Genomic DNA, 57,224 nt, shown 5'->3' on the forward strand with positions numbered 1-57,224 from the left:
GCTTCGCACAGGTCCGTTACCAGTCCTGCACGCCTCGCCGGGGGCCCGCCACCTTGGTCACTTGGCGGGGAAGATCTCCTTCCTCTGGAATGTCTTCACTGGACCTGAGCGGCTTTCAGGCCGCACCCATCTCCCCGTAGTAGAAGTCGGCCGCCCCCGGCTCGTGTTTGCCATCCTCGAACGCCTTGCGCAGCGCCCGGTACACCGGCGCCAGTTGCAACGGCCCGACGCGTCCAGTTCCGAGCACCGCCACGTTCCAGCCCCGGACTGCCGCCGGTCGGCTCGCGCGCCAGTGGTGTTCTTCGGCGAGGGTGCGGCGCTGGGTGAACCGTACGAGGCGCCAGCGTCCCCAGTGCGTACGCGACGGGACTGCATCGAAGGAGCAGTTGCCCTCCAGCCGTAGCTGGTCCAGATGCACGGTCCCGGTGAACAGGCACCCCGACAGGTCGACGTCGGCGAGGACCAGATGGGCCGCGTCCACGCCACGCAGCGAACCTATGCGCACCGTGGCGTCGGGCGAGTCGGTCAGAGCCTGTTCAGCCACCGGCCGTCCGTTGGGGAGCACGAAGGGGGCGGCCTCCGCGACGATGGTGAGGGGGTATTCGAAGACCGCGTGGGCGAAGTCCACCGTGGCGTAACGCAGCCGCAACTCGGCGGTAGACGACCATCGGGTCCGCCGGCACTCCAGGCGGCGCGCGGCGAAGGAGAGGGTCGCCGGGCCGCCGAAGACCGCGCCGGACAACTTCACCCGCCCGGCGCACACCAACGGCCCGAGGCTGACCGACTGCTCGAAAACCGCCTGCTCGAACCGGGCATCGCGCTGGAAGGTAGCCGACTTGAAGTCGGCGTAGCCCTGGAAGGTCGCCGACCAGAACCCGGCGCCGCCCTCGAAGGTAGCCCACCCGAAGTCGGCGTAGTCCTGGAAAGTCGCCGACCAGAACCCGGCGCCGCCCTGGAAAGTCGCCGACCTGAACCCGGCGCTGCTCTGGAAGGTCGCCGACCTGAACCCGGCGTCGCCGTCGAAGGTAGCCGACTCGAAGTCGGCGCTGCCCTGGAAGGTGGCCGATCCGAAAAGGGCGCTGCCCTGGAAGGTCGCCGACCCGAACTCGGCGTCGCCCTGGAAGGTGGCCGATCCGAAGAGGGCGCGGCCCTGGAAGGTCGCCGACCAGAACCCGGCGTCGCGCTGGAAGGTCGCCGACCCGAACCCGGCGCCGCCGAAGTGGGGGTGTCCGGTGGCGGGGTCGCGGAGGGCATCGAGGAGGGCGTCCAGAAGAGGTTGGGTGAAGGTGGTGCCGCGGAGGTCGATGTCGGCGCCAGGGGTCAGGCCGGCCAGGTAGGCGTCGCGGTCCGTGTCGTCCAGGTGGGCGAGGCACGAGGTGTGGCCGGGGACGTGGACGCCGCTGCAGCCAACCGGGTCAACCGGCGTGGCGCCGTGGCCACAGTGCGACCAGGCAGGCGGAGTTGGTGAGGGTTCGGGGCTCAGGTTTGGCATACCCGAAGGACGATCGAGCACGGGCGATGGTTACCGAGCTCGCCTCCGAGACCGCACTGCAATCCTCGCTTCGGTACTGAAAAGCGTACTGAAATGAATCGTGCGCTACTGAAATCTTCGGTGCTGTCCGACAGGTGGCACCCTGACACCATTCGCCCGCTATGTACATACGGACGGCCGGGTAGCCGTGGTCGGTGGTCATGGCTGGATGCCCTCTCAGGCTTGGGGGTATCAGGAGGCGGAGGCGTCCTGCTGGTCGCGGTTGGTGCGCAGCGCCCAGATGTGGTGGGGCGGGGTGGTCTCGTGCACACGGGTTCCGTACGAGACGTCGACGCGGTCCATGTCGGCGGCGTACTCGACGCGACCGCCGCAGGGGGCGTGCAGGAAGCGGAAGACGTTGGAGCCGACGGTGTGCCGGCCCAGCCGGCGTGCTTCACGCCAGCCTTTGTCGATCATGTGGTTGGCGCCCTCGATGACGTCGTCGAAGCCCGGCACCTCGTAGGCGATGTGGTTGACGCCTGCCTTGTCGGGACGGTGACACAGGAGCATGGTGTGCTGGTCGTCGTCACCCGGCGCCTGCATGAACACGCCCATGGGCTCGACCACGTCGGTGGGCCGGAAGCCGAGGCGCCCGGTGTAGAACGCGACGGCGTCCTCCCTGCCTTCCTTGGGGATGTTCAGCGCCACGTGGCACATGCGCAAGGGACGTACCCGGGTGATCGCCTCCAACGGCGCGTTCCAGCGGTCGACGCCGCCCAGCGTGTTGGCGGGCCGAGGTGTGACGGGTGCCGGCTTCGGCCGGGCCAGGCTCAGTCCGACCCCGAAACCGGTCTCGTCCACGGTGTGGTGGACGCCGTCGGCGCTCTCGCGGACCTCGCGGTCGTGCCCCGCCGCGGCCACCAGCCGCTCCAGTTCGACGCGGGTGTCGACGCCCCACACCACCTCGCGCAGGGTGGGGCCGACCTCCACCGGCGGCGGCACCAGCGAGCCGGGGCAGCTGTCCAGGTGGAGGGTCTGCCCGGTGAGCGTCCGGAACACCGCGTGCTCGTCGGTTCTCTCCACCGGGAACAGCCCGAAGTCCTCGAAGAAGCGGACACATGTGCCGAGGTCGTCCACACCGTAAGTGACCGATTCGATTCTCTGGATTCCCATGGATTCCTCGCTTCGTCGCAGATCACATCTGCGGGTTCATTCGGTCACCAGCGCCCGATGATCGTAAAATTGCGGCTCGGACGACTTCAACAGGTTCACCGCGCAGGCATCGCAATCGTTTCTTGCACAACCCGTCGGCCGGAAGGAGCCGTCACCGGGTCCGGTCTGCTCACCTGCCGAGGGCAGGTATGGGATTTCCGGAGAACCACTGGGTGAGGAAGTCGAGGAAGACGGTGACTTTCCGGGGACTTTCCTGACCGGGGCCGAAGATCGCGTACAGCGGGCGGTCGGGCACGGGAAGCCCCGGCAGCAGGACCTCCAGCGCTCCGGACATGAGGTCGTCGTAGACCGGTCGCTGTGGCAGCAGGGCGATGCCACGACCGTGCACCGCCGCTTTCTGCAGGGCAAGGTAGGAATTCGACGAGAACGCCACATTGCGAATTTTGTGCAGGGTGGAGGCATGCCCGTGTCCGATGCGCCACACCGGGTCGTTGACGTGAACGAGGCAGTCGTGGTGGGCCAGGCCGTTGGGTTCGGTGAGCGATCCCTCACGGTTCACGTATTCCTTTGACGCGCACAGCACGAAGGGCAATGAGGCGATCTTCTTGAGCCGGACGCTGGAGTCCCGCAGATCCCGGGTGTGGAAAGCTATGTCGAATCCGCTGTCCAGGAAGTCGTAGGTCCGGTCGGACATCCCGCCGAGTTCGAAGCGAATCTGGATTTTGGGATGGGCCACGGAAAAGGCGGCGATGGCGTCCCCGAGATCCAGACTTCCGATCCATTTGGGACAGATGATGCTCAGTGTCCCTTCCGCGCGATCATGGAGTTGGGCGATCCCGGCGTCCTCGGCGTCGATCTCGTCCAGGATGCGCGCGGCGAATTCCGCGTACCGATGACCCGGTTCGGTCAGGCTGACCGATCGGGCCGTGCGATTGACCAGGCGGACACCCACATGTCTCTCCAGTTCGGCGACATGGCGGGACACCAACGAGCCCGAGGAGCCCAGCTTCTTGGCGGCTCCGCTGAAACTGCCGACCTGGGCGACCGTGACGAAGCTGTGCATGAGAAGCAGGCGATCCATTTTCCCTCCCGGGTGCTCCATCCCCACTCCGACGGTCTGTCTCGTCGCCGTCCCACGGCACCGGGGCACGCGGGCCGTGCCGAACCCGCCTGTGCGTACGCGGGCCCGGGCCGGCGCGGAGTGTCACTGCCCCGTCCGGCTCCCGTCGGGAACCACGCGCTCGAAGCCGCGGACATCGGGGAAGGGAGGCTCGCGGTCGGGCTGAAGATCCACCTGGAAGGTGTTCAGGCACATGCCGAGCATGGTGAAGTTGCCGAGCGCCCCGATGGTGTCGACCAGCCCCTTGGGGCCGAAGTGCTCCAGAGCACCGGCGAAGGTGGCGTCCGAGACGAAGTGATCGTCGAGGACTTCGCGGCAGAACTGGTAGAAGGCCTGGTCGGCCTCGTTGCCGAAGGCCGCTTCGCGCCGCTCGGCGATGGCCTTGACGGCCGCCTCCGGAATACCGGCCTCGATCGCCTGGTGCGCGTGGGCGTTCCAGGAGTACTGCGCGTCCCAGTTCCGGGCGGCCATCAGGAGCGCGAGTTCACGCAGATGTCCGGGCAGACTGCAGTCGAAGCGGGCGAAAGCCCCGAGGGACTCGGCGCGTTCGCACATCTCCGGGCTGTGCAGCCAGACCCGGAACGGGCCGCGGACGGCACCGCGCCGGCCTGCGATCCTGGCGGCCAACTTCTGCTGACGCTCGGTCATTTCCTCATCGCCGAGAACGGGGAGCCTCATGAGCCGATACCTGCCTCTTCTTCCCGGCGCGTTGCCGGCGCTTACGGGCACGGAACACGAAACCGTGCGGTCCCGAGTGACGCTACAACCGGGTCCGGTGTTCCCCACCCCTCCAGGAGCGCAAGGTAAAGCTGCACGCCAGAAGGCATCCGTTCGCCGGGACGCGACCTAGTGTCGATCGACGCACGACCGTGGACTGGAGAGGAACCAGGGATGACCACCATCATCAAGACCGCGTCCGTACCCGCGCTGGACCGCGGCGGCGCCGTCCTGACGACACCGCTCATCACCACGTGCTCAGCGGGCGGGGAGAACCTCATCACCAGCGGGATGAGCGTCTATCCAGTCGGCTCCGGAGCGCCGCTGCACTCGCACAACTGCGACGAGCACGTCACGATCCTGGAGGGCGAGGCGGAGGTGGTCGTCGATGGTGAGGTGACCAGGCTGGAGCGGTTCGACACCACATACGTCCCCTCCCCCCTCCCCCACCTGTTCCGGAACATCGGCGAGTCCCCGCTGCGCATCCTGTGGGTGTACTCGTCGGGACACGTGACGCGGACGTTCACCGAGACCGGCAAGACGGTGGAACACCTGTCGGCCGAGGATCAGATGGGCTGAAAGCGTCCGGCGACGCGGACTGGGCGCCGACGCCGTTCACTCGATTCAGGCGGTATTCCGGCGAGCAGATTTTCCGCCCACTGTCAATTCAGGCCTTTCCCGACCAGGTTTCCCGAAGCAAGTCAAGGCCGAAAAGAAGGGCAATCGTCACTTGCTTCACAGGCCCTTGCGGGACTTCATGGCGGGCTAGAATTAATTCCAGGGCCTAAGAAAGGAAGAGGTGCTTATGAGTGGTTTGCATGGAACAACCGTGGATATTACGACGCGGGACGGCGTGGCCGACGCCTACCTGGTGCACCCTGACGGGGCAGACCCGTTTCCCGCCGTTCTGCTCTACATGGACGCCTTCGGGCTGCGCCCGCAGCTGAAGAGGATGGCCGGCCGTCTGGCCTCGGCCGGGTACACGGTCCTGGTGCCCAACGTCTTCTACCGCCACGGACGGGCGCCGGTGATCGATCTGCCGGACTTCGTCGGCGCAGCCGAGCGCCCGGAACTCTTCCAGCGGATCGGGCCACTCGTCCGGTCCCTGACTCCGGAGTCGACGATGACGGACGCCGACGCCTACCTGCGCCGGCTCGCCGAATACCCGATGGCCAGGAGCGGACCGGTCGGCGTCACCGGCTACTGCATGGGCGCCGGTCTCGCACTGCGTACGGCCGGCACCTATCCGGACCGAGTGGCCGCCGCGGCCGGCTTCCACGGCGCCAACCTCGCCTCCACCGCGCCCGACAGTCCGCACCTGCTCGCCGACCGCATCAAGGGTGAGCTGTACTTCGGCCACGCGGACCAGGACCAGGCGCTGCCCCCCGAGCAGATCGAGCGTCTGGAGCAGGCTCTCACCGCCGCAGGTGTACTTCACCGCTGCGTGGTGTACACCGGCGCACACCACGGGTTCACCCAGGCAGACACCGCCGCCTACGACGCCGACGCCTCGGAACGCCATTGGACGGCACTGCTGGACCTTTTCTCGCGTACACTCTGACGCGCTGAAGAAGTACCCCCGGCCGGAAATCCGGTCCGGCACCCACCGGTGAAATTCCGGTGAACAATTTCATAGCACACAAAATTGCATCCCGGTCGGTAGTCCGGGGCGCAGCCGGTCGAATTCGCGTCTGGTTGTGTCAATCGTCCTCTCTTTCGGAGAGGCCCAGTGTGCTCCCTCGTACGAGAACAATCACACTGGGAGTACCTTTGTCTGGGACGCGCATTGTCATCGCCGGCGGCGGTCTTGCCGGGTTGACGCTGGCCCACTACCTCAACCGGCACGGCCTGGACGTGGCCGTCTACGAGCGTGACACCTCCATCGGCGCCCGTGAGGCGGGCTACCGGATTCACATCAACTCCACCGGTACCTCCGCCCTGCACGCAGCCCTGGAGCCGCGGCTGTGGGAGCTGTTCCTCGCGACCTCCGGCATGCCCAACGACGACATGCTGCTGTTCGACGAGCAGCTCAACCTCCGACCCGGTCGTGACAGGTCCGCCACCGAAGGCACGGGGGTGCCCACCGACATCCCGGAGCACCTGGTGGTGTGCCGCTCGACGCTGCGCCGGATCCTCTATCTCGGCCTGGAGAAGGCCGTGCGTTTCGGTGCCAAGGTCACCGGATACCGCTCCAACCCCGACGGCACCGTCGCCGTACTCCTGGACAACGGTGAGAGTGTCGAGGCAGACGTACTGATCGCCGCGGACGGCGTCAACTCCAGCGTGCGGGCCCAAAGGCTGCCGCAGGTGAAGGTCGCCGACCTGGCGGCTCGACACATCGCCGCGAAGGTCCCGATCACCGAAGAGACCAAGGCCAAGCTGCCGACGGAACTCTTCAACACCTTCTCGCTGGCCTACGCCGCCGACTGGACCGGGCTCACGCTCGGCCCGCTGGAGCGCAGCAACCCCGGCTCTCCGCTGGTCAAGGAGCAGGACCCGGACTTCCAGAACGAGGCCACCAAGAACTACGCGCTGAGCATCTTCAACTCCGTAGAGGGCCTCATGATGCCCGACGCCGAGCTGTTCACCGCCACCCCCGAGCAGCTGAAGGCGTACGCGCTGGAGCGCGTGGCCTCCTGGCACCCGGCCCTGGTGGAGACCGTACGGCTGTGGGACACCGCCACCGTGCAGGCGCTGACCTTGCGCAGCTGTGTGCCCGTCAGTGCCTGGGAGCCCTCGAACGTCACCGTGGTGGGCGACGCGATCCATGCCATGAGCCCGGCCTGCGGCATCGGCGCCAACACCGCGCTGCGCGACGCACACGTTCTCGGAGGCGAACTGCTCGCCGCCGCGCAGGGTGAGAAGGACGTCGTGGACGGCATCGGCGCCTACGAAGAGGCCATGCGGGACTACGGGTACAAGGCTCTTCGGGTGTCTGCGGCGGTGGGCGAGAAGGTGATCGGCCATCTGCCGCTGCCCGAGTAGGCACCTCGCGGGCAACCACGCTCAGCGGGCGGGCACGCGCGCGGCCGACGGCGATCGGGGCCAGAGCACTCAGTGAGCGCTGAGTCTCGGCACCGATGAGAGCCGGCAGCCGGGCTGAGGCCACGACCTCGGCCCGGCTGCCGACGGCACAGGCACTGCTACCTGCCGAGAGGTGCCTCCTGTCCCGGCAGTATGCGGATGTCGGCCTGGCGGACCGCCGAGTCGTGACGCGGGCTTCCGCGAGCAGGTACTCGAATCCGTCCGCGTCGTCAGCCGTGGCCGTGGCCGACGCCTCGGCATCGGCGCCGCGCGCGGACGCCGCGACACCCGTACGGGGCCGGGGCTCGACCGCGGAGGCGAGCAGGACGGCCCAGGTCACGCAGGTGATGTCCAGCCCCCTCTGGAATCTCCCGGAACTCGGACTGATGTTCCGCTTCCCGTTTCCCGCTCATGGAATTACCGCACCTCCTGACCGTCCTTGAGGAGTTCTCCCTTGTCTGCCGACAGTACGATCACCCCTCCCGCTCAGGCGGGTGCCGATGCGGCTGGGGCTGCCCCGGGCAGCCGACACCTGGGCGTCGCGCTCTTCGTGATCGCCGCGGCCCAGCTGATGATGGTCCTCGACAACACCATCACCAACATCGCCCTGCCGTCCATACAGACGGACCTCGGCGTCTCCGACGCGAAGCTCGCCTGGATCGTCAACTCCTACGCTCTCGCCTTCGGCGGCCTGCTGCTGCTCGGCGGCAAGGCCGGCGACCTGCTCGGACGACTGCGGATGTTTCAGGTAGGCATCCTCGTATTCACCGTGGCCTCTTTGTTGGGCGGACTCGCCCCGAACGAAGGGCTGTTGCTCGGCGGCCGTGTGTTGCAAGGCATCGGCGCCGCGATTGCCGCTCCCAGCGCGCTGGCTCTGATCACCACCACCTTCCCGGTGGGCAGGTCACGCAACACGGCCATGGGTGTGTACGCGGCCATGGGTGGCGTCGGCGCGACGGTCGGAATGCTGCTGGGTGGCATGTTGACCGACACCCTCAGCTGGCGCTGGGTGTTCTTCATCAACATCCCCATCGGCCTGGCCGTCCTCGCCGGAACGAAGAGCCTGGTCGAAGCCGAACGCCACCTCGGCCGCCTGGACGTCCCCGGCGCGATCACGGGCACGGGCGGTCTGCTTGCCCTCGTCTACGCCATCACCCGGGGCGGGGAACACGGTTGGGCGAACGGCCTGACACTGACCTCCTTCATGGTGTCCGCCGTGCTGCTGTGTGTGTTCCTGGTCCTCCAGTCCCGCGTATCGGACCCCATGATGCCGTTGCGCATGTTCAAGGACCGCAATCGCAGCGGTAGTTACGCCACCATGCTGCTGATCGGTGCGAGCATGTTCGCCACGTTCTACTTCCTGACGCTGTACATGCAGCTGGTCCTGGGCTACAGCGCGATCAAGACAGGCTTCGCCTATCTGCCCTTCAGCATCGGCATGTCCGCTGCCGCAGGCGTCAGCTCCAAGCTCGTAACCCACTTCCCACCACGCCTGATCGCCGCACTGGGCCTGACGACTGGGGCGGCAGGCATGTTCTGGTTCGCCACCCTGGAGACCGACTCCTCGTACGCAGCTCACCTGGCGCCCGCGATGTTCGTCACCGCCATGGGACTGGGCGCGGCCTTCGTCCCGCTGACGGTGACTTCGGTGAGCGGCGTGGACCGCCTGGACACAGGTGTCGCCTCGGCCCTCCTGAACACTGCCCAGCAGATCGGCGGCGCGCTCGGTCTCGCGGTTCTGTCAACGATCTCCACGTCGGCAGCCGACAACAAGCTGCCTGCGGCAGCTTCCCGCCTCTACCGGGGCCTCGCCGCTGAGGACTCCGGTCTGGTCTCGAAGGCGAGTGAGGCACTGACACACGGCTACACCATGGCCTTCGTCGGCGCGGGCGCCATGTTCGTGGTCGGCGCAGTTGTCACAGCTCTGGCCGTGAACGCCGGCAGGCAGCGGCACCCGGAAGGCGCGGCGCCCGCCCACGTGGGCTGACCTCACGCAGGGCGAGCTCACGCCTGCGCGCGGACGACATTCCCAGCTGGGCGGCCGGGTGGTCCAACCGAACCTCAACACCGCCACAACTGTGCGGCGCGCGGCATCGCATCGTGATGCCAAGCGTCCTCGGAGAAGAGACAGCCATCATGAACACCCCGCACTGCACTCAGCGGGAGCACCGGTCCGATGCCCTGCGGCCACCCGAATCGCTTCTGGCCGCTGCCCGGGCCTTCGTCCTGCTGGGCAGAGCCTGGAGCAGCCTGATCATCGCGGCCTTGGCCAAGGGTCCAGCCGACTTCGCACAGGTCCGCGATCGAATCCCTGGCATCGGCGACCGCGTGCTCGCCGAACGCCTCCGGGAACTGGCCACGGTCGACCTCGTGACCCGAACTGTCCCGCCGGCCCCGTCCTCGCGAACCCTCTACGCCCTCTCACCGCACGGCAATGCCTTCCTCATTCCCCTCGCTGCCATGATCGTGTGGGCGGAGGACCACTTCCCTGCGACCGACGCACCGGCGTCGGACTGACCGCCTTACCAGACCGTCGAGTTCCGTAGCCACGCAGATGCAGGCACCGGCGGTTCCGGGAGCGACGACAAGTGCACCCGGCGGTCGACAAGCGGCAGGAACAGTGGCCTTCGCGTGTCGCGCGCCCGTTTCGGCGGCTGAAGCCGCGATGAGAGCAACCTGTCAACGAGCACAGCTTATTTGCCGCATACGGGATCCCGGTCGCCCAATGAGACAGGCGCGGAGGCTCGCGCGTTGAGCTGTCAACAATTTTGCTGATAGTTCCCTGCGGTGCGCGCGTGTTCTGTACGCCGCCGGCCTCGGAGTCGGCGGACCGTCCCCCACCCTTGTCTTCAGGGAGTGTTCGTGAGCAAGCAGAGAACAAGTCGGGCCCGTAACCGACGGACCTGGCGAGGCATAGCCAGCGTGGCCGCCGGTGTGGTCCTCGTCGGGGGCGGATTCGTGGCGGCCAACGCCGCGACGACCACGGGCTCCTCGCAGAAGTCGGCCGCGGGTGCGCACTTCCCGGTCAGCAAGAAGGCCACCGGCACCAAGGCCGTGGTCAGCGCCGCCAACGCGTTCCTCAACACACTGGACGCCGACCAGCAGGCGGAGGTCCTCCTGGACCTCACCGAGGCGAACGCCACGGCGTGGTCGAACCTGCCGTGCGGCTCGTCCTGCCGTCCCGGCATCGAGCTCGGCTCCCTGACCGACACCCAACTGGCCGCCGCGCAGCAGCTGTTGAAGGTGGCCACGGGGACCGGCAAGGGCTCCGGGTACGACCAGATCACCCAGATCATCAAGGCCGACGACGTGCTCGCCTCGGTGCAGGCCACCAGCTCGGCGGGGACGGGCCCGGCGCCCTCGGACACCGCGTCGAGCACCGCTTCGGCCGACCCGTCCGCCTCCGACTCGGCCTCGGCCGACCCGAGTTCGTCGGCCACCGACGCCCCGACCGGCGCCCCGCCCTCAGGCGGCACCGGCGGGGGCGGCTCCTTCGGCTACGGCAGCGGCCTCTACTACATGGCGTTCCTGGGCACCCCCTCGGCGGACGGCACCTGGCAGCTGCACTTCGGCGGTCACCACCTCGCCGTGGACCTCACCTACAAGAAGGGCAAGGTCGCAGGCGCCAGCCCCTTCTTCCTCGGTGTCGAGCCCACCAGCTGGACCGCCGACGACGGCACCACGTACACGCCGCTGGAGGAACAGCGCAACGGCCTGCTCGCGCTGACCGGCAGCCTGAGCACGGAGCAGCTGGCCGCCGCCAAGCTGTCCGCGACGTACAACGACGTGCTCCTCGGCCCGGGCGAGGACGGCCAGTTCCCGGAGACCAAGGAAGGCATCAAGGTCAGCGAACTGTCGCCCAAGCAGAAGCAGCTGGTCCTGAAGGCGATCCGTCCCTGGGTCGCCAACGTGGACGACGCCACCGCGAAGCAGCTCATGAAGACCTATGAGCGTGAGCTGAACGAGACGTACGTCGCCTACTCCGGCGGCACCGCCCTCGACACCCAGGGCGACTACGTGCGTATCGACGGCCCCGGCGTGTGGGTCGAGTTCGTCTGCCAGAACGGCCTCGTCATCCAGGGCAAGGTCCATTACCACACGGTGTACCGCGACCACACCCGCGACTACGGCAGCGAGTTCTCCTTCTCATGAACCGACCGCGAAACTGGCTGACCACAGCACTCCGCCTGGTGGCCGGGATCGCGATCGCGGTACCGGCGGCGCTCCTTCTGGGGGCGTCGCCGGCCGCCGCGCATCCGATGCCGCACTCCGTGGTCCAGCTCGACGTGTACCAGGACTCGGTCACCGCACGCCTCGAACTGCCCGTCGGCGACCTCGCCTCGGCCAGCGGCATCGACCTGAGCACGATCAAGTCGTCGGCCCTGTCCACCAAGGCAGGCGCCGTCCGCACCTACCTCGCCCAGCACATCCACCCGAGCACACCGGGGGGCGAGGGATGGCAGGTGGACATCGGCGCGCTGAGCCTCGGCCGCACCCAGCAGACCTCCACCGGCCCCTACCGCGAGCTGACCGCCGAGGCCGTATTCACCCCGCCGGCCGGCGCCGACGTACGGCACTTCACCTTCGACTACGACGTCATCGTCCATCAAGTCATCACGCACACAGCCCTGGTGACGGTACGTCAGGACTGGGCCCGCGGGCAGATCGACGACGCGGGCACCACCCAGGTCGGCACCATCCGGGTCGACACCCGCACCATGAAGGTCCCGGCCCTGAAGGTCGACCTCGGTGAAGGCAGCGCCTGGCGCGGCTTCGTCGCCATGGTGGAGCTGGGCGGCGACCACATCCTCACCGGCACCGACCACCTCCTCTTCCTGCTAATCCTGCTCCTGCCCGCGCCGCTCGCGGCCACCGCGGGACGGTGGAACGGGCTGGTCGGCGCACGTTCCGCGCTCGGCCGGATCGGCCGCGTCACGCTCGCCTTCACCGCCGGGCACTCCCTGGCGCTGGCCGCGACCGCGCTCGGCCGCCTGGACATCCCGGACTGGCCGGTCGAGGCGTTCATCGCGCTGAGCATCCTCATCGGCGCCGTGCACGCGATCCGCCCGCTCTTCCCCGGCCGCGAGGCGCTCGTGGCCGGGCTCTTCGGGCTCGGTCACGGCATGGCGTTCTCCTTCGTCCTGGCCGAGATGCACCTGTCCACCGGACAGCTCGTGACCAGCCTTCTCGGCTTCAACCTCGGCATCGAACTGGTCCAGCTCCTCCTGGTCTGCCTGGCCCTGCCCTCGCTGCTGGTCCTCGCCCGCCTGCGCGTCCAGCCCGTACTGCGGCTGGCCGGTGCCCTGCTCACCGGCACGGCGGCACTCGGCTGGCTGGCCGACCGCCTCGGTCTGCCCAACCCCGTCGCCCGGACGGCCGACAGCGCCGGATCCCACACCACCGCGATGCTGGCCGCCCTCACGGTGACCGCACTCGCCGCCACCGCCTGGACCCTGACCACCCGTCGGCACGCACGGCCCGGATCGGCCGAGTCACCGGCGGTGACCTGTCCCGAGGGTGAAGGACGACACACGGCGCCGACATGTGAGCCGCCCAATCGGGACCAGGCGGTGGACACCGCCGACTCGGCGACGGCGCAGAGGGGTTGAGCCTCGGGCCGATGATCAGGTGGCGGCGCCGGAAGGCAGGGGTGTCGTTCGCAACAGCAGGTCGGCCCCCTTGCGACCGCGGCTCGTCGACACATCGGGCGATCCAGGCCCGGGCGCGAGCCGGATGCCGGTGATCACGGTCGGCGCGGCACGGCCCCTGGAATTCGCCGGGCAGCTGCGCGGCCTCGGCCGGCTTCGTCCGCCGACCAGGTCCCGGAGCTCTCCGCGACCTGGTCGGCCTCGGGGCGTGGATCACGGAGCGGTGCCCCGCACACCGGCACGGCCGGTGCCTGACTTCGACACGAGGCGCCGGGTCGACCCGGTTGCGCCGACCCGGCGTTCACCGAACAGCCGTCACAAGGGAACGCCCCGGCAACGACCGCTGAACTGACGCCCGTCTCCGCACACTCGATAACGAGGCAGCGCTCGTCTCCAGGACGAGGTTCTCACGTGGCTCCAGGTCGACTCGGATGCGGAATATGGCACAGCGCACCGCCCATGGGTGACGCAGGATCCGCGCATACACAGAGCAGATGGCGGTTCTTGTCCGTTCGGCAACGGATCCTTGGTATCGGGGCACTTCGGGGCGGAAATTGGCAGGGCCAGTCCGGGAGCGTGCCGCACCACTCGTGCGGCACGGTCGCGAAAGGAAGCTCTGTGAACGCCCCTACCGCCGTGGCACCGATTCCAGCCTCCCCGGATCGTCGCACGGCCACACTGGTCATGGCCTGTGTCGGCGTGTTCGACCTGGCGGGCATGGCCTCGGCAGGCAGCAACGCCTTCCGCCAACTCGGCGCGGCGCTCGACCCGGCAGTACTGGGCGCCGTCCTCTCCACGCGAGCCATGAGCACCCTGCCTGGGCACCTCTCGGATGCGGGTCTGACCGGGGCGACGGCCAGGAACATCACCGAAACCGCCGCCGACAGCGGCCTGAGCGCCGTGGCCCGCATGCATCTGGGCGCCGACCGTGGCCGTGTCCTGGCGGCACTGGGCGATTCGTTCCTCGGCGGCCTACGGCTGTGCCTGACGGTCAGCGCCAGCCTGCTCCTGCCGACCGCGCCGGCGGCCACGGTCCTGATCCGCCGCCCTCGCCCCTCGGCCGTCCCGGAATCCGGCACGGCACCCGACGGGACACCGAAGACGTCGCCCGACCAGGCGACGCACACCACCGCGGAGACCGCGCACCTCCCGTCGGCTCCCCGGCCGCCCGGCCCGCGGCTCTCGGGTCGGGTGCGCGACACGGACGGGAACGGCATGGCGGGTGCGACGCTGACACTGCTCTCGCCGGTCGGACGCCGGCTGGAGCGGACCGTGGCGCGCGGCGACGGCAGTTTTCGCCTGGACGTTCCCGGGCCCGGGGCCTACTTCCTGGTCGCCGCGGCCTCCGGTCACCGGACGCGGGCGGGAACACTGCTGCTCGGGACGGAGCCGACGGTGTACGACGTCGTCCTGCCCTCGGGCCGCGGGCCGGCGGGCACGGTGACCGACGAGGAGCACAGGCAGCCCCTGAAGGCGGCCTCCGTCACCGTGACAGACGTGCGCGGCGCGGTACTCGCGGCCGGCCTCACCGACGAGAACGGCCGGTTCGCCTTCCGGGAACTGCCGTATGCCGACGGCACGGTGGAGGTGCGGGCGACCGCCACCGGCTTCCGGCCGACCGCGCTTCCACTCCGACTGTCCGAAGCCGGCACCGCCAGGGTGCATCTGCGGCTGCGGCCGAGCGCACAGCTGCGGGGAACCGTGCTCAGCGGCCCCGACCACACGCCCCTGGCGGATGCGCGGGTGACGCTGGTGAACGCCTTCGGCGATGTCGTGGCCGACGTGATCACCGCAGCGGACGGCGACTACGCGTTCACCGACCCGGACGCCGGCGAATACACGGTCGTCGCAGCCGGATTCCCGCCGGTGACCGTGCACGTGACGGTGGGCAGCGGCCACGACCGGGACGGCCTGGACCCCGAACCGGCCCGTCCCGAAATCTGACCGACACTTCCCCAGACGTATCGGACGGGTCCGCCCGCGCGGAGCGCCCGTACCGGTACGGGCGCCTTCCGTGGGGACGGGACGGCGCCCCGCGCGAGACCCGGGACCGTACTTCCCCAGCGGCTCCCGGGTCTCCCCGCGACAGACAGGCACCGGGCCCCGACCACCCGCCCCGACACCGAGCCTTGGAACAGGACATACCTGTGGACTCCCCAGAACGCGACGCTCTCGACGCACTCGACCTCCGGCTGCTGCGGGCCCTCCAGATCGACGCGCGCGCCTCGTTCAGCCGTATCGGAGCCGCGCTGGGCGTCTCCGACCGGACGGTCGCCCGGCGCTTCAAGCGACTGTGCGACCTCGCGAACCTGCGGGTGGTCGGGGTGACCGACGATCGCGGGCCGGGCGGAGTCAGCAGCTGGATCGTCCGGCTGGGCTGTGCGCCCGATGTCGCCGAGAGACTGGCGGACACGCTGGCCCGGCGCCCCGACACCGTCTACGTCGCTGTGGCCTCCGGCGGCACCGAGGTGGTGTGCGGTGTGCGCGACGGGGACGGGCTCGTCCTGGACCGGCTCCAGCGCAGCGCGGAGATCTCCTCGATCAGCGCCCACCGCCTGCTGCGTTCCTTCCACCAGGGCCCGCTCGGCCGGGTGCATCGCATCGACGCGCTCACCCCGGACCAGGAGGCCGCCCTGCGCCCTGCGCCCGCGGAGCCGTCCGGCGGAACGATCCCCCGGTCGGCTGCGGACGACGTGCTCCTGGCAGCCCTGCGACGCGACGGACGAACTCCGCTCACCGAACTCGGCCAGGTCACCGGCCAGTCGGAGTCGACCGTCCGCCGCCGGCTGGAGCGCCTGCGCTCGACCGGTGTCCTCCAGTACGCCGTGCAGTTCGACCATGAGCACTTCGACCACGGGTTCCGGGTGCTGCTGTGGCTCACCGTCGCCCCCGCCCACCTGACCCGCGTCGGGCTCGAACTCGTCGGCCACCGCGAGGTGAGCTTCGCCGCGGCCGTCACAGGCGACTCCAACGTCGTTGTCTCCACGTACTTCGCCACGCGCACAGAGCGTTACGCCTACCTCATCAGCGGCCTCCGGGACATCGAGGGCATCGGGAGGGTGGAGACTGCGTCCGTCCTGCGCCAGGTCAAACAGCTCGCACACCCCTAGATGAGTAGTTCTGATGTGGCTCAGTGGTCGTAGGCGACCAGTGAGCGGGTGATGGGTACGTCCGCTGGGCCACCGGACGCCGACGCCGTCGATGGTGCGTCCGCCGTGCTGTTCGAGGTCGAGTTGGCCCTTGAGGGTGTCGTTGACCGACTCGATCAGCTGGCGGACCGTCTTGAGCAGGGGCTCGGCCAGGTGCAGGATGCTGCGGGCGGCGAGGAAACACCCTGCTGGGAGCCCGCCGCTGAGTCATCGAATACGGCACCCTCGGACGCGGCGACAACCCCGGCATGGCATGGGAGAGGGGCATCGCCTCGGACCGGTGTGATCGGTCCGGGGCGATGCCCCTCTCCTCGCATCCGCAGGTCAGCGGTACCGCCGACCTGGAGGCTAAGCGGAGGCCGCCGCCTGGGGGGCCTTCTGCGCCGAGGCCTCCGGGCCGCCGTGCTGTGCCGTGCCTGCGCGCTTCGCCGCACCCACCGCCGTCTGCTGGGGACGGCTCAGCAGGGTGACCGCGCACACGGCCGCGATCAGCACCAGCGCCGCCGCCACGATGAGACACAGCCGCATGCCGTCAACGAGGGAGTCGCCCAGGGCGCCGTAGACCTGACCGGCGGTGGAGCCGAGGTCCATCCCGGCGACCGCGCCCAGGCCACCGTCCTTGGCGGTGGCGACAATGGTGTGGGCCTGGGCGCCCGTCACACCGGCGTCGGCGAGGTGACCGGGCAGGGTGTGCACGGCGCGGGTGGACAGCAGGGCGCCCAGGACGGCCGGGCCGAGCGCCCCACCGACCTGGCGGAAGGCGTTGTTCGCGGCCGAGGCCATGCCGGCCAGCTGGTGCGGCACGGCGGCGACGGCGGTGGCCGTCATCGGGGTGGTGACCAGGCCGAGACCGACGCCCAGCACGATCAGCCGCCAGGCGATGGAGCCGTAGGAGGTGTCGGCATCGAGGTTGGTCATGGCCAGCAGGGACCCGGCGATCAGCACCAGCCCGCCGGTGATCATCCAACGGGCCTGGACACGGTGCATGAGGCGGCCGGCCGGAGCGCCGGCCACGATCGCGGCGACCGGGACCAACAGCAGGCGGGCGCCTGCCTCCAGGGTGCCGAGCTGCTGGACCATGCCGAAGTACAGGCTGAGGACGAAGAAGAAGCCGATCAGCCCCAGGAAGATGATCAGGGCGATGAGGGCGGTGGCGGTGAACGCCGCACTGCGGAAGACGGCGAGGTCCAGCATGGGGCTGGCGCTGCGCTTCTCCGCGACGACGAACGCGATCAGCGCGACGACGCCCAGGGCGAGGGCGGCGACCACCTTCGGTGTGGTGAAGGAGTCGGCGCCGCCCTCGATCACGCCGTAGACCAGGGCGGTGACGCCGACGGCCGCGGTGATCTGGCCGGGCCAGTCGAGCTTGCGCCCGTACGGGGCGCGCGAGTCGGTCAGCAGCGGGGCGGCGACGGCCATCGCGACCAGGGAGAGGGGGATGGACAGCAGGTAGATCCAGCGCCACGAGTAGTGGTCGAGGATCACGCCGGCGATGACCGGGCCGACCGCCAGGGCCGCGAGCAGGGCCATGGCCCACATGCCGATGAACTTGCCGCGCTCACGAAAGTCGGGGACCGCGTGGCTGATCAGCGCCAGCGTGGTGGGCAGCAGGGCCGCCGAACCCAGGCCCGCCAGTGCCTGGCCCGCCCACAGGGTCTCGATGTTGTGCGCGCACAGGGCGACGGCCGCGCCGGCCGCGCTGAAGAACAGGCCGGCTTGGAAGACCTTCTTGCGGCCGTGGACGTCGCCGAACACGCCGGCAGTCAGGATGAAGGCGGCCATGGGAAGGACGAACGCGTCCTGGACCCAGGACAGTTGCGCGGTCGAGGTGTTCAGCGCCCGCTGGATGGCGGGCAGGCTGACGGCGACCGTGGTGATCGGCAGATAGGCGACGAACACGCCGAGGCAGGCCATGACGATGGTGGCCGCCCGCCTGTCCGTCGACCCGCTCGCCGGTGTGGTGACGTTCACGGAAACTCTCCGTTTTCTCCCGTGCGGCATGGTGAGCCGCAATCGGTTGGATGGGGAGGGATGGGTGGTACTCAGGGGCCGCGATGCGGAAGCGTGCAGCCCGTGCCTGGCGGACGCAGTCGGACAGGTGTGCGGCTGGGCTCGGTCACGGACGCGCTCGAACGGGGCCCTGACGAAAGCGGCGCCCATCCGTCCGGCCGGGGGGATGTCGAGCAGAAGCTGTCGGCGGCGCAGCGCGGCCCGGAGGCCCGGAGCGCCAGCGGGGGATGCGAGGACGGCGCTCCGGGCCGGTCAGGGGGTGACGACGGCGCCCGGGTCGGCGCTTGGCCCGCGGGCTCCCGGGAGCGCCGCCGCGTTCGCCGGGGCAATCTCACCGATCACCCGCCGGATGCGGGAGAGACCGTCGAGTGGAAGCACCGTCCGGTGGGACGACACCACGCCCGCCGCGGTGAGGTGCATCAGCAGGACGAAGGTGCCGATACAGGCCACAGTCGGCGCCAGCCGCGTGCTCATGGGAGTCACGCCCTTTCTTGAGAACACAACCAGCATCCACCCCGTATCCCAAAACTATGAACTCCATAGCCCAAAACGAATAAGAACTTCCAAGCAGTCACAGTCCTATGTCAGACTCCTCCAGTGATCGACGAAGTGGACAGGAAAATCCTCCACGCACTCCAATGCGCTCCCCGCCTACCGTTCCGGCACATCGCGGAGGTGACCGGCGTCTCGGAACAGACGGCCGCCCGCCGCTACCACGCACTGCGGCGCAGCGGGGTGATGCGCGTGGTCGGCCTGGTCAACCCGGCCGTCCACGGAAAGGCCCAGTGGGTGACCCGCATCCGCTCCCGCCCCGACCGGGTCGGGCCCCTGGCGGACTCCCTGGCCAAGCGTCCGGACGTCGCCTACGCCAACCTCGCCTCGGGCGGCTCGGAGATCATCTGCATGATCCACTCCCCCGTCGAGGCCGAGCGCGACGACATCATCCTGCGCCAGCTGCCCCGTTCCGCCTCCGTCCTGGACGTCAGCATCGACCTCCTGCTGCACCCCTTCGGCGAGACGGGCACCAGCGAATGGACCGGCTACGGCGACGGCCTCACACGCGACCAGGTGCGGCAGCTCATCGCCGACCGGCCGCCCACCCCCACCGGCCCCCCGCGGCCCCCGACGGAGGAGGACGCCCCCCTGCTGGACGCCCTCGCCGAGGACGGCCGCACCACCCACACCCGCCTCGCCGAGCTCACCGGCTGGTCCAACGCCCGCGTCGCCCGCCGTATGGAGGCCCTGGAAACGTCCCGCACACTCTTCTACGACGTGGAACTCCTGCCCGAGCGCCTCGGCCACACCCTCAACGCCACCCTCTGGCTCCGCGTCACCCCCGACCGCCTGCAACAGGCCGGGGAACAACTCGCCCAGCACGCCGAGGTCGCCTTCGCCGGCGCCATCAGCGGCCACCACAATCTGATGGTCAGTGTCATCTGCCGTGACGCCGAGGACTTCTACCGCTACCTCACCACCAGCGTCGCCGCCGTCGAAGGCATCGACGCCTACGAGGTCAGCATCCGCGTCCGCCGTCTCAAACAGGCCGCCTCACTCATCTTCCACGGACGCCTGGTGCACACGACACCCGCATGACAGTCGGGCCCGCTACAGCGACTGATCCGGGCGTGCGTTCTGGAACGACCTCAAGGCCGTGACCCACGGCTCCGGCGCCGAAGGCCGGCCGATGGGACAGTCGCCGGGCGGCCACCGGGCTTGTCGACGATCAGTCCCTGGCCCGGTGTTCCCAGGTAGGCAGGCCGTCCGTGAACGCGCTTCGGGCAAAGATGCCGGTACAACGTCAGGGGCGCGGGAGAACAGGATGTACACCGTCGCACTTCCGCAACGGCTCGTGGTGGACGCTGTGTTCTCACGCGCCGCCCTCATCGCCGGCCGGGAGCCCGGTGCTCTCCGCATGCGGGAGCCGGTGAGGCCCGGGGACGTGCTGCACGGCGCGATGGAGATCGTGGCGGTCCGCCCTCGCGACGACGGCACAGCCGTGGTCCGCGGCCGGGTCACCCTCACCAACGACTCCGGCGCGGTCCGATGCGTCGGCATGGCCCCGGTTGAACGGGGCGGGCCCACTGCCGAGGCGGTAGGCGTGAGGACGCCAAGGCACGGGAAGTGTGGGCATGCCACACCCAGGTGCCAACTCCGGTGTCGTACCCGGGTACTACGGCGCCGGGTGCGGTCTGCCCGGGGCGACCAGGCCCGACTCGTAGGCCATGACAACGAGTTGTGCCCGGTCGCGGGCCCCGAGCTTGGCGAACAGCCGGGCCATGTGGGTCTTGACGGTCTGCTCCGCCACCACCAGCCCCGCGGCGATCTCCGCGTTCGACAGGCCCTGTGCGACCGGCAGGAGGACCTCCGTCTCCCGGGGCGTCAGTCCGTTCAGCCGCACACGCGGGTCCCGGCGCGAGACGGGGAGGCGGCGGGCCACGTCCTCGATGAGGCATCGGGGGACGTACGGGGCGAGCAGCGGCGATCACCCGTACCGCCTGCCCGAGTTCGGCGACCGGTGCACTCTTGAGGAGGAAGCCGCCGACTCCGGCGTGGAGGGCCTTGTAGACGTAGTCGTCGATGTCGAACGTGGTCAGCATGAGCACCTTGGGGAGGTGGACCACGCCGGGCGGCGGATCCAGCAGCCGCCGTGCCGCTTCGAGCCCGTCCATCTCGGGCATCCGTACGTCCATCAGCACCACGTCGGTGGGTGGTGCCGCTGCTGACCTCGATGCCGAGCCGACCGTTGGGTGCCTCCCCCCTCACCCCACGACGTCGATGTCGCTTTGCGCCGACAGCAGTGCCGTGAACCCCGAACGCGCCATGTCCTGGTCGTCCACGACGACCACCCGGATCACCATGTTCATGTCTCCTGTTCCCGTTCGTCGCGCAGCCCACGCGAGCCGGCCACATGACAGGGCGGCCGTGCGCGCCTCACTCGCACGTACTCAAGCGGCATTCCGCGGTGCCCTCCCGCCCAGCGTCACGACGATGTCTTGCCCGTCGGCAGGTTCGCCCTGACCTGCCAGCCCCTGCGGTCGGATCGGGGTCCCGTACGCAGTTCGCCGCCGAGCGCGGTAACCCGTTCGGTCAGTCCGACCAGACCGAAGCCGCCGCCACGTGCGGCGGTCGGCAACCGGGTGCCGCCACGGCCGTCGTCGCGCACCGTCACCTCCAGCGTGCGGCCGTCGTGGGCCAGGGCGACCGTCACCTCGGTGGCATCGGCGGCATGGCGCCGTACGTTGGTGAGCGCCTCCTGGACCACCCGGTAGGCAGCCGCCTGCACCTCATGCGGAAGGTCGTCGGGCACCGAGGAATCTCGGCGCAGCGCGGCTTCCGGGCCGACCGGCCCGACGAAGCCTTCCACCAGTTCGGGGAGCGCGGCCAGATCGCCCGCCGGGCTGCGGTCGGTCCGGCCGGCCTCCGGAGTCTCTCGCATCAGGCCGACGGTGCGGCGCATCGAGGCGAGGGCCTCGGTAGCGGAGTGCTCGACGTTCTGCAGGATCTTGGCCAACCGCTCGGGGTCCGTCGTGGCCAGGAGCTGAGCCACCTGTGACTGCACCAGGATCCCGGTGACATGGTGGGCCACGAAGTCGTGCAGGTCGGCAGCCATGGCGAGGCGTTCGGCTCGCCGGACCTCGGTGACCGTTACGCGGCGGCGGTGGTCCAGGGTGCGCAGATACCCGCCCAGCCCCGCGACCACACCGACCAGCAGCACCATGCCGAACGGGTTGACCGACACATCGCCGACGGCCTGCCGGTAGGGCAGAGCCAGCATCGCCGCACCGTCCAGAGCACCGCACACCGCGGCCCACGGCATGGGGCAGCCACGTACCGCGATCAGGAGCAGGCACAACAGGATCGCCTGTTCACCAGGGCCGTCCAGCGCCTCACGGCCCGACAGGAACACGGCGGCCGTCACCGCGCCGGAGACGACCGCGGTCACGGCGGTGCGAACCGCCGTGGTGAGCCACGCCGGCCACCGGGCGGCGGGCCACAGGACCGCGGCCAGACCGATCGGCAGGACCACCAGCTGAGGCCACAGCGAACCGCCATGGAGGCCGGCGAACAGCAGGTCCACGCCTGCCGCCGCCAGAAGAAGGACGACGCCGAACGCTCGCACGACGCCCTGCCGACGATCATCCGGTCCGGGAGACGCACCAAGGGCACGCACACTGCTCAGGAGATCCACGGCGCGACCCTAGCCTCCCTCCGGCACAGCCGGATCGGCCGAAAGGCCATCCTCCGCGGCGCGGCGCGCCACGCACATCGGCCGAACGGCCGAGGCCCAGTGCGAGCAGGGACCTCCCCCGGTCGTTCCGTATCCGAGAGGGGCTACTGACCCATTCCGTCACCCCGGCGGCAGCGGGCCCGTCGGTGGACCTGGAGGCCACAGCGGCGGGCGGGTCGGCCGGGGGCGGCGTGCACGTGACGCTGGTGACCGGCGACACCGTCAGCGTGGACAGCACCGATCGCCCGACGCCCACGCGACCCGGGTGACCGTCCCGCCCAACTCCCGCGCGGAGCTTGAGGGGAAGATCCGCGACGCCGACCCGGGGGACCACCGGGTGAGGGCGAACCCAGCCGGCGGACGAGGTCGCGTGGTGGTCCGACCGCTCACCGACGTCACCGGCACCGCGCTGTGTATCGGGCCGGTGGGCTCCGGCACCACGGCGGTCGAGCGCGTCGGTTCCTGACGGCGCGGCCCCCGGGTTCCGCGACCCGGGAGCCACCCTTGTCACGCCGCGGGCCCGCCCTGTTGTTCTGTCATCGGGATGCCATGATCCTTCCGGACGGCGACGGCTTCGAGACGTACGGCGCCCTGCGGGCCGCCGGCATCGATGCGCCCCTTCTCTTCCTCACCACCAAGGACCGGACCGAGGCCAAGGTGCGCGGGCCAATGACGGGCGCGACCGGACGGTGGTGGTCACCGACGCTCCGACCTCGGTCACTGATCCGCTACTGAGCGCATACCCCGGCAAGATCAGCCTCCAGGCACCCCCAGCCTCACAGGTGATCAAGATCGGCTGAGACCGTGAGGGGCCCGGTCACCAGGGCCCCTCACTACGGCGGGAAGGCAGCGTCCTGCGATGCGCAAGACGGCGATGAGCCGCCAGGCCCCCTCTCCGGCCTCCCGAGCCGTAACCGAGCACCTGACCGGCCCCCTCGGCGTCAAGAGCGTCCTGGACCACGGCTGTGGCCGCGGCGCCGACATCGCCCACTACCGCGCGGCGGGCCTGGATGCCGAAGGCTTCGACCCGCACGACGACTTCGGCTGGCCCCGCCCCGAGCGGACCGGCTTCGACCTGGTCACCTCGATGTTCGTCCTCAACGTGCTGCCCGACCCCTGGCAGCGGATCCAGGCACTCAAGGACGCGGCGTCCTTCGCCCGCCCCGGCGGCCATGTCGTGGTCGTCACCCGCTCACCGGAGGAGATCACCAAGGCTGCCGCGGACTGCGGCTGGACGGCCCACCACGACGGCTTCTGGTCCAGCCAAAGCAAGGGAACCTTCCAGCGCGGCATCGATCCAGGCGAGATCACCGCCCTCGCCCGCCGGGCCGGCCTCGCCCCCACCGCCGGTGCCCCCGTGCTGCCGCTGCCCGGGATCTGCCACACCGTCCTGGCCAAGCCCCGGACGTGAATCGCGTACCAACCAACGTCCCCAGTCGCGTACACAGTTGTGCACGAAGTCGTGTGCCAACTCTTCGCTGAGGACGGCTTGCGGTCAGCGGTTGCCCGTCCAGACGATCCGGTCGGCGAAGCCGCCCCGCTCACTCGCCTTGGTCTCACGGATCTTCTCCATCTGATCCACGTCGACCCCCAGGTCCGCGGCGAGCGCGCGCACGACCTCCAACACGTCAGCGAGTTCCTCCGGCGCCGAGTCCTTATCCGCCTCAAGGAACTCGGCGACCTCCTCGCCGAGCTTGTCCCTCAGCCGACTGCGGTATTCCTCCCGGCCAGCTGTGTAGGTGACCGGCTCGGCCCCGTCTTCCCGGATGATCTGCGGAATCCGGTCCCGCACCAACTTGCCGTGCGAACCGCCAATCCCACCCGTTCGGAGGGCCACCTTGTCCCGGCGGCCGTTCGTCACCGCCGTCCCTGCGGCGGGAAGCGGCGGCGGGTCCGCCCGCCGGAAGGAGCGGCCCGCTGCTGCGGTGGGGTGGTGGGCAGGGCCGCGATGCCCAGAGCGGCGTCTCTCGCGGTGACGGCCTCATCCCGTTCGGCCAAGGCCTCGGCCCGTTCCCTCGCCAACTGCTCGATCGTAACCGCGGAGGTGCCCGCTCTTGTGCTGGGCGGCCTTGAACTCCGCCTGATGCTTGGCCATGACCCATGTGTTGCCGCTGCCGGATCGTCCTCCGAAGCGGCAACGGTGGTGCTTGGCGCGGGGCCGCTCCGGCCTCTCATATCACCGCACCGCTGCTCGGACGGCCGCAGAACAGGCTCTTCGGGCTCCGGACATTTCGCAGGGATGGTCGGCGAGTCTTTCATCTTGTGTGCGGAGGGCGCCCGTGAAGCAGCGGACTGCTTAGGGTCGACGTGCCCGGGTCGCAGGAGGAAGACAGAGTGTTCGGAAAGAAGTCGAAGGCGCAGCGTCAGCGGGACAACGCGCGTGCGCGTGCCCGCGCGGAGTAGCAGCGGCGCACAGCGACGATGGAGGAGTTCACCGAGGAGCACGCCCGGATGGTGGCGCGGCGTCACAGCGATCCGCGGTTTGTGCAACGGCGCCGAGGAGTGGACGGATCGGTCGAGGTGGCCTGGGCGGCCGGGTCCGAGCTACATGTGCACATGCGGGACGCGATGGAGGAGCAACGGGCCGCTTTCGAAGAGAAGTTCGGACGGCCTCCCGGCCCGCACGATCCGGTCTTCTTCGATCCCGAGGCCGACGAGCCGTGTCCTCTGACGCAGGAGGCCATCAGCCGGGTGATGGACGAGTTGCTGGAGGCGACGGACCGTTCGGGAGTGGATCCCGCGCTCGTGCACGCCTGGCGCGAGTGCGGGTATCCCGTGACGGAGGACAACCGGCATACCTTCTCCGCCGCCGAGGTGATGGCCTTCAGCGATGCCGTGCACGCCTACCGTTCGACGGCGCACGGTGAGCAGGAAGCCGCCGGGGCCGAAGCCGTCACGGACGAGGTTCTCCCCGACGACGGCCGGGCGGCGGCGGTCGCAAGCCTGAGCAAGATGGTGGCCACGATCCTGGTGCGGCGCGACCCGCGCATCGCACTACGGGTCGTCGTGGGACTGGAGCGGCTGGCGGAGGAGTCCGGGGACGAGGCCGCCGGGCTGGCGGAAGCCCTGTCGTTCGGGGTGCTGGCGGGATGGCTGGCCGGGCGCGGGAGTCGGGCCTGTCACCGGACGAGGCCAAGGCGGCGACAGGCTGGGGCGATGAGCGCCTCGGCACCCTGGCAGGCGAGACGGCCTCCCGGATGTCAGGGCTGATCGGAGTTCCCGGAGCAGGCGACGTGACCGTGGCGGAGGTGACCGAAGACCTGGGCGACGATCTGCTACCGGCGATGATCTGGCTGACATGCGGCGTCGTGGCCATCGCCGGAGCGGGCAACACCGACTGGCTGGAGCAGTTCAACCTAGACGTGTCCCGACAAGCCGTGTCTCAACCGCTCTTGGAACATGTGGATCGAACGGAGTTCCTGGGCGGGTGATCTTCCGGCGGCACGCGCATGAAGGCAGACACCTCACGTTGCTATGCCGTCAAGTTCGCGGGATGAGTCCTCCGTTCACGGCGCGGTCGTAGAGCCGCTTGTGCCAATCGTTGGCATCGGGTCCGGGGTCGGTGGTCAGGACGGGATTCGGGCCGGTCTCGATGAGGTGCAACAGGGTTCCGGCGACGCCATAGCAGTCGTCCGGGCCGAAGCAGGAGACGAGCGCTCGGGCTTCCTTTCCCGTGACCGGCCTTGGGATCGCGTCGAGCTGCTCGACGCGCCTGTCGATCTCTTCGCCGCTCGCATCCCAGTCGGGGAGCGGACCGTCGGCGACGAACGTCTGCACTTCGGGTCTCATGGGCGAATGATCGGCTGTCTTCGCCACCGCGGGCAAGGCGCCCACGCGACCGCCACCACCACGAGCACCAGGGCCGCGCACGCTGTCTAAGACCGTGTCCTACGTGGTGAGGCGGACGTTGAGCTGTCTACGGGGCGGAGTACGTGGAGTTGGATTGTTCCGGACGGATTGTGGGAGATCCCGAAGCCGCTGATCCCGCCGTCGAAGGTGCGTCCTGTCAACGGAAAACTTTGATCGGCTCTGATCCACATTTCGGGATCACCCAGCGTGACACAGCGTCAAGTTGATATCTGAGCAGGTGTGTTAAGCGATCAGATACTTGACCTGCTCCTTCCGCACCTGGCGGGTGTGGCCGTCGTGGACGTGCGGGAGGTCGGCACGAGGCTGTGCATCACGGCGTGTACGACGGCTGAAGGGGCGTCCTGCCCAGCCTGTGGAACCAGTTCGCGCAGAGTTCATGACCGCTATGGCCGACGGCTTGCCGATCCCGCCGTCGGCGGGAGGGCGGTGACGATAGCACTGACCGTGCGCCGGCTCCGCTGCGATGCCGCGCACTGCCCGCGCCGGACCTTCGCCAAGCAGGTCGAGGGACTGACCTTCCGCTACGGCCGCCGAAGCCAGCTCCAGCAGACGGTGCTGGAGGCAATCGGCTGTCACCTCGCCCGCCGGGCCGGGTCCCGGCTCGCTGCGGTACTGCGCTGCCCGGCAAGCCCGAACACCCTGCTCCGCCGGGTGCGGGCCCTGCCCGCCGACCCGCCGGAGCGAAGCCCGCGGGTGTTGGGGGTGGACGACTTCTCTCTCAAGCGCGGGCACGTCTACGGCACTGTACTGATCGACATCGAGACTGGCCGCCCCGTCGATGTGCTCCCCGACCGCACCGCCGAGACCTTCACCGCATGGCTCCACATGCACCCCGGCGCCGAGATCGTGTGCCGTGACAGGGCCAGCGCCTATGCCGAGGCCGTACGCACCGCGGCGTCGGACGCAGTCCAGATCGCCGAAAGGTTTCATCTCTGGCTGAACCTGTGCAAGACCGTGGAGAAGTGCGTCGTCGCTCACCGCCACTGCCTCGTCCCGCCCGCGGAGACGGGCCAGGACGAAGTAGTGGCGGCACCCGCCGCACCTGTGATCGAGGGCAAGCCAGCGGCGAACACCCGGCGCCACTTCGCGGCAGTACACGAGATGTACGACAAGGGCGTCGCGATCCAGGTCATCGCCGAGACGCTGCGGATGGACCGCAAGACGGTCCGCAAGTACGCGCACGCCACCGCAGTCGATCAGGTCCTGTCTCCGCGGCCCCGTCGCGACTCGAAACTTCAGGCGTGGGCCGAGTACCTCAATATGCGCTGGCAGGAGGGCTGCACCGACAGCGGACGCCTCTTCCGAGAGATCCAGGAACGCGGCTATCGCGGCACCAGCCGCAGCCTGAGGCGCTGGCTGGAGCCATGGCGCTCGGCTGCAGCCCCAACGCCCAAGCAATCCGAGGCTCCCACCGTCCGGCACGTCGTCGGCTGGCTCACCCGCCACCCCGACAACCTCACCCCCGGCCGGCAGCTCCGCCTCAAACGCATCCTCACCCGCTGTCCCGAACTCGCCGATCTCCGCAGGCACATCGCGGACTTCGCCACGATGATGAAGAACCTCGACGGCCACCTCCTACCCCGCTGGATGAAGGCGGCCGAGGGCAGCGAGCTGCCACCACTCCGCAACTTCGCCCGCAACCTGCGCAAAGACCTCGACGCCGTGGCAGCCGGCCTGACCCTGCCCTATTCCAGCGGCATCGTCGAAGGCCATGTAAATCGGATCAAGTTCCTCAAACGGCAAGGATACGGGCGGGCCCACTTCGACCTCCTGCGACGCCGCGTCCTCCTCACACCGAGAGCCAATCACCCTGGGTGATCCCGAAATATAGATCAGAGCCATTTCCGCCGTCCGCCCACACACTCCCCTGGCAACACCAACCGGACAACCCGCGGCTCTGCAGCTGACCGCGCTGGCCCTCTCGCACACCTCGGGAGACACCGGCAGCACCGACATGGAAGTACTCGCCCGCACGTGCGGGCACTCACCCCACCAGACCACCGAACTCCTTGACCGGCTGACGGCGTCACACGCACTGGCCATCTGGCACCACAACCGCGAAACCGACGAAGCCTTCTGGCACCTGCCCCCACAGCACGTCACAGGACGGCCCGGTGAGCCGAAGCCTCGACCGCACTGACTACGGTGCACGGATGACAGTGCGGCTGAGCGCAGGACATCGCCCGGGCGGAACAACTGGCTCCGCCCGCCCGTACTATCGCTACACGGGAGCAGACTGCACCAGGTGCGGCCACCCATGACTCAATCAACCCCTGCGGAGTCACCGCCCAGCCCAGGCGCCCGCCCTGGAGGTTAACTTCAGCCCGGGGCCGCGCCCCGAGGAAGGGCCGGTGCCATGCCTGACACCCAGACCGCCACCACCGAACTGACATCGCATTACACAGCCCAGGTGGCAGGCGACCTTGACCGCAACGCCAAGGAACAGGACCGCATCGGCGCGGAAATCGACGCACTGCAGGAACAACTGCGCGCCCTGCAATACGACCACACCCTGCTGACGAACATGCAGAAGTCGCTCGGCGGGCCCGGACACCATCTCCCAGCCCGCTCCCGAAGCGGCCGCAGCGCCCTCGGTACCGCGACAGAAGACCACTACGCAGCCCGGTACAAACAAGCGCGTACGGGCGAAGAAGACCGCCACCGCGCAAAGCAGTGAGGCGGTCAAGAAGCCGGCCGCCAAGAAGCCCGAGGCCGCAGCCAAGGTGACGACCACGAAGGCGGCCCAGCCCACCCTCGTCGAACTGATCCGCCACCACCCCGCCGATCAGAACGAACCCCGCTCCACAGCGGAGATCGCAACCGCACTCGGCGAGGCCCACCCCGACCGGCATATCAAGACCACCGTCGTACGCACCACAACCGAAGGACTCGTCGCCAAAAGCACACGCCCAACGCACCAAGCAGCGCAGCTCCGTCTGCTACACCACCACCAACACCCCGGAACCGGCCACACCCACAACTGCCCCGACCGAGGACCAGCACAAGACCAACTGATCACCGGGATGCCTACCGGGCGCTCCAGGACCCCTGCCGGCCGCCAGACGCCGAGGGTGGAGACCAGTCGCAGATGAAATTTCGACCTCCGCAAATCATGCTCCGGCCAGCGCCTCCATCCAGGTAGCCCCGACGGGTGGCACGAAAACGTACCCGCCGCCGGTGGTCAGAAGGTACGGGGCCATCGACTCGTGCTGCAGCCGCTTCTGTACGGCCGCTTCCCGGCCTTCGCCACAGTGGTCGGGGCCTTCGACGACGGCTATGGCCTGCGGCTCGACGTGCTCTTCACGTCCGGCCTCAAGGTACTGCTCCTCGACGGCCTGGCTCTTCTCATCGAAGGCCCGGAGATTCCTCACGTAGACGGGCGGACAAGCGCACGGCAGGGCGACCTTGCGCGGGCGGGCCGAGGCGCCGGAGGTGACAGCGGTCGACGTGCCCGCCTGCATCAGCGGGCCGGGCCCGCCGCGGTATGCGGCGGGCCCGGCCGGGCAGTCCCTCGCTTCGCTAGAGGCCGAGTGGCCTCGCTTCGGTGATGCTTGCCCAGTCGTTCTCGGGATTCGCCCAGAACGAGATCTTGAGGTAGCGGGCGTCCAGGGTGCCCGAGGTGAAGTGCACCGTCTCCGGCGCCGTGGTCGTACCGGAACTGCGGCCTTCCCACACCTTGGTGTACGAGACGCCGTCCTGTGAAGCGTGGATGGTGTAGTCGTTCCACCGCAGGTCACCGCGATGCCAGGCCACGGTGGCGCCGCAGAGCCGGCGGAGTCTGCCCGTGTCGAGGATGAGTGCGGCGCCGAATCCCTGGCCGGACCAGCGGGTGGTCAGGTTGCTGTCGATGGCGTTGGAGGGTGGGTTCGCCGGCTCGTACGTGGTGGCGGACGCGGCGGCGACCACCGGGGCTCGCGTACAGGTTCGCTGAGGCGTGATGTCCGCGTGGACGGCGCGTTCGTCACCCAGGCGCAGAGCGTCGTAGTACATCACTCGCTGCGTGGTGCTGGAGGGAGCTCCGGTGTTCCAGTCCCACTTGTAGATACCGAACTTGAAGTAGGGCGACCGTGGTCCCCCGTCGTGGGTGGCGCCGGTCTGGTGCACGACGCGTTCGCCGTTCTTCCACACCTGGAGGAGGCCGGTGCTGTCCGTCCTCCAGGTCACGTGGAAGACCCAGTCCACCCAGGTTCCCGTGGTGTAGGCACCCAGATCGATGGGCTCACCGCGGAAGTCGATCTTCCAGCGTCCTTCGTCGGTCAGAAGTGCCAAGGGGGGAGAGGTGCCCGGGCAGCCGACGTCGCAGTGGTGCCACTGGCTCACGATCTCGGCCGAGGTGTCGTGGGTCCATGTGGTCGCGAGGTTGATGCTGAAGCCGTACCACCGGTCGGCGCCTGCGGGTTGCTCGTCGCGCTGCGAGATCTCCGCCCGCTTGCTGCTGGAGACGACCGGATCGGATTTGCGCAACTCGAAGCGGGCTGCGTAGGAGCCGTCGCGTGTGGGGCTCGTGACGTTGGTGGCTCCGTACGAAGTGGCCCACTGCTTGTTGAGGTTGGCCGGTGCCGCGGCGGGGAGGGTCCGGTCGGCCGACTGCTCCCAATCGAGGGTGCGTTGCACACCGGCGGGGTCGGCGATGGCTGTCTGCACGGGTGCCAGTGCCACTCCCGCGGCCAGCATCGTCGAGCTGACTGCGACGATCCATGCTCTGATGTGTGACCTTTTCATGCTCGAACTCCTTCGTAGGACGCCAGGCGAATGGTTTCGTTCGTGCGGTCCCTGGGGGCGGGGCGCTGGCTCTCACTCGCCTCCGGACAGCCCAGGGGGTCTCCGGCGCGACAACGGGCGGGTTACGGGACCAGACCGTGGCCCCGTTCCTCAACTGGCCGTGACGGTCAGTCGGCTGTAGGTGATGTTCATCGCGTTGACCGGGAACCCGCCCCACCACCTCTCGATACAGCGCGTCTGGCCCGCTGCCACGGAGACGTATTCAGGAGCCGCGAGGGGCGCGCTGCTCTGCACCCTTGCGGTGCCCTGGGCCGAGTAGCCGGCTGTGACGCACAGCCGCGTCCTCCCGAAGACCCATGTCGGAAAGTTGTAAGCGTCGTGGTAGTAGAGGGGCGGTGACTGCGTTGCTGCTGCCCGAACAAGAGCCGAGGGGACGTGCTGTGTCGCGGCGGCCGTCGCTGGCCGTGGCGATGCCTGGGCAAGACCGGCCGGTCCCAGGCCCAGACCTGACACGACGCTGATGGCCGACAGGGCGACGGCAAGGCGCCGAAGCGACGTTCGAGTCATGCGATGCCCTACCTTTCAAGGGTGGTTGCTCTGGTCATTCGTAAGATCGGAGGGCTCAGGGGCTCTGGGTATGGCTGTCATGCGGGAGACCTCTCGATGGCTCAAGGAACTTGGCCGCCCGGAGCCCCGCGACGACTCGACCGCCAATTGGGAGATGCGACTCCGATCGCTGCTGTAGGACAACGTCGGCGAGGTCGTCTGCGGGATTGGTCTACGACGAGCTGGCGGAGGGGAACGTGCCCGAGATCTGGGCCGGTGTGGACATCGGCAAGACGCATCACCACTGCGTGGTGATCAACGCGGAGGGCGAGCGCCTGCTGTCCCGCCGGGTCGTGAACGACGAGAGTGAGCTTCTCGCCCTGATCGGCGACGTCCTGGAGATGTCCCGGGACGTGCTGTGGGCTGTCGACCTCAACCACGGTGGTGCCGCACTGCTGATCGGCCTGCTGGTCAGCCACGGCCAGCCGGTCGCCTACCTCACCGGCCTGGCGGTCCACCGCGCCTCGGCCACCTACCGGGGCGAGGGCAAGACGGATGCGAAGGACGCCTTCGTCATCGCCGACCAGGCCCGCGTCCGCCGCGACCTCGGCCTCCTGCGGCCCGGCGACGAGATCGCCGTCGACCTGCGCACCCTCACCACCCGCCGCCTGGACACGGTCTTCGACCGGACCCGGCAGATCAACCGGCTCAGGGCCCAGCTGCTGGAAATCTTTCCCGCGTTGGAGCGGGCACTGGAGCTGACGAACCGGGGACCGGTGATGCTGCTGACCGGCTTCCAGACCCCGGCCGCGATCCGTCGGGCGGGAACGAGCCGGATCGAGACGTGGCTGAAGAACCGCAAGGTCCGCGGCGCCGCCGCACTGGCGAAAACGGCCGTGGAGGCCGCCCGGGCCCAGCAGACCGCGCTGCCCGGCGAGAAGCTGGCCGCCGCCATGGTGGTCCGCCTCGCGAAGGGGGTGATGGCCCTTGATGAGGAGATCGCCGAACTCGACGCCCTGATCGAGGCCCGGTTTCGCGAGCATCCGCACGCCGAGGTGATCCGCAGCCTGCCCGGCATGGGCACCAGACTCGCGGCCGAGTTCATCGCCGCCACCGGCGGCGACATGGACGCCTTCGGCAGCCCCGACCGCCTCGCCGGCTTCGCCGGCCTGGCCCCCAGGCCACGCGACTCCGGCCGCGTCAGCGGCAACCTGCGCCGCCCCCGGCGTTACCACCGCGGCCTGCTGCGAACCATGTACCTGTCGGCCATGGTGAGCCTTCAGTGCTGCCCTGTCTCCAAGGCGTTCTACGACCGGAAGCGAAACGAGGGCAAGGGACACAAGCAGGCCCTGCTGGCTCTCGCACGCCGACGCCTCAACGTCCTGTGGGCGATGATCCGTGACGGAGAGTGCTTTCATGTTTCACCTCCCGTCACGGGAGTGGCTTGACAACACGATTGGGAAGTTCCTTCGAGCTGGTGTCCAGGCGGCCTTGGAGAAGTGGTTCTTCTCTCTGCTTGATCCCGGCCGCATCGGAGTACTGAGCCGACGCATCCCATGTTCGGCTCCCGGGTGTCCCGGGAGCACTCCCTGATCAGTCCTCGATCATCCCGGTCGCAGGTCAGCCGGCCGGGGAACCGGAGCCATTCCCCAAGCCGTGGGCTCGCGCTACTTCCGCGGCCTCATTGCGTCCGGCCACACCGAGCTTGCGGACGACGGACGACAGGTAGTTGTGCACCGTGTGAGGGTCGAGGAAGAGCTCACGGGCAATCCGGGACGGCTCCTTGCCCTGCGCCAGCAGGGTCAGCACCTGACGTTCCCGCCCACTGAGGGAGGGAAGGGGACTGACCGCCGGCGTCCGTACCGCCTCCAGTGCGACGAAGAGATGGCTGCGCGCAGTGTGGTCGAGTACGGTCAGTCCTCGGGCGGCCGCACCGAGTGCCGCCAGCAGAGCGGGTGCTGAACACGTCTTCAGTACGAATCCGGCGGCACCGGCGCGCAGCGCGTCGCCGACCCGGGAACCCTCGTCATAGCCGGACACCACGACGACCGGCAGGTCCGGCCGTTCGCCGGCCAAGGCGCGGATCGCTGTCAGCCCGTCGCCTCCCGCCATCTCCAAGTCCATCACCACGACGTCCGGTTCCGTGTTCAGAACGACGTCCACCGCTTCCGCGGCATTGCCGGCCTCACCCACCACGTGCATGCCCGCCACCTCCGCGTAGTCGCGCAGACCGTTGCGGAAGACTTCGTGATCGTCGACGATGACCATCCGGATCGGTGTCAACTCGGGCTCCCCAGCGGGAGGCGCGCCACCACAGTGAGACCGCGCTCCTGCTTCGTGTCGAGCAACAGCTCGCCGCCCAGTTCCTCCGCCCGTTCACGCATGGAGGTCAGCCCCACTCCCGCGCGACGCTGCGCCCTCAGTCCCTTTCCGTTGTCAGTGACACTCAGTTCGAGGATGTCGGACACCTGTACGGTCACGACGCATCGCGTGGCGACCGCATGCCGGATGACGTTGGTCATGGCCTCTGTGGCAATGAGGTACGCGGCGGCGTCCACTGCTGCGGGCAGGTCCGCTGCGTCCCCTTCGGACTCGACGGTAATGCGGATGCTGTCGGGGGAGGACAGCCGGTCCGCGTACAGACGCAGGGCCTCGATCAGCCCTTCGTCGTCGAGAGCGGCGGGGCGGAGGCCCACCACAGCTTGGGAAACATCGGACGTGATGCCGTCCACCAGGACCTGGAGGGCCTGAAGCCGTTCGCGCAGATGCTCTGCGCTGCTGCCCTCGGCCACGTGCTCGGCTGCCGCGAGCCGCAGGCGGAGCCCGACGAGGGAAGGCCCGACGCCGTCGTGCAGGTCCCGGCGCAGACGTCGGCGCTCTTCCTCCCGTGCACGCACCACACGTTCACGCGATTCCCTCAGGTCGGCGGTGAGCCTGGCGGTCTCCACGGCCATCGCCGCCAGTCCGGCTGTCTGGTTGAGCAGTTCTCTGTCGGCGGAGGAAAGGTCGTCTCCCGGCAGCCGGGGGCTGACCATCAGCTGGCCGATGACCGCGTTCCGGTATTTCAGGGGAAGAGTCATTACGGTGCCGGTGGGCGCACCGTGACGCACACGGGGCCCGGCGGGTGTCTCGATGGCTACGTACGACAGGCGCAGCGCGTCTGCCAGAGTGCGGGCCACCATGGGCAGGGCGGCGTCCGGCTCGATCGAGGACCGCAGACGGGCGGTCAGACGGGCCATGACGGTGTGGGGTTCGTCCCGGTCACCGAAGAAGATCCGGTTCACGGCACGTTGGCTGCGCTGGTGCAGCGGCTGAAGAGCCACCGCGACGACGCCGGTCGCCAGCAGGGAGGCCGCGAAGGTGGACCTCCGGTGGAGAACACCGTTGACCGACCACATCACACCCGCATACAGGACGACCACGCCCGCAGTGAGGCCCGCATAGGCAAGCGAGCGTCGAATGATCAGATCAATGGCCCACAGCCGGTAACGCAGAACCGCGACGGCCACGGCGGTGGGGACGCCGGCATCGAGGCAGAAGCCGATCCCATGCAGCACCACAGGCGGGTACGGCAGGCGGTCTAGCGCGACCTGCCCGCCTATGGCCAGCGCGACGGCGAAGGCCAGCCACTTCAACTGGTCGCGCTCCAGGCGCGCTCCTCTTCGCCACCGTGTCACGAGCGAGACCAGGGCAATCAGGAGACATACCTGCAAAGCGATGAACGTGACCCGGTTCACGGGAAAGAGAGGGCTCTGCCCGATGTCCTCGGGATCCACCACGCCGGCCGTAGGGTGGATGGCCCCGACCACTGCGAGGACGGCGGTCGGCAGAACCACCAGAGCCGAGAAGATGAGGCCGGTCAGGCGCCAACGCGGCGAAGGCAGACGTCCTGTGGGGTACAGCAAAAGAGCCAGGGGAAGCGCGCCGAAGGCCGGCCACCACACCCACGCTGTCATCCAGCCGAGAACACTTGTGCCGGGCATCCGTGCCGCCGATGCCAGCGGCCACACCTGGTGGATCAGGCATCCGAGCGAACCGCTCAGCGCCATCAGGAGCATCAGCCAGCCCAGTGGGTGGCGCGGCAGCCGATGAGCCAGTAGTCCTCCGACGGCCGCGAAAGAGACCGAGACACCGGCGTCGCCCCAGTACAGGTCCTGGAGTCGGTTTTCGTACGCCGCGATGCACACCGCCGCGGCCACACCACTTAGCGCGCCAGCAGCCACCGGATAAGCCCACCGCCGGTATCTCTCCATGGCACAGCCCCCCGTGCAGAAGGCCGCCACCAGAGCGGCTCGCGAGGAGCCTAAAGAGCTACCCACCCGTCATGACGCTGCGTTATCGAGTCGATACCTGGTGTGCGAGCGGGGTGGCTCCAACAGCTGTCGCGGGCCAGCTGATCGGTCGGCCGCATCTCGCCCAGTCCTCGCAGGATCGCCACGACGATCTCGTAGCGGGCCCTCAGCGCGATGTCCTCCCCCGCGGCGGCGTCCAGCGGGGCGCGGGCGTGGCCGATCCAATGCGGCAGATCGGCACAGGCCTCGTCATGAAAGGTGGTACGACGCAGCGGGGTGCGCAAGTCGCCCAGGGTGCGGCCGAGCAATGCTCGGGTCAGCTGCGGATACTGCTGTCGAGGAAGCTGAGGACCGTGCGGACCGTGTCGCGGCTGAACCAGGCGGTCTCGGGGTGCTGTTCGAGGATGTCCTGGATGTGGAAGGTGACCTTGGCCCAGTTGCGGAAGTTGCCGTGGCAGGCGGCGTCGTTGATCCACATCAGGTCGTCGGGGGCGACGTTCTGCCACAGGGCGTGATAGGTCGGCATCAGGGCCAGGACTTCGTCGGGGGTGAGTGATTGGTACTGCTGGTAGATCGGGATGCGGGAGAAGAGGCCGGAGCAACTACGGATGCGCTGGAGGCAGTTGTCGCCGCCGGCGAGGATCACGGTCAGCTGGGTGCTCTTGTTCTCCCAGAGAGTCTGCAGGTACTCCAGGGAGTTCTTGGTCAGGCCCTGGGCTTCGTCGCAGACCAGGACGCGGTGCTGCTCGGCGAAAGCCTCCCGGAGGAGTCCGTCGAGCTCGTCGCCTTTGGGTGGGTCGCCGGGCATCGCCAGTGCGCGGAAGCGAGGACCGCGGCCTGGACGCGGCGCTGGACACCGAGCTTGGCCAGCAGACGGGGGATGCGGTTCTTGACGGTCTTCTCGGAGACGCCGGCCGACAAGTACTTCGCGGCGGTGGCGGTCTGTGCGGTGGCTCTGCTGACGCTGGCGATCCCGAGGTGGTCCATGTGGTGAGCCGCCGCTTCCTGGCTCCTCTTCGCGCTGACCTGCTATCTCTCTTACGGCCTCGCGCTCTTCGCCCTCATAGGCGCGGCGACGCCGCGGCTGGGCCGTCGCCGGGTTCGGCTGGCGGAAGACACAGCGGCTGCTGGTCACGTGCTACTGCCAGGGCGCGGGCGGGGTACGACCGTACGGCTACGGGGTGTGGGCCAATCTGGTGTGCGCCGCGCTGATCACGGGGCGATGACAGTGGCAGGCTTGCGCCGGGCCGCCGTGGTACTGGTCCGCAGGCACGGCGCCGAGATCCGCCTCGCCGTCCTCGTGACCGCCGCGTTCGTCGCCCTGCTGACCGCCGACGCCGAAACGGAACGTATCCGGCTCCCGTTCGCGATGTGGCCGGTCCCGTTCGGTGCCTTCCTGACCTGCCTGCGCGCCTGGCTCGCCGCCCAGGCGGTCCTCGGGCTGCTCCTCAACCATCTATCACGCACCGGATGGTGACACCGAGCAGAGGGCCGGAACCCGCGACCATGACGATCGACGTCACGGCCGCGCGGGCCTCCCCCTGTGGTCCGAGCAGCCCTCCGCCGGACCCTGAGCGGGCCCTACGCGGGCACCTCCTGACGCGCCGCCACCTCGGGTGCCGGTTCGGCGGCGCCGGGTTCCGGGGTGGTCTCGGCGGCCAGGAGTTCGTTCAGCACCTGGAGGGCGCCGCTGATGCGGAGCATCGTCTGCTGGAGGTCGGCCTGCTTGGCCTCCAGGTCGGCGAGCATCCGCTGGCCTTCTCGGTACTCGGTCTCCAGTTCGGAGACGCGCTTTTCCATCTCGGCTCTCATGCCGGTCGTCCTTCTCAGAGGTTCGTGTTCGTCACGAAGTCGGGATCTTGAGTACCCATCTGCGGTATTCGACACTGGGCGTCGGGTGTGCCAGAACGTAGTGCCTCGCGTCGGACCTGATCTCGTCGGCGGCGTAGCCGTACGTGTTGAGGCGGGGGCTGAAGAGCTCGACGCCGAGCGTTCCCGCGGCGAGTTTTTTCAGGGCGGCCAGCTCGAACTCGCCGATGGTGACCGAGCCGATCGCCAGTGACGTGGCCGTGACCTGCGCCGCGTGGATGTCCTGGTATGTGTCGTTCGCCAGGGCTCCGTGCCTGAAGTGAAAACCGTCGCGTGCCGCCTCAAGCCGATGCTGGTAGTAGCCGTTGTGGATGAACCTGATGTTGAAGGACGCCGGAGGATACGTCGCCGGTCCCGTGTCGTCCTGAACCAGTTCCAGGAAGACGTACTTGTTGTCCTCGTCGGGCTGGATCCTCTCCCGGCGCAGCTGCAGGTGGTTGTCCTCGGCGCTGACGGTCAGCCTGGACGCGGGCTTGTTGGTACCGATGCCGACGTTGCCGGACGCGCCGATGGTGAGCCGGGCGGCCTGGTTGGTGACGAGGGTCAGCGGACTGTTGGTCGCGGCGCCCACGATCATGCCCGCCGCCGCACCGAACACCCCCGTGTCGTGCGCCATCACCCGCGCGTCCACCTTCGCGGTCCGCACCGACAGCCTGGTGCCGCCCGCGCCCACGACGTCGACGACCCGACCCCACTCCCCGGTGCCCACGTCCGGGGTGGTGATGCCGATGCCCACGTGACCGTCGGCGGTGACGCTGAGCCGGGCCGCACCTGCGGTGACCAGGGTCAGCGGGCTGACGGACACCGTGCCTACGGCCATGCCCGGCTTCGCGCCGAACGCGCCCCCCTGGTGCGCCGCCACGTGCCCCTCGATGGTCGCGGTCCGCAGCGACAGCTTGGTTCTCGCGGCGCCCACCACGTCGAGGACCCGGTCCCATCCGCCCCCGTTCGCCGGTGCGGTGGTGCCGATGCCGACATCGCCGCCGGGGGCGACGAAGAGCCTCGTCGTGCCGTCCTCGGGATCGTCGGAACCGTGGGTCCTGACGTGCAGTCCCTGCCCCGCGACCGCCCGCCGGTCGTACTCCAGGGAGTAGCCCTCGTGCTCGTCCTCCGACCCGGCCCGCAACCGGATCCCGCTGCGGTACGCGTCGCCTCCGGCCGTCTTGAACGTCAGATGCCGGTCCCGCGGGCCGTAGTCGCCGATCTCCAGGTCGCTGCCGGGGGCGGTGGTGCCGATGCCGAGCGCGCCCGCGACGGAGAGGGTGGATCGCTGCGCCGCGGTGAGGTCCACCGTGACCTCGCCGTTCTCGGCCACCGCGAGCCGGGCCAGCAGCACCGTGGGACCGTCCAGGCCGGGCGGGGCGTCGTCGGGGGCGACCGTGGTGGTGCCGTCCGGGGCGACCACCACGATCCTGGGGCTCTCGTCCCAGCGGCGCTCGTTCGCCCCACCGGTCTGCGCCACGTCCGTCGCGACCTCCCGGTAGGCCAGGTGCACCTCGATGCCCTGCTGTCCGGTGAAGCCCTCGCCGAGCGGCAGGTTCGTGTCGGCGGCCAGGACGAGGTGCCGGCCCGGCGAGTCCACCGCCATGCCGGCGGTCACGGTGATCCGGGACGGCTCGGCCGAGGTAACCGTCAGGCCGGTGCTGACGCCGGTGAGGCGCAGCAGGCGGCTCTGCCGGCGCTCCCGGTCGAGGTGGAACCTCTGCTCGTCGATGAAGTCCTGGTCCTGCAGGAACTGCCCGTCGAAGAAGCGGACGCGCTTCGGTACGACGTCGGGTTGGGTGTAGTCCGCCATCGGGCTTCCTCCGAATGTCAGGTCGAGTCACGCGTGCCGAGCACGGTGTTCTGGCCGAGGATGAGCAACTCCGGTACGCCGCCCTCGCGTTCGCGCAGTTCCTCGGAGACCAGCCGCATCGTGGGCACCACGACCTTGAGCGCGTAGAAGGTGTGGGCCGGTTTCTCCCGGTCGATGATCGCCCGGGCGATCTCCTGGACACGGCGCAGCCGTCCGGGATCGGCGTCGCCGAGCGTCAGCTGGACCTGGAAGTAGTGGGCGGGCGTCTCGAACTCGTCGAAGATCACCACGTCGTCGCGGGTCACCTCGTCGTCCAGGGGCCGCAGGTAGATCTCCAGCATCCGGCGCAGCCCGGCCAGGGTCCCGCGCTGCCGGTACAGCGGGACGATCTCGCGGATGAACCCGCGTTTGGTGTCCGCGTCCCAGTCGGCGCGCAGGCTCAGGCCGACCCATCCGGCCAGCCACGGCAGGAAGTCCTCGCGGGTGGTCAGCGGGTCGATGTGGTCGGCGGAGCGCTCGATGAGCTGTTCGAGGCCCACGGTGTCGTCATGGCCGGTCAGTACGGCTTCGAACGCCAGCAGGAACCGGCCGGCGAACGGGTCCTCCCGGAACACCGCCGGCAGGTGGTCGAGGTAGCGGCTCATGCCGCTCGCAGTGCTCACTCCGCTCACGTCGGCAGCTCCCAGGTCGACGGGTGGGTTCTGCCGTAGCTGTCGTAGCCCGTCAGGTCCACCCGGGTCAGCCGCATCAGCTGGTGGGCGTCCAGGGCGATGCCGTCCACTCCGGCGTCGCCCTCCGTGCCGGTGCGGGTGAGGCGGAGGTTCTCGATGTGGTCGACCAGGGGCGATTGTTCGAGTACGGCGTACACCTCGGACAGGTACGCGCTCTGCCCGAAGGACCAGCCGTCGCGGGTGTCGCCGCCGGTGAACGGGTCGTAGAACTCCCGCAGCCGGTTCCGCGCGTCGGCGACGGCGTCCGTCGGCACGGCGTCCTCGTACAGGGCGAGGTCGGCGGAGACCGTGACGTCGACGTACTCCGGGCCGACCACATGGTGACGGACCGTCAGGATCCGGCGTGGGTCGAGGAATTCACGCAGGGCCGTGGTCAGCGCCTCGGTGGGCTGTGGGTGCGTGTCCGTCGTCCCGCCCGACTCGGGCAGGACGACGACGCTGACGTGCGCCGTGGCCGCCGCGGCCGGGTCGGTGCCGGCCAGGTTCCGGCCCGCCACGCACCGCACCCGCCGTACCCGGGAAAGCCCGGCGGCCTGCGGCTGCTGGGGCCAGGTCGTGCGGACCAGGTATTCGTAGTCGTCCGCGGTCGCGGCCCGGTGGCGTTCGTGCAGGGCGGCGACGCTCTGGCGTACGGCCGCGTCGAGGCCGCCGGTTTCCGGCGGCGACCACTGCGGACCGCCGAGCAGCCGCAGGAAGTTGAGGGTGTGGCTCTGCGGCAGCTGGTCAACCTGGTACAGCTGCATCTCGGTCAGCCAGGCCAGCAGTTCGACGAGGACGATGCCGGGGTCGCCGGGGTTGTGGTCGGTCCACTCCGGCAGGAGTACGGGGAGGAGGGCCCGCGCCTCGCCGACCAGGTCGTCGAAGTCGTGGTCGTCGAGGCTCGGCAGGGGAATCGGCACGGAACTCCTCACGCTCCCAGGGTCACGGTGATGCGGTGACGGCCGGAAAAGACCAAGGCCCGTTCCAGCCATCGGGTCAGCTCCGGGGACGCGGGCTCGGCCGCGAGCTGCGCCAGCGAACGGCCGAGCACCTCCTCCAGCCGGTCGCCGAGCTCGTCGGAGTGGGCCACCTGCGTCACCGTGAGTGCAGGGACGTGGCCGACGCCGTCGACGGCCTCGATGGCGGCGTACAGATCGGAGCGGTGCGGTTTGCGGCCGAAGGCCCAGCCGGTGCCGTCCGGTCCCCCGGTCAGCGGGTGCAGGAAACGCTCCAGGGTCTGCTCGATCCGTCCCCCGACCAGGCCAGCGGCGTCCGGTGAGGACGGCACCACCGTCGCGGCGACGGTCACCTCGATCCACTCCGGGCCGGCGACCCGGAGCGCGGTGGTCGGGCCGCACCGGGCCCGCAGGTACTCCTCGACGCGGCGCAGCAGCCCCAGGCCGGGTGCCGGGCGGGGGTTGCCCGAGCGCGGGACCACGACGATCCCGACACCGCCGGCGTCCGCCTCGGCCTCCACGTGCGCGTCGGTCGGCGCCGGGGCCGCCGGGTCGAGCCAGAGGTCGAACGGGTCGTACCGGCTGGGCGGCAGCGCCCGGACGCGGGCCACCTCGGCCGAGGACTCGTACGCGAGGTCCTCGAAGTCCTGGGCCGTGACGGCGCGGTCGCGGTGGCGCAGCGACCTCGGCCCCCTGGCGCGCACCCGGTCCAGCGGTTCCCACGCGCTCCCGCCGGAGGCCGGCTCGTGATGGGTGACGGAGTCGATGGAGGGGACGGCGGACTTCAGTGTCACGACGGTCCCTGCGGCGCGGTTGCCCTCCTCGCCGCCGCCCGTGCGGTAGGTGAGGCGGATGTTGCTCTGACCACGCGGCACCACCCGCCCGGCCCGGCCGTCACCGAAGCCGATCTCACCGTTCTGGCGGTCGATGGTGTAGTGGCGGTCGAGCGGGCCGGAGCGGTGGAACCCGGTCACCTCGTGCCACCGCACCCAGACCTCCTCGGGGTCTTCGGTGACCGTCACGGCGTCGGCGCCTTCGGTCTCGGTGAGTTCGGTCTCCTCCGCCGTCGTCGGGCGCTCCGGCTCCCGTACCACCAGCCGCTGACCGGCCAGGACCGGGCTCTGCGCGGTGGTGAGCCGCTGGCCGGCCTCGGCGGTGCCCGATCCGAGGATCTCGTCGGTGACGGTGACGGCCTGCGTCGCCCAGGTCGTGTTCGGCAGGATCCGGCGCAGCCGCGGCGTGACCGGGAAGCTTCCGTGCCGCAGGCGGAGCCGCAGCCAGCAGCGGCTCTGCCCGAAGTGCTCCCGGGCCGTCAGGTCGGCCGGTCCGACGAACCGCACCGTGCCCCGGCCGGAGAGGGCCGCGGTCTCGTCGACCGCGGCCAGCGGCTGCCAGCCGTCGGGACCGTCGTACTCCCACACCAGGTCGGCGCGGTCGGTCAGGTCGGTTCCGGCGAGACGGTCGGCCGCCACCTCTTCCGGTTCCGGCGGCTCGACCTGGAGATAGAGCGTGACCGGCCGGGTGTCGAAGGGTTGGTCGAAGCCGAGGTAGAGGGCCGGGTCCCGCTCCGGGTGCGGGGTGAAGGGCGTGACGGACCACGGCGTACCGGGGCCGAGGTGGTGGGTGGTGAGGCGGAAGTCGTTGTGCGTGACGCAGACCGGTGCCGGGACGGGCGCCGTCGGCCCCGCGGAACTCCACGACAGGGTGGTGATCACCGGCGGTGCGAACGTGGCGTCGACCAGCTCGTAGGAGCCGTCGCCGTTGCGGGTGTAGCGGGCGGCGACCCCGTAGTCGCCACCGATCAGCCGGATGCGCAGCCAGTGCCCCTCGACGTCGCCCACCTCGGTGCGCGCGAAGCCGTCGGGCGGGGTGAACAGCAGGGTGGCGTCGGCGGTGAAGGCGTAGTCGGGGTCGTCGACGGTCACCGGGCGCCAGCCGGTACCGTCCCATGCCTCCCAGACGATCCGCGGGGCGCCGTCGGTGTTCACCGGCGGGACGGGGCCGTCCGGGCCGTTGGTCAGGGTCACGTCCAGGGTGAGGTCCGCGCCGGGCCGGACCAGGCTCTCGGGACAGGCCAGATAGAAGGTGTCGTTGAAACGCGGCTGCTCGCCGAAGGGGTGGAAGTCCTTGGTCACGTCCAGCGGCGTGCCGTTGGTGAACGCTCCGGACGGCGCCACCGGCTCCGGCACGGTCTCCGTGCGCAGCTCGATGCCGGTGACGGTGGGCGGATCCCAGTCGAACCCCAGAGTCAGTGACCCCAGTTGCGGCAGGCGGGTGTAGGCGGCGCCGTCCTGGACGACCTCCGCCCGGAGCCAGTGCCCGGACCGCCCCTGGAACAGCTCGGCGGGCCACTCGGCCGGTACGCGGAAGCCGATCTCACCGTCGCGGGTCATCGCCAGGGTGCCGTCCCGCAGACCGGTGTCGCCTGCGTCGGCCGTCTCCGCCGCCGTGCTGGACTCACCGAGCCGCCGCCATTCGTCGCCGTCCTTGTACGACCACACCAGCCGCACCGGGGTGGCCGGGCCGGCCTCTCCGGGTCGTGCCAGGGTGACGGCGAGCCGGACGTCGGCGCCGAGGGCCGCCACCCGTTCGCCGGCGCTGAGGTAGAAGAACCGGCCCTGATCGGTCTGCCCGAACGGGAACACCCCGTCGGCGCTGGCCTGGAGAGCCCGACTGCCGGTCGCGACCGCGTCGGGCGGCAACCCGGAGGTGCCGTGCGGCAGCGGCATGTCGAGCTGGGCGCGCAGCCAGCCCGCCGAGGTGCCGTTCACCTCGTACGGGGGCAGTTGCGGCAGGCCGGTGAGGATCACCGTCCAGGCGCCGTCCTGCGGGGCGGTGGCGGCCTGCGCCGGCTGCCACCGGGTGCCGTCCCAGTACGCCCAGGAGATCGGCCAGTCGTCGAGCAGTGTGCCGTCCGGGGTCGTCAGGATCAGCGTGACGTCCTTGGTGCCCTCGGCGGTCAGTACCTGGTCGCAGGCGACGAAGAGCTGGTGCGGCACCGGCAGGTCGCCGGTGAACGCGGCGAACGGTTCGTCCGGGTCGCCGGTGGCCTCGGCACTGCGGTCGGCGTAGGTGTCGTGCGGGGCGTCGTCCACGACGACGGCCCGCAGGCGGGACCGGGTCACGACCAGATCGGTCCCGGTCTCGAAGACGACCTCGTCGTTCTCGCCGTCCAGGGGGTCGGCGGCGACCTGTGTGCCGGCCGGGACCAGCGCGTCGGTCCGGCTGCCTTCGGCCAGCTGGAAGGTGAGCGGCACGCGCGCCGGCAGGGGCGGCGACGGCTGGGTCCCGATCAGGTTGAGGAACGCGAGGTAGTCGCGTTCCGGCACCTGGTTGAGACGCCGCACCACCAGTTCGGCGAAGCGCGCGAAGACGCCGATCAGCGCCTGGCCGCCGTCCGGGTGTCCGTCGGCGGGCGGCTGCCAGCCGCTGTAACGGGTCGCCAGCGCGGTGGTCTGCGCGACCAGGGCTGCGCGGTCGCGGGGGTCGATGGGCGGGGGCTGTCCGGTCATATGGCGTAGAAGGGGTAGACGAGGTTGAAGCGGCTGTTGTTCGACCGCATCCGGTAGTTGACCTCGATGAGCAGTCGGTGCCGGTCCTCGGGGTCGGGTGCCGCGTAGACGTCCAGTACGTCGATGCGCGGTTCCCAGCGGGTCAGCGCCTCGCGCACCGACCGGCTGACGCGTCCCGCGGTGCTCGCGTCGTTGACGTCGAAGACGGCGTCGTGGATGGAGCAGCCGAAGTCCGGGCGCATCACGCGCTCGCCGGGCGCGGTGCCGAGGATCAGCCAGATCGACTGGCGGATCGCCTCCGCGCCGCTCCCGGTCAGCCGTATGCCCTGTTCTGGGTCGTGGGCGACGGGGAACGCCCAGCCGGTGCCGAGGAAGCCGCTGTCCGTGACTTCGGTCATCCGATCGTCACCGTGCCCGTGGCCATGACCGTCCCGTTCGGGAGGTCCTGCGGATCGTTGCAGGTCGAGGCGGGGTCACCGGTCCTGATCGCGGGTTTCCCGTTGATCCTCACGGTCGTGCTGCCGCCTTCGAGGGTGGCCGTGTTCGACGGCTGCTTCTGGAACGAGGTGCCCGGCGGCGCAGGTACGTGTGTCGGGGTGTTCTCGGCGGTGGAGCCGGCCACCGCCGCCGGCCTGCCCATGATGGTGACGTCGCCGCTCAGTCCGCCGTTGATGATCCCGGTGAACGGGTGCGGCAACGGCATCGGCACCGGCCCCGAGGGCCCGGAGACCATGACGACATGGATGTCGGTGGCCGTGACCAGGTCACCCTGCTTCGCAGCGAACTTCCCCATGGAATTCCACCCCCCAATCAGTTGATGTTGACTTGGCTGCCCTTGATGGCCAGCCGTCCGCCGGACTTGACCGCGAGCGCGGACTCGGCCTCCACGTTCACGTCGGCCTTGGAGACGATCTCGACACCGTTGCCGCTGAGCCGCAGCTTCCCGCCGGCGGAGATGACGACGTCCGCGGTCGCGGTGATCGTGATCCGGTTGTCCTTCGTGCTGATCACGACGCTGTTCCCGGCACTCCTGTCGACGATCTCGATGCGCTCGTCCCGGTCGGTGTCGACCAGCCGGATCACGTGCCCGCTGCGGGAGGTGATCGACCGTGTGTCGTTGCGGCCGTCGCCGTTGGTGACAGGCGGTCTGTCCTTGCCGTTCCACAGCGCGCCGACGACGTAGGGGACTTCGGGGTTGCCGTGCTCGAAGGCGACCAGGACCTCGTCGTCGACCTCGGGCAGGAAGGAGAAGCCACGGCCGGCTCCTGCCATCGGGACCGCCACCCGCGCCCAGTCGGTCTCGACGTCGTCCGCCAGCCAGGGCAGGGCCACCTTGACCCGCCCCAGGCCGTCCGGGTCACGGTTGTTGGTGACGATGCCGATCGCCACCCCGTGGAACCGCCCGTCCGCCCGGCCGGGCTCCTGGCCCGTCAGATGGTCGAAGATCTCGCTCACGCGGCGTTCCTCCGTACCTGGAGACCGGTCCGGTAGCCCTCGGCGGCGGTCACCGAGTGGCTGACGGAGGTGAGGTAGTAGGGGCCGCTGAAGGTGGTGCCCGCGCCCTGGATGTCGACCACCTCACCGGCGTGCAGACGGGGCTGTCCCTCGCACTCGGCCTCGCCGGTGATATAGGTGAGCGCCAGGTCGTCGAACCGGCCGCGGGCCATCTGCTCGGCCCGGTCCCGGTTCGGCACCGGCAGGTCCGTACTGACCGACCCTGCCTTGCCGAAGGCCCGGCCGGCCTGGCGGGGGCCGGTGGCGGTACCGCCCATGGTGGTGGACTCCTGGCCGACGGCCACAGTGGCGACGACGACCTGCTTGCGCGCCACGTCCCAGCCCCGCACGGTGTGCTCACGCACCTGGGTCAGCGTGCGCAGCCGGGGCGTGAACTCCGAGATGTCCTCGCCGACGCGCAGTGTCGCCGTCGGCGGGCGGCCGTGCTGCGGTGGCCGGAAGTACAGCACCTTGTCCCGTACGTGGACCTCGTAGCCGATCAGTCTCGCGCGTTTCTGGAGGAACTCCAGGTCGGTCTGGTTGTTCTGGACCACGTAGTCGAGACCGGTCCGGGTGTCGGTCACCTCGGCCCGCAGTCCCGATTCCCTGGCCAGTTGGCGGGCGATGGCGCTGTCCTTGGTACGGGTGAAGGTGCGGGTTCGCTGGCCACGGGCAAGCCGGTGCCGGTAGTCGTACCCGCGCACGGTCAGCCTCGGCAGCCGGCCGGCGGTGAAGGCGGGCTCCAGACTGGTGACCTCCCCGGTCATCACCGGGTGCAGGTCGCCGACGAACCCGAGCGAGATCCGTACCTCGGTGCCGACCGCGAAGAGCGGGGAGTCCGACCAGGACACAGCCAGCCGCCCGGAGTCCCAGTTGCGCAGGGTCAGAGTAAACATGCTGAGCGCGTCGAGGTCCTCGAGGACGGTCACCGACTCCACGTCGAGACGGGCGTCCGGCGGCAGGCGCACGCCGTCGCAGCGGATGTCGAGGTCCGGCACGGATTCTGCGGTCGTCATCGCGTGGCCCTCCCCTCAGCCCAGCCGGGGAATGGTCAGGACCATCCCCGGTCGCAGGTCACGCGGGTTGACGATGCCGTTGGCCGAGGCGATGTGCCGCCACAGGCGCGGGTCCCGGTACTCCGCGGCGGCGATGCTGTGCAGCGTGTCGTTGCGCCGGACCGTCCACGTCTTGTCCACGTCGGCCGAGTGCAGTTCCCGCTCCCTCAACTGCGCGTCGGTGAGGGACTCGACGAAGCTGCACGAGAGGGTGGCCCGCACCGGCGTGCCGTCGGGCAGGAACATCGTGAACCGCTCGTCGAGCCGGGTGAGCACACCGGTGAAAATCTCGGAGAACTCTCCCCAGGAGAGCGTGCACTGGGGCGGGCGATGCAGCTCCGTGTCGACCTCGGCAAGCCGCGCCACCCGGCCGGTCAGCGCGGTCACGTCGGTCGCGTCGCCGGTCTGGAACGGGTTGGGCGGCGTCACGAACGAGGTGGCCCGTGCCCACGGCGACGCGCTCGCCCTCGACTCGTAGGTGTCGAAGAACAGCGCGAGCGAGAGCGTCGCGGGCTGCACGGCCCCGAACTCGTGCTGGAGGCCGCTCCAGGTCCACGCACCCCACGCCGGTTCGGACGCCTCCCAGGTGACCGACCGCGACCGGCTGATCTCGTGCGGGTTGAACAGTGCCTCGATCGGACCGTTCTCGGTGAAGTCCGCGCCGTCGTGGGAGATGGTCAGCTTCTGCAGCCCGCCGCCGCCCGGGCCGACACCGAGCAGGGTGCTCGCCAGGCCCGCCGCCTTGTTGAAGGTCACCGCCGTACCCCCCTGCGTTCGGCCTCGACGGCCAGCCTGCGAACGATCCGCTGGTGCACCAGATCCGCGAGGTGCGCGACGTCCACCAGGGCAGCCTCCGCCAGGTCCGGCTGCTCGGTGCCGCGGTCGGCGCGGGGCGGGTGGCCCGCGGGGTCGGCGTGCCCGGGGTGTGCGTCCTGCACCGTGCCCGGGACCACCGGTTGCGGTGACACTCCGGTCGCCTGCCGTGCGGCCGTGCCGGGTGACGGGCGGTCATGGGGAGTGGTCGCCGCCGTGGTCACGGCCAGGGGCAGGGGCCGCACCGGTTGGGCCTGCGGCTGCCGCGCGGCAACCACCTCGGCCGACGCCGCCCCGGCGGGGAGCCGCGCGCCGGGTGCCCTGGGGTACGACGCCGGTGCGGGGTGGGCCGCGACGGTCGGGGGCGGCGTGCGCACGGCCGGGTGCGGACCGTCGGCGGAGCCGGACCGGACGGCGGGATCCGACGCCGCGGAGCCCGGCCGGGCGAGAGCCGGCCGACCGGGTGCCGCCGACGGGACCGGGCCACGGCGGGGCGCCGACGGGACGTACGCCATCACCGGACCGGAAGCAAGCGGCTTCGGCGGCACAGGGGGACCCTCGCGGCCGGGCAGCGAGGGACCAGGTCCGGGTGTGCCCGGCGTCGACAGCGGACCGGGGGACGCGAGCGGGAAGCCTGGCACCAGAGGCATCGGCGCCGTGCCAGATCCGGCACGGGAGGGCCGAGAGGTCGTGGGGGCGGGCGGCGCGGCGACCTTGCGCTGGATCACGGGCGTCGTCCCCGTCACGGCCGGGGATGTCGTGGCGCGCGCGGGTGAACCGCCGGCACCCGGACCGGCCGTGGTCCGTGCGGGACCCGCCGGGGAGATTACGGGCCGGGCCGGGCGGGCCGGCACCGCAGGTCCGGCCGAGGACGCCGGCGCCCGGCGCGCCGCGGCGACAGGCATGGACCCGGCCGGTTCCGACGAGCCCGGGCAGGCCAGGCCCGCGCCTCCGGCGGAGGGCCCGGACTGCCCAGGCGGCGCGGGGTGCGCGTACACGATGGGCACCGTCGAACCGGCGGGCGATACCGGGTCCGCATACCGTGCGGCAGACTCGGCCAGCGGGAGCGCGGGCGTCATGCCGTGGTGCCGGGTCAGTACGGCCCGTGCCTGACCCGGGTCAACCACCCCGGGGCGCAGTGCCCGTCGCGACAGCCGGTGGACCAGCGCCGGGTCGAAGGTCGTTTCGTCGTCCATCTCGGGGCTTCCTGTCAGCCGGCCATGTCGGCGATGCCGTGGCCCAGTGCGAGGGCCTGTCCCAGCAGCGGTTTGGTCAGTCCCTCGTGGGCCAGTTCCAGGGATTCGAAGCCGACCTCGTCGGTTCCGGCGTTGAAGGTCGGGCCGGTCCAGCGCACGGGCAGCGCGTTGCGGAAGTTCCACCACATCACCGGGATCCGGTGCCGGTCGAGCAGCGCGATCGTGCCGTTCTTGCGCTGAATTACGCCGCGCGCGGTGTTGTCGTACCAGTTCCAGAGCTCGCTGAGCGCGCTCAGCCCGTGCCGCAGCACCAGGGGGGAGGCACTGGCCGCGCCGGGCAGCTGGTGCACGAAGCCGTTGACCCCGCCCTCCCGGTAGGACTCCATCTCGATCCGGCTCTCCAAGCCGCTGACCTCGGTGAAGCCGCCGACCAGCAGGCCCTCGATCTCCACCGCGAAGTTGAAGGTGGCGAACGGGTCCGGCATGCGCAGCCCGGTCCAGTTGCCCACGGCGGCGGGCGCCCAGCTCAGTCCGAGCGGAATCCCTGTCGACGTCATCGCCGCACCCCTGCCTCTCCATGTTCATTGAGCCGCTCGTTTATGCGGGCGATCTCGGCGACCCAACGCCTTCGTTCGTGATGGTCGAGCTGCATGATGTCGAGATAGGGCCAGTGAAAGTGATAAGCCACGTACGCTACTTCCTCGTGCAGCCGGTCCGGGGAGTAGCGCGTTATTCCCCCAGGCTGGGGGGCTCCACTTCGAACGCCCCGCTGCAGTGCGGGCAGTCCACCTGGAGCCGGGAATGCCCGTTGGTGTTGATGCGCTGGTAGAAGTCCTGGAGATAGGCGAGATCGCCCGAGTACAAATTCTCGACGGTGTGGGTGTTGATGTATTCCAGGCCACCCAGCTTCGTGATCACCCGGGTCAGCAGGATGATGACCAGATACCCCGGGTTCGACCGCACCCGCGGATCCTTGATCGGCTCGATCTCGTCCAGCGCGGTGGACATCCGCATGGTGCCCTCGCGGTGCACCGTGCCGTCCGGCGCGACGAGGCCGTGCGGCAGGGTGAACGGAAACTCGACCGGGCCGGCCCGGCGGGCCTCGGTGACGCCGCCCGCTAGTTCCACTGGTCGACCTCGATGCGTTCGCAGGCGAGCGTGAGCTGCTCGACGGCGATCTCGTCGCTGGTCGCGTTGAGGCTGGGGCCGGACCACGACTTCGGCCAGCACTCGAAGAGGTTCCAGGTCACCCGGGGGCCGCCCTGCTGGTCGAGCAGCGTGATCGACACGTTGTGCCGGTCCACGGCGCCCTTCATCACCCGCTGGCGCCACTCCCACAGCTTGCTGTCGTTCGTCACACCGCGGCTGAGCGTGATGTCGCCGTAGCTGTTCAGACCGGGTATCTTCCGCGGGGCCAGGTTCGCGTCCATTCCCTCGCGGTATTCGGCGACGCTCTGGCTGCTCTCCAGACCGGAACACTCCCGGAATCCGGCCCGGGTCATGCCGTCGAGCTCCACCGAGAAGTTGTAGCCGAAATAGGGATCGACCCTGTCCACAACCGCACCTCCTTCTTGTCGAATTTCCTGTCGAACTTCTCGTCGAAGCTGTCTCTGGAATTGCCTTCGAAATTGCCTTCGAAGTTGTCGAATTCATTCACGCCGCGTCGACCGTCACGCCGCTCGCGCCGTGTATGACGCGAACGGTGACGAACTCGGCGGGTGCGGTCGGTGCCACACCTATCTGGGTCACCACCACCCCCGCCGCGACGACCGCCGGAGGGTTGGTCTCGTGATCGCACTTGACGAAGAACGCCTCGGCCGGTGTACGGCCCTTCAGCGCACCACGCTGGAACAGTCCGTCGAGGTACGCGGTGAGTTCCCGCATGATCCGCACCCAGAGCCGTATGTCGTTGGGCTCGTGGACCAGGCCCGTCATGAACCGCTCGATCCACCGGCCGATGGTGCCGACCAGGCGCCGCGCGGTCACGTCACGCCAGGCCGGGTCCGCGGCGAGGGTCCGCGCACCCCAGACGCGGACGCCGCGACCGGGCAGCGCCCGCAGGCAGTTCACCCCCTGCCCGTACAGCGTCCCCACGTCGGCCGCGGCGAGGTTCACCTGTAGATCGACGACACCCTCCACCACCGTGTTGGCGGGCGCCTTCTGCACGCCGACCCTCTGGTCACCGGCCGAGTACACGCCCGCCACATGCCCGGACGGCGGCAGGTACCGCAACCGCCCGTCCTCGCCCGGTGCCCACAGCCACGGGTAGTACAGCGCCCCGAAGGCGCCGTCCGCCCCGGTCAGGGCCGCGCACTGGGCCGTGACCACCGCCGGGTCCGTCGTGGGCACGCCGTCGAGCAGCGCGAACCGGTCGCCCCGGTCCCGGCAGTGCCGCAGGAGCACCCGTTGCAGGCCGACGACCGTGTCGAGGGAGCCGTCGGCCGGCCATGGCGCCGCCGTGACGAGGTCGGGGGCGCAGACGAGGTCGACGTCGTCCTCCAGGCTCTCCAGAGCCTCCAGCGCGGACTCCAGCGCGGCAGGGGGCGACTTCGACTCGTCGAGCCGTACGACGTGGCACAGGAGCCCGCCATTGTCGAAGAAGCCCCGGACCGTGTCGGCCAGGAAGCCGTCAGGCGTCGCGCCGTAGGCAGCCTCGAACTGCGGCCACAGGGTCAGCCGCTGTGGCGTGCGCGGTCCGTCGGCCGCCCGGCCGAGGAAGGCGGGCACCCCGGTAAGGAAGCTCGGTGCCGACGGCGGGAACACGTCCTGGCGGAGCACGCCCGGTGTCGGTTGCTGGGTCAAGGTCTCGTCCGGCAAGGTGCTACTCGACCCCGCCGGCCCACTGGCTGATCCGGAAGACGACGAACTCGGCCGGGCGCACCAGCGCCACCCCGACCTCCACCACCAGCTGGCCGGCCTCCCGGACCGCCGCGGGGTTGACGGTCGCGTCGCAGCGCACGTAGAACGCCTCTTCGGGCGTGTTGCCCAGAAGAGCGCCGGACGCCCACACCGTGTTCAGGAAGGCACCGACGTTGCGGCGGATCTTCGACCACAGTTCCGGCGCGTTCGGCTCGAAGACCGCCCACTGGGTACCCTCGTCGATCGACTCGCGCAGGAAGTTGAACAGCCGACGGGAGCTGATGTAACGCCATTCGGCCTGCGACGCACCCGCCATCGTGCGGGCCCCCCAGACCGTGTTGTTGCCGTCGAACCGGCGGATCACGTTGATGCCGTCGGGGTTGAGCCCGGCCTGGCCCTGCTTGCCGACCAGCGTCTGAAGGCCCAGCGCGCCGCGGATCACCTCGTTGGCCGGCGCCTTGTGTACGCCCCGTTCGGTGTCGACGCGGGCGTAGACCCCGGCGAGGTGACCGCTCGGCGGCTGGTACACCGGGGTGCCGTCCGCTCCCTTGGCGCCGACGTCGATCCACGGGTAGTAGATCGCCCCGTAGCTGCTGCCCCGGACGCCGCCCCTGATCGCCTCCTTGGTCAGCACGGTGGTCTGCCGGCCGTCGAGGATCGCGAAGCGGTCCTGGAGATACGGGTTCTCGCAGTGGTCGAGGAGTGCGCCCTGCACCGCGTCGCTCACCGCGCCGGGGATCGCGACCAGGGCGATCTCGTCGATGACGGTGAAGGTGTCCAGGGCGGCGATCAGGTTCGTCTCCACCTGGTCCGTCTCCTCCTGGGGCGCGACCCGGGTGACCCAGCAGCGGCCACCGCCGTTGTTGAAGAAGCCGTAGACCGCGTGGGCGAGCGTGCTGTTGCCCGGCTGGATCTCGCCGAACAGGTTCTTGAAGGTCTCCCAGCCGTCCACGAGCTGTGCCTCGCCTGCGGGGGCCAGCGTGGCGAGGTCGGCGGGCTCGGGGGTGCCGTCCGGCTTCAGCCCGGAACGGCCGGGGAGCAGCGGCATCGTGACTGTGTCGTGCACGACGCCCACGAAGCCCGCGGTGCTGGTTCCCGCCCCGGCGATCGGCTTGATCGCCGAGGGGACCTCTTCGACGTACACGCCAGGCGCTAGATACTGCGGCATGTGTGGGATCTCCCCCTCGTCATGACTCGTGGTCAACGCCGTGGCCGACCCGGACGACCGTCTCGGTCACCACGGGTCCGACGTCGGTGGATTCGAAGACGTCGACGCTGAGCGTGACGCTGTAGTGCAGGATGGCCTTCGGGCGTCCGCCCATGGCCTGCCAGAACTCGCCGAGACCCTGCAAGTGGCTCTCGGCGGTGATCCTGGCCGGCAGCGGAGCCGACTGCTCGGCCAACTCGCCCCGCAGGTACCTCGCGGGGATCTCCCGGTGCCGCAGCAGCACCTTCATCACCGCGCCGAGCAGGCGGTGTTCGTCCTGCGCCGGGTTGGGCGCGCTCTCGTTCGGCCAGGCGGTGACCAGATAGGAGCACTGGACCCGCACCGGTGCGCGCTTGCGTGTGACCATCCCGGAGTCCTGCCGCGTGTTGTCCCACTGGTTGGTGCGCAGCTCGTGGTTCTCCCGCACGTCGTAGAGGAAGAAGGCGAGCGCGGGCAGAGTGACACCGGAGGGCGGGAACTGGTCGTCCGGAGTGGCGAAGCTGACGGTGATGCCGGGCAGCGGCAACTCGGTCTCGACGAGGGCGACGAGGGTGTCGTCCAGGTCCTGGAACATCGCCTCGCCTCTCTTCTCCTCGGCACCGGTCGGCGTCGGTCCGCTGTCGGTTCACTTGGTTCACCGTTGTACGCGGGGTGCGTCCCCCCGGCGTCTACCGTGGCGTCTGTTCCGGCGACTCGATGCGCCGGGTGACCCGGAGGACGCGGCGGCAGACGCCGACGAGACGCCCGCCTGTTAGGTGCCCGCTTCGGCCTCACACCTCCTCCACGAAGACGGCGTCGTTCTTGTCCACCTGCGCGGCCGCGGCCGCCGCGGCGACCTCCTCCTCCCTGATCGGTGCCAGTTGCGTGCCCGGTGGCAGAAGGATCTCCTTCTCTTGGACAGCGGCGGAGAACGGAGCGATGTCGCGGGCGTACTTGCCGGCCAGCCTGGCGACGATCAGAAGACCCCTGCCCGCGCCGCCCCGCAACGTGTCGGCGATCTTCTTCTCTCGGCTGAAGCTGAGGAGGTGTCGAAGCCGCCTGCTCTTCGTCCACGCCGCCCGCGCCCACCGAAGTCCCATGCCCGCGCTCGCCTTCTCACCCCGGAACACCATGACGGGCTTCGACTCCTTGCCGACCTTCGGCAGTTGCTGAAGTGCGTCGTAGGCCATGTCCGTCTGCCAGGCGATCTCCTCGTACAGGCCCCGCTTCAGCGACGGAAGCTCGCGCCAGTACCTCTTCCAGTTCCGCCGCTCGAAGTTCTCCGATATGAGCGCCTTCGGCATCTTCGTCTTGTAGGACATGGGACTGCTCCGTCCCTGGCTCACGATTTTCCTGACCTGACGCCGGAACAGCAGATTCCCCAGCAGGCGTTTGCCCGGATTCCGGGAACGACGATATTTCATGGCGTCGTTCAGTAGCGGGAAGAGTGGGCCCGACCACGCGCTCAACGCCTGTTGATGCCTCTTGGACAGAAGACGCCGGAAGTCGTCGACGGTGAGTTCGTGCTCCGTTCGATACGCGTCGACGACCTCTTTCAGCGCCCCAAGCCTGGTCTTCTCCGTCTCCCATTCGTGTCGCGCCTGCTCCTGCTCGGGCGTCAACCCCGTGTCGAAGTTAAGCGAGGCAAAGAACTTCGCGCGCATCTCGTTGAATTTCCCAAGATCCGGGTCACTGACGTATTTGTCGAGAACGGCATGCGCCGTCTTGAACCAGTCGGATTCCTGTTCGACTATCCGGCCGGAACCCATCGCGTCGTCGTACAGGCGGTCGTGAGGCAGTACCCCGTCGCCCGCTGTCGCACGCACATCGCCGATCTCCGGCTTTCCGGGAAGGCTCTGGTAGGCGTCGACGAACGTGAACTCGGAACTCGACGGGTCACGGCCACCGATCATGACACCCGCGATCCCGGCACCACGCTCGATCTCGAACAGCGTGTGGTCCCCGCCGGGCAGCATCCAGGCCATCAGCGCGCCCAGGAACGTCTCCTGCTGCTGCGGGCTGAGGCCGATGAGTCTCGCGGCCCGGAGCATCCTGGCCGTGGTCGCCGAGATACCCGTCTGCACCGGGATCCCGAAGGAACCGACCCACCGTGACCAGCGGTTGGAGATCCCTCGGTACGCGACCGATCCCTCCCGCCAGGGCAGGGGCTGATCGGCCCCCAGCCGCTCGCCCTCCGCCAGCTCCCCCTCCTGCCGCAGGTGTTGTTCGACAAAGTGACGCTCCAGGACGCCGAGGGGTGCGCCCGCCTCGGCATAGAACTTCGGCGTCCTGGGCCGCACGTCTTTCTCGGCGATCCTGCGGCGTCGACGCACGCTCGCCCCAAAAGTGAACGACTGGAACCATGGCGACGCGGACAGTGCCGTGAGGTTGCCCGTCGCGAACGGGTCCTTGGCGAACATCTTCATCACCGCGGACGCGGCACGCCGACGGCGGCTCCTCAACCACCGGCCGACGCGCAGCAGTTCTTCCCGCTGCTCCGTACTCCCGGGGTCGGCGTCGCGGTCGCCCCCTTCCGGCATCGCGGCCGGTGTCGTGGGAAATGCCCGCTCCACCGCACCCGAGATGATCTGGTTCTGGAGAGTGTCGACGGATCCGGCGGTGTCCGGGAGGGGATTGCCGTTGTAATAGGCGGCGTTGAAGAAGGCCGTCATCAGTTCGCGGACGTTGCCATCGCCGAGCAGTTCCTTGTATGTGGCGCCCACCTGATGGGGCGTCCCGACCTGCCCGGCGGACGTCACGTCGTTGCGGAAGAACACCTTCTTCGCGCGCTCCTCGGCCGCCTCCTGCACATCGGCGTCCGGATCGTCCTTCGCCAACTCCTTTTTGATGACGAGACTGAGGGTGCCCTTCAGCTTATCGACGGCGAGCGCGGCGAGTGCTCTGGTTTCAGGGTCGTTGAAGTAGTGGGCACCGACCTTGGCTTCGAAATCCCGGACGTACTCGTCCGCCTTGGCCTTGTTGCGGCCCCCGTGGAACACCTGGAAGCCCAGGGGTGCCCGGTACGGGGCGGCCAGCCGTTGCACCGACGGGGCTGCCCGCTGCGCCACTCCCGACGACGGTGCGCCCGCGCCCTGCCGGACCGCGCCCTGCTGAATGGTGTGCGTCAGCTCGTGAGCCAGGAGCGCGTCGCCGGCGGTGGTCCCCGGCCGGTACTCGGCACGGCGAACGAACACGTCCGAGCCCACCGTGAAGGCTCGCGCCCCCAAGGACTCGCTCAGCCGGTCCGACTCGCTGCCCACATGCACGCGCACGCCGCTCAGATCCGCGCCCGACACACCTTCCATCCGCCGCCGGATCCCCTCCGGCACCGGATGCCCGCCCCCACGCAACCGGTCCACCGCGCCCGTCACCGCCGGATCCGCCACACCGGCGCTCGCGACCGGTACACCGTCACCCGCGTCCGCGTCGCCTCGGGGGGACGCCTGGGCCCGGCGCAACGACGTGCCCGTGACCCGTTCCGCGATCCGATCGGCCTCCCGTTCCAGCGGATCGTCAACGGGACCCACGTCGAGCGCCGTCTGAATCATGCGCTGAACGTGGCGGTTGCCGAACCGGCGATGCAGGTCCGCCACAGCATTCTGAGAACCGTCCGGCCCCCGGCCACGGGCTGGGGAACCCGTACGTCCCTCGTGCTGCTCCGGTCCGCGGGCAGGGTCGTGCCGCGGAGCCGACGAGAACGGCATCCGTCTCCTCCTGAACTGGCAGTCGACTCGCCGCCGCCGACTCGCCCCTCCCGTACTCCCGACCACAACACGCCGCAGAACGACAGGATTCAGACGGCGCGGCAT

54 protein-coding genes and 4 pseudogenes are annotated in these 57,224 nt (G+C 69.6%); 20 read left to right on the forward strand and 38 right to left on the reverse strand.

Translation table 11 applies throughout. The annotated features are described in order from the left end of the window. Positions 1-115: 115 nt before the first annotated feature. The 4 genes from CW359_RS00005 to CW359_RS00025 form a co-directional block, all read right to left on the reverse strand. The gene (locus CW359_RS00005) at positions 116-1,492 is read right to left on the reverse strand and encodes a pentapeptide repeat-containing protein (RefSeq protein WP_105967585.1); all 1,377 of its coding nucleotides are present in this window, start codon (positions 1,490-1,492) and stop codon (positions 116-118) included. 231 nt (positions 1,493-1,723) lie between these two features. Beyond that, a complete protein-coding gene (locus CW359_RS00015; RefSeq protein WP_105967587.1) occupies positions 1,724-2,644 on the reverse strand; it encodes a VOC family protein in 921 nt (306 codons plus the stop codon). 169 nt (positions 2,645-2,813) lie between these two features. Next, on the reverse strand, positions 2,814-3,725 hold the full coding sequence (locus tag CW359_RS00020; protein ID WP_105967588.1) for a LysR family transcriptional regulator: 912 nt from the start codon (positions 3,723-3,725) through the stop codon (positions 2,814-2,816). Between the two features lie 123 nt (positions 3,726-3,848). Then, complete coding sequence (locus tag CW359_RS00025) at positions 3,849-4,412, reverse strand: carboxymuconolactone decarboxylase family protein (protein ID WP_105967589.1); 564 nt, start codon at positions 4,410-4,412, stop codon at positions 3,849-3,851. Between the two features lie 243 nt (positions 4,413-4,655). On the opposite strand from CW359_RS00025, the gene CW359_RS00030 reads away from it, so the two are divergent. The 9 genes from CW359_RS00030 to CW359_RS00070 all read left to right on the forward strand — a co-directional run bounded on the left by CW359_RS00030 (position 4,656) and on the right by CW359_RS00070 (position 16,263). Beyond that, on the forward strand, positions 4,656-5,060 hold the full coding sequence (locus CW359_RS00030; RefSeq protein ID WP_105967590.1) for a cupin domain-containing protein: 405 nt from the start codon (positions 4,656-4,658) through the stop codon (positions 5,058-5,060). 226 nt (positions 5,061-5,286) lie between these two features. Beyond that, positions 5,287-6,042: a dienelactone hydrolase family protein gene (locus CW359_RS00035; RefSeq protein ID WP_105967591.1), complete on the forward strand. Its 756-nt coding sequence runs from the start codon at positions 5,287-5,289 to the stop codon at positions 6,040-6,042. 209 nt (positions 6,043-6,251) lie between these two features. Beyond that, the gene (locus CW359_RS00040; RefSeq protein ID WP_157968433.1) at positions 6,252-7,466 is read left to right on the forward strand and encodes an FAD-dependent oxidoreductase; all 1,215 of its coding nucleotides are present in this window, start codon (positions 6,252-6,254) and stop codon (positions 7,464-7,466) included. Positions 7,467-7,959: 493 nt separating this feature from the next. Continuing rightward, entirely contained in the window at positions 7,960-9,492 is a 1,533-nt protein-coding gene (locus CW359_RS00045) for an MFS transporter (protein ID WP_232838128.1), read from the forward strand. A 149-nt stretch (positions 9,493-9,641) separates the two neighbouring features. Further along, on the forward strand, positions 9,642-10,022 hold the full coding sequence (locus CW359_RS00050) for a winged helix-turn-helix transcriptional regulator (RefSeq protein ID WP_157968434.1): 381 nt from the start codon (positions 9,642-9,644) through the stop codon (positions 10,020-10,022). Positions 10,023-10,367: 345 nt separating this feature from the next. Further along, positions 10,368-11,657 (forward strand): DUF3500 domain-containing protein, encoded by a 1,290-nt coding sequence (locus CW359_RS00055; protein ID WP_232838129.1) that lies wholly within the window; start codon positions 10,368-10,370, stop codon positions 11,655-11,657. After that, positions 11,654-13,114 carry a HupE/UreJ family protein gene (locus tag CW359_RS00060; protein ID WP_105967594.1) on the forward strand — a complete coding sequence of 487 codons (1,461 nt, stop codon included), beginning with the start codon at positions 11,654-11,656 and terminating at the stop codon, positions 13,112-13,114. Before CW359_RS00055 ends, CW359_RS00060 begins: the two co-directional genes overlap by 4 nt. A 675-nt stretch (positions 13,115-13,789) precedes the next feature. Continuing rightward, entirely contained in the window at positions 13,790-15,097 is a 1,308-nt protein-coding gene (locus tag CW359_RS00065) for an MSCRAMM family protein (protein ID WP_198655013.1), read from the forward strand. A 203-nt stretch (positions 15,098-15,300) separates the two neighbouring features. After that, on the forward strand, positions 15,301-16,263 hold the full coding sequence (locus tag CW359_RS00070) for an AsnC family transcriptional regulator (RefSeq protein ID WP_232838130.1): 963 nt from the start codon (positions 15,301-15,303) through the stop codon (positions 16,261-16,263). 20 nt (positions 16,264-16,283) lie between these two features. Here the strand turns inward: CW359_RS00070 and CW359_RS47450 are convergent. The 3 genes and pseudogenes from CW359_RS47450 to CW359_RS00085 all read right to left on the reverse strand — a co-directional run. Next, positions 16,284-16,431 (reverse strand): annotated as a pseudogene (locus CW359_RS47450) (IS982 family transposase); the annotation flags it as partial. Positions 16,432-16,650: 219 nt separating this feature from the next. Further along, positions 16,651-18,273, reverse strand: a complete 1,623-nt coding sequence (locus tag CW359_RS00080) for a DHA2 family efflux MFS transporter permease subunit (RefSeq protein WP_408647440.1) — start codon at positions 18,271-18,273, stop codon at positions 16,651-16,653. Positions 18,274-18,564: 291 nt separating this feature from the next. Next, a complete protein-coding gene (locus tag CW359_RS00085; RefSeq protein ID WP_157968435.1) occupies positions 18,565-18,786 on the reverse strand; it encodes a hypothetical protein in 222 nt (73 codons plus the stop codon). Between the two features lie 123 nt (positions 18,787-18,909). Between CW359_RS00085 and CW359_RS00090 the strand changes: the two genes are divergently transcribed. Next, positions 18,910-19,905, forward strand: a complete 996-nt coding sequence (locus tag CW359_RS00090) for an Lrp/AsnC family transcriptional regulator (RefSeq protein ID WP_105967598.1) — start codon at positions 18,910-18,912, stop codon at positions 19,903-19,905. Between the two features lie 577 nt (positions 19,906-20,482). Here CW359_RS00090 and CW359_RS00095 read toward each other — a convergent pair. Both CW359_RS00095 and CW359_RS00100 read right to left on the reverse strand, forming a co-directional pair. Further along, positions 20,483-21,170, reverse strand: a pseudogene (locus CW359_RS00095) (response regulator transcription factor). 122 nt (positions 21,171-21,292) lie between these two features. Next, a complete protein-coding gene (locus CW359_RS00100) occupies positions 21,293-22,432 on the reverse strand; it encodes a sensor histidine kinase (protein WP_332874949.1) in 1,140 nt (379 codons plus the stop codon). A gap of 657 nt (positions 22,433-23,089) precedes the next feature. Between CW359_RS00100 and CW359_RS00105 the strand changes: the two genes are divergently transcribed. Next, complete coding sequence (locus CW359_RS00105; RefSeq protein WP_105967600.1) at positions 23,090-23,275, forward strand: response regulator; 186 nt, start codon at positions 23,090-23,092, stop codon at positions 23,273-23,275. A gap of 124 nt (positions 23,276-23,399) precedes the next feature. After that, positions 23,400-23,951 carry a methyltransferase domain-containing protein gene (locus CW359_RS00110; RefSeq protein WP_105967601.1) on the forward strand — a complete coding sequence of 184 codons (552 nt, stop codon included), beginning with the start codon at positions 23,400-23,402 and terminating at the stop codon, positions 23,949-23,951. Between the two features lie 84 nt (positions 23,952-24,035). Here the strand turns inward: CW359_RS00110 and CW359_RS00115 are convergent, their stop codons facing one another. Beyond that, positions 24,036-24,401: a nucleoside triphosphate pyrophosphohydrolase gene (locus CW359_RS00115; protein ID WP_232838131.1), complete on the reverse strand. Its 366-nt coding sequence runs from the start codon at positions 24,399-24,401 to the stop codon at positions 24,036-24,038. Continuing rightward, complete coding sequence (locus tag CW359_RS45050; protein ID WP_157968436.1) at positions 24,398-24,562, reverse strand: hypothetical protein; 165 nt, start codon at positions 24,560-24,562, stop codon at positions 24,398-24,400. The genes CW359_RS00115 and CW359_RS45050 overlap by 4 nt, the downstream gene beginning before the upstream one ends. A gap of 399 nt (positions 24,563-24,961) precedes the next feature. On the opposite strand from CW359_RS45050, the gene CW359_RS00120 reads away from it, so the two are divergent. Together CW359_RS00120 and CW359_RS45055 are read left to right on the forward strand one after the other, a co-directional pair. Continuing rightward, positions 24,962-25,750: a hypothetical protein gene (locus tag CW359_RS00120; protein WP_105967602.1), complete on the forward strand. Its 789-nt coding sequence runs from the start codon at positions 24,962-24,964 to the stop codon at positions 25,748-25,750. A 38-nt stretch (positions 25,751-25,788) separates the two neighbouring features. Further along, positions 25,789-25,971: a hypothetical protein gene (locus CW359_RS45055; RefSeq protein WP_157968437.1), complete on the forward strand. Its 183-nt coding sequence runs from the start codon at positions 25,789-25,791 to the stop codon at positions 25,969-25,971. A 49-nt stretch (positions 25,972-26,020) separates the two neighbouring features. Here the strand turns inward: CW359_RS45055 and CW359_RS00130 are convergent, their stop codons facing one another. Then, a complete protein-coding gene (locus tag CW359_RS00130) occupies positions 26,021-26,329 on the reverse strand; it encodes a hypothetical protein (RefSeq protein ID WP_232838132.1) in 309 nt (102 codons plus the stop codon). A 123-nt stretch (positions 26,330-26,452) separates the two neighbouring features. On the opposite strand from CW359_RS00130, the pseudogene CW359_RS45670 reads away from it, so the two are divergent. From CW359_RS45670 to CW359_RS47255, 3 genes and pseudogenes are all read left to right on the forward strand, one after another. Beyond that, positions 26,453-26,554: pseudogene (locus tag CW359_RS45670) on the forward strand (IS5/IS1182 family transposase); the annotation flags it as partial. Positions 26,555-26,686: 132 nt separating this feature from the next. Continuing rightward, positions 26,687-28,228, forward strand: a complete 1,542-nt coding sequence (locus tag CW359_RS00140) for an ISL3 family transposase (protein ID WP_408647442.1) — start codon at positions 26,687-26,689, stop codon at positions 28,226-28,228. Positions 28,229-28,766: 538 nt separating this feature from the next. Beyond that, positions 28,767-29,087 carry a hypothetical protein gene (locus CW359_RS47255; RefSeq protein WP_332874950.1) on the forward strand — a complete coding sequence of 107 codons (321 nt, stop codon included), beginning with the start codon at positions 28,767-28,769 and terminating at the stop codon, positions 29,085-29,087. A gap of 433 nt (positions 29,088-29,520) precedes the next feature. Here the strand turns inward: CW359_RS47255 and CW359_RS45675 are convergent, their stop codons facing one another. Both CW359_RS45675 and CW359_RS00155 read right to left on the reverse strand, forming a co-directional pair. Then, positions 29,521-29,781 carry a hypothetical protein gene (locus tag CW359_RS45675; protein WP_198655015.1) on the reverse strand — a complete coding sequence of 87 codons (261 nt, stop codon included), beginning with the start codon at positions 29,779-29,781 and terminating at the stop codon, positions 29,521-29,523. 148 nt (positions 29,782-29,929) lie between these two features. Continuing rightward, a complete protein-coding gene (locus CW359_RS00155) occupies positions 29,930-31,132 on the reverse strand; it encodes a heparin lyase I family protein (protein ID WP_105967605.1) in 1,203 nt (400 codons plus the stop codon). 803 nt (positions 31,133-31,935) lie between these two features. Between CW359_RS00155 and CW359_RS00160 the strand changes: the two genes are divergently transcribed. After that, positions 31,936-33,126, forward strand: coding sequence for an IS110 family RNA-guided transposase (locus CW359_RS00160; protein WP_105968163.1), 1,191 nt, complete (start codon positions 31,936-31,938; stop codon positions 33,124-33,126). A gap of 172 nt (positions 33,127-33,298) precedes the next feature. Here CW359_RS00160 and CW359_RS00165 read toward each other — a convergent pair whose 3' ends face one another. From CW359_RS00165 to CW359_RS00185, 5 genes and pseudogenes are all read right to left on the reverse strand, one after another. Continuing rightward, entirely contained in the window at positions 33,299-33,946 is a 648-nt protein-coding gene (locus tag CW359_RS00165; protein WP_105967606.1) for a response regulator transcription factor, read from the reverse strand. Between the two features lie 11 nt (positions 33,947-33,957). Next, positions 33,958-35,877 carry a histidine kinase gene (locus tag CW359_RS00170; protein ID WP_157968438.1) on the reverse strand — a complete coding sequence of 640 codons (1,920 nt, stop codon included), beginning with the start codon at positions 35,875-35,877 and terminating at the stop codon, positions 33,958-33,960. A gap of 104 nt (positions 35,878-35,981) precedes the next feature. After that, a complete protein-coding gene (locus CW359_RS00175; RefSeq protein ID WP_157968439.1) occupies positions 35,982-36,254 on the reverse strand; it encodes a hypothetical protein in 273 nt (90 codons plus the stop codon). Between the two features lie 32 nt (positions 36,255-36,286). Then, a complete protein-coding gene (locus CW359_RS00180; protein ID WP_105967609.1) occupies positions 36,287-36,778 on the reverse strand; it encodes an ATP-binding protein in 492 nt (163 codons plus the stop codon). Between the two features lie 11 nt (positions 36,779-36,789). After that, positions 36,790-36,879 (reverse strand): annotated as a pseudogene (locus tag CW359_RS00185) (LuxR C-terminal-related transcriptional regulator); the annotation flags it as partial. A 313-nt stretch (positions 36,880-37,192) separates the two neighbouring features. On the opposite strand from CW359_RS00185, the gene CW359_RS47455 reads away from it, so the two are divergent. Further along, positions 37,193-37,447, forward strand: a complete 255-nt coding sequence (locus CW359_RS47455; protein WP_198655016.1) for a hypothetical protein — start codon at positions 37,193-37,195, stop codon at positions 37,445-37,447. Between the two features lie 104 nt (positions 37,448-37,551). Here the strand turns inward: CW359_RS47455 and CW359_RS00195 are convergent, their stop codons facing one another. Genes CW359_RS00195 through CW359_RS00245 form a run of 11 tightly spaced genes read right to left on the reverse strand, consistent with a single transcriptional unit; the run spans position 37,552 to position 48,689 of the window. After that, positions 37,552-37,782, reverse strand: coding sequence for a hypothetical protein (locus CW359_RS00195; RefSeq protein ID WP_105967610.1), 231 nt, complete (start codon positions 37,780-37,782; stop codon positions 37,552-37,554). A gap of 31 nt (positions 37,783-37,813) precedes the next feature. Then, positions 37,814-39,634 carry a hypothetical protein gene (locus CW359_RS00200; protein WP_105967611.1) on the reverse strand — a complete coding sequence of 607 codons (1,821 nt, stop codon included), beginning with the start codon at positions 39,632-39,634 and terminating at the stop codon, positions 37,814-37,816. A gap of 17 nt (positions 39,635-39,651) precedes the next feature. After that, positions 39,652-40,305, reverse strand: coding sequence for a phage tail protein (locus CW359_RS00205; RefSeq protein WP_198655017.1), 654 nt, complete (start codon positions 40,303-40,305; stop codon positions 39,652-39,654). Continuing rightward, the gene (locus CW359_RS00210; RefSeq protein ID WP_105967613.1) at positions 40,302-41,264 is read right to left on the reverse strand and encodes a baseplate J/gp47 family protein; all 963 of its coding nucleotides are present in this window, start codon (positions 41,262-41,264) and stop codon (positions 40,302-40,304) included. Before CW359_RS00210 ends, CW359_RS00205 begins: the two co-directional genes overlap by 4 nt. An 8-nt stretch (positions 41,265-41,272) precedes the next feature. Further along, positions 41,273-44,812 carry a putative baseplate assembly protein gene (locus CW359_RS00215; protein WP_105967614.1) on the reverse strand — a complete coding sequence of 1,180 codons (3,540 nt, stop codon included), beginning with the start codon at positions 44,810-44,812 and terminating at the stop codon, positions 41,273-41,275. Beyond that, on the reverse strand, positions 44,809-45,210 hold the full coding sequence (locus CW359_RS00220; protein ID WP_105967615.1) for a GPW/gp25 family protein: 402 nt from the start codon (positions 45,208-45,210) through the stop codon (positions 44,809-44,811). The genes CW359_RS00215 and CW359_RS00220 overlap by 4 nt, the downstream gene beginning before the upstream one ends. Then, the gene (locus CW359_RS00225) at positions 45,207-45,605 is read right to left on the reverse strand and encodes a PAAR domain-containing protein (RefSeq protein WP_105967616.1); all 399 of its coding nucleotides are present in this window, start codon (positions 45,603-45,605) and stop codon (positions 45,207-45,209) included. The genes CW359_RS00220 and CW359_RS00225 overlap by 4 nt, the downstream gene beginning before the upstream one ends. Positions 45,606-45,622: 17 nt before the next feature. Next, positions 45,623-46,267, reverse strand: coding sequence for a phage baseplate assembly protein V (locus CW359_RS00230; protein ID WP_198655018.1), 645 nt, complete (start codon positions 46,265-46,267; stop codon positions 45,623-45,625). Further along, a complete protein-coding gene (locus CW359_RS00235; RefSeq protein WP_105967617.1) occupies positions 46,264-47,322 on the reverse strand; it encodes a phage late control D family protein in 1,059 nt (352 codons plus the stop codon). Before CW359_RS00235 ends, CW359_RS00230 begins: the two co-directional genes overlap by 4 nt. 15 nt (positions 47,323-47,337) lie before the next feature. Next, positions 47,338-48,117, reverse strand: coding sequence for a CIS tube protein (locus CW359_RS00240; RefSeq protein ID WP_105967618.1), 780 nt, complete (start codon positions 48,115-48,117; stop codon positions 47,338-47,340). After that, positions 48,114-48,689, reverse strand: coding sequence for a hypothetical protein (locus tag CW359_RS00245; RefSeq protein ID WP_105967619.1), 576 nt, complete (start codon positions 48,687-48,689; stop codon positions 48,114-48,116). The genes CW359_RS00240 and CW359_RS00245 overlap by 4 nt, the downstream gene beginning before the upstream one ends. A 142-nt stretch (positions 48,690-48,831) precedes the next feature. On the opposite strand from CW359_RS00245, the gene CW359_RS00250 reads away from it, so the two are divergent. Next, positions 48,832-49,287, forward strand: coding sequence for a hypothetical protein (locus CW359_RS00250; RefSeq protein ID WP_157968440.1), 456 nt, complete (start codon positions 48,832-48,834; stop codon positions 49,285-49,287). Positions 49,288-49,384: 97 nt separating this feature from the next. Here the strand turns inward: CW359_RS00250 and CW359_RS00255 are convergent, their stop codons facing one another. The 8 genes from CW359_RS00255 to CW359_RS00290 all read right to left on the reverse strand — a co-directional run bounded on the left by CW359_RS00255 (position 49,385) and on the right by CW359_RS00290 (position 56,963). Next, positions 49,385-49,927 (reverse strand): phage tail protein, encoded by a 543-nt coding sequence (locus CW359_RS00255; RefSeq protein WP_198655019.1) that lies wholly within the window; start codon positions 49,925-49,927, stop codon positions 49,385-49,387. Next, positions 49,924-50,103, reverse strand: coding sequence for a DUF6760 family protein (locus CW359_RS46165; protein ID WP_105967621.1), 180 nt, complete (start codon positions 50,101-50,103; stop codon positions 49,924-49,926). Before CW359_RS46165 ends, CW359_RS00255 begins: the two co-directional genes overlap by 4 nt. Further along, positions 50,100-50,498 (reverse strand): hypothetical protein, encoded by a 399-nt coding sequence (locus tag CW359_RS00265; RefSeq protein ID WP_105967622.1) that lies wholly within the window; start codon positions 50,496-50,498, stop codon positions 50,100-50,102. Before CW359_RS00265 ends, CW359_RS46165 begins: the two co-directional genes overlap by 4 nt. Beyond that, entirely contained in the window at positions 50,489-50,926 is a 438-nt protein-coding gene (locus tag CW359_RS00270; protein WP_198655020.1) for a phage tail protein, read from the reverse strand. The genes CW359_RS00265 and CW359_RS00270 overlap by 10 nt, the downstream gene beginning before the upstream one ends. A 97-nt stretch (positions 50,927-51,023) precedes the next feature. Continuing rightward, positions 51,024-52,187 (reverse strand): phage tail sheath family protein, encoded by a 1,164-nt coding sequence (locus CW359_RS00275; protein ID WP_198655021.1) that lies wholly within the window; start codon positions 52,185-52,187, stop codon positions 51,024-51,026. Between the two features lie 4 nt (positions 52,188-52,191). After that, on the reverse strand, positions 52,192-53,397 hold the full coding sequence (locus tag CW359_RS00280) for a phage tail sheath family protein (RefSeq protein WP_105967623.1): 1,206 nt from the start codon (positions 53,395-53,397) through the stop codon (positions 52,192-52,194). A gap of 19 nt (positions 53,398-53,416) precedes the next feature. Then, positions 53,417-54,010 (reverse strand): Pvc16 family protein, encoded by a 594-nt coding sequence (locus CW359_RS00285; protein ID WP_105967624.1) that lies wholly within the window; start codon positions 54,008-54,010, stop codon positions 53,417-53,419. A gap of 196 nt (positions 54,011-54,206) precedes the next feature. Beyond that, entirely contained in the window at positions 54,207-56,963 is a 2,757-nt protein-coding gene (locus CW359_RS00290; protein ID WP_157968441.1) for an eCIS core domain-containing protein, read from the reverse strand. Positions 56,964-57,224: the final 261 nt, after the last annotated feature.

It is taken from the genome of Streptomyces geranii (assembly GCF_002954775.1).
Taxonomy (GTDB): Bacteria; Actinomycetota; Actinomycetes; order Streptomycetales; family Streptomycetaceae; genus Streptomyces; species Streptomyces geranii.

Coding starts and splice junctions, on each gene's coding strand:
- CW359_RS00005 (WP_105967585.1), bottom strand. CDS start 1,492: ATGCCAAACCTGAGCCCCGAACCCTCACCAACTCCGCCTGCCTGGTCG.
- CW359_RS00015 (WP_105967587.1), bottom strand. CDS start 2,644: ATGGGAATCCAGAGAATCGAATCGGTCACTTACGGTGTGGACGACCTC.
- CW359_RS00020 (WP_105967588.1), bottom strand. CDS start 3,725: ATGGATCGCCTGCTTCTCATGCACAGCTTCGTCACGGTCGCCCAGGTC.
- CW359_RS00025 (WP_105967589.1), bottom strand. CDS start 4,412: ATGACCGAGCGTCAGCAGAAGTTGGCCGCCAGGATCGCAGGCCGGCGC.
- CW359_RS00030 (WP_105967590.1), top strand. CDS start 4,656: ATGACCACCATCATCAAGACCGCGTCCGTACCCGCGCTGGACCGCGGC.
- CW359_RS00035 (WP_105967591.1), top strand. CDS start 5,287: ATGAGTGGTTTGCATGGAACAACCGTGGATATTACGACGCGGGACGGC.
- CW359_RS00050 (WP_157968434.1), top strand. CDS start 9,642: ATGAACACCCCGCACTGCACTCAGCGGGAGCACCGGTCCGATGCCCTG.
- CW359_RS00060 (WP_105967594.1), top strand. CDS start 11,654: ATGAACCGACCGCGAAACTGGCTGACCACAGCACTCCGCCTGGTGGCC.
- CW359_RS00085 (WP_157968435.1), bottom strand. CDS start 18,786: ATGAGCACGCGGCTGGCGCCGACTGTGGCCTGTATCGGCACCTTCGTC.
- CW359_RS00105 (WP_105967600.1), top strand. CDS start 23,090: ATGATCCTTCCGGACGGCGACGGCTTCGAGACGTACGGCGCCCTGCGG.
- CW359_RS00110 (WP_105967601.1), top strand. CDS start 23,400: ATGCGCAAGACGGCGATGAGCCGCCAGGCCCCCTCTCCGGCCTCCCGA.
- CW359_RS00120 (WP_105967602.1), top strand. CDS start 24,962: ATGGAGGAGTTCACCGAGGAGCACGCCCGGATGGTGGCGCGGCGTCAC.
- CW359_RS00130 (WP_232838132.1), bottom strand. CDS start 26,329: ATGAGACCCGAAGTGCAGACGTTCGTCGCCGACGGTCCGCTCCCCGAC.
- CW359_RS47255 (WP_332874950.1), top strand. CDS start 28,767: ATGCCTGACACCCAGACCGCCACCACCGAACTGACATCGCATTACACA.
- CW359_RS00155 (WP_105967605.1), bottom strand. CDS start 31,132: ATGAAAAGGTCACACATCAGAGCATGGATCGTCGCAGTCAGCTCGACG.
- CW359_RS00165 (WP_105967606.1), bottom strand. CDS start 33,946: ATGGTCATCGTCGACGATCACGAAGTCTTCCGCAACGGTCTGCGCGAC.
- CW359_RS00180 (WP_105967609.1), bottom strand. CDS start 36,778: ATGCCCGGCGACCCACCCAAAGGCGACGAGCTCGACGGACTCCTCCGG.
- CW359_RS47455 (WP_198655016.1), top strand. CDS start 37,193: ATGACAGTGGCAGGCTTGCGCCGGGCCGCCGTGGTACTGGTCCGCAGG.
- CW359_RS00195 (WP_105967610.1), bottom strand. CDS start 37,782: ATGAGAGCCGAGATGGAAAAGCGCGTCTCCGAACTGGAGACCGAGTAC.
- CW359_RS00200 (WP_105967611.1), bottom strand. CDS start 39,634: ATGGCGGACTACACCCAACCCGACGTCGTACCGAAGCGCGTCCGCTTC.
- CW359_RS00215 (WP_105967614.1), bottom strand. CDS start 44,812: ATGACCGGACAGCCCCCGCCCATCGACCCCCGCGACCGCGCAGCCCTG.
- CW359_RS00220 (WP_105967615.1), bottom strand. CDS start 45,210: ATGACCGAAGTCACGGACAGCGGCTTCCTCGGCACCGGCTGGGCGTTC.
- CW359_RS00225 (WP_105967616.1), bottom strand. CDS start 45,605: ATGGGGAAGTTCGCTGCGAAGCAGGGTGACCTGGTCACGGCCACCGAC.
- CW359_RS00235 (WP_105967617.1), bottom strand. CDS start 47,322: ATGACGACCGCAGAATCCGTGCCGGACCTCGACATCCGCTGCGACGGC.
- CW359_RS00245 (WP_105967619.1), bottom strand. CDS start 48,689: ATGGCGTACGTCCCGTCGGCGCCCCGCCGTGGCCCGGTCCCGTCGGCG.
- CW359_RS00255 (WP_198655019.1), bottom strand. CDS start 49,927: ATGACGTCGACAGGGATTCCGCTCGGACTGAGCTGGGCGCCCGCCGCC.
- CW359_RS00280 (WP_105967623.1), bottom strand. CDS start 53,397: ATGCCGCAGTATCTAGCGCCTGGCGTGTACGTCGAAGAGGTCCCCTCG.
- CW359_RS00285 (WP_105967624.1), bottom strand. CDS start 54,010: ATGTTCCAGGACCTGGACGACACCCTCGTCGCCCTCGTCGAGACCGAG.
- CW359_RS00290 (WP_157968441.1), bottom strand. CDS start 56,963: ATGATTCAGACGGCGCTCGACGTGGGTCCCGTTGACGATCCGCTGGAA.